This window comes from Streptomyces netropsis, assembly GCF_014203545.1.
Classification (GTDB): Bacteria; Actinomycetota; Actinomycetes; order Streptomycetales; family Streptomycetaceae; genus Streptomyces; species Streptomyces netropsis.
On sequence record NZ_JACHJG010000024.1, the window covers coordinates 1 to 48,005 of the forward strand.

The 48,005-nt window shown below is 71.1% G+C and carries 42 protein-coding genes and 1 pseudogene; 15 read left to right on the forward strand and 28 right to left on the reverse strand.

What is annotated here, in order from left to right:
• Nucleotides 1-181: 181 nt before the first annotated feature.
• The 3 genes and pseudogenes from FHS38_RS36595 to FHS38_RS36485 form a co-directional block, all read right to left on the reverse strand.
• A complete protein-coding gene (locus FHS38_RS36595) occupies nucleotides 182-259 on the reverse strand; it encodes a 50S ribosomal protein bL37 (RefSeq protein WP_466782871.1) in 78 nt (25 codons plus the stop codon).
• Between the two features lie 149 nt (nucleotides 260-408).
• Nucleotides 409-888 carry an SUKH-4 family immunity protein gene (locus tag FHS38_RS33440; RefSeq protein WP_184740199.1) on the reverse strand — a complete coding sequence of 160 codons (480 nt, stop codon included), beginning with the start codon at nucleotides 886-888 and terminating at the stop codon, nucleotides 409-411.
• Nucleotides 879-1,286, reverse strand: a pseudogene (locus FHS38_RS36485) (SUKH-4 family immunity protein); the annotation flags it as partial. The pseudogene FHS38_RS36485 and the gene FHS38_RS33440, both read right to left, overlap by 10 nt.
• Nucleotides 1,287-1,342: 56 nt before the next feature.
• Between FHS38_RS36485 and FHS38_RS33445 the strand changes: the two are divergent.
• Both FHS38_RS33445 and FHS38_RS33450 read left to right on the forward strand, forming a co-directional pair.
• Nucleotides 1,343-1,972 carry a C39 family peptidase gene (locus FHS38_RS33445; RefSeq protein WP_184740130.1) on the forward strand — a complete coding sequence of 210 codons (630 nt, stop codon included), beginning with the start codon at nucleotides 1,343-1,345 and terminating at the stop codon, nucleotides 1,970-1,972.
• Nucleotides 1,973-2,042: 70 nt separating this feature from the next.
• The gene (locus FHS38_RS33450; RefSeq protein ID WP_184740132.1) at nucleotides 2,043-2,774 is read left to right on the forward strand and encodes an SAM-dependent methyltransferase; all 732 of its coding nucleotides are present in this window, start codon (nucleotides 2,043-2,045) and stop codon (nucleotides 2,772-2,774) included.
• Here the strand turns inward: FHS38_RS33450 and FHS38_RS36490 are convergent.
• Nucleotides 2,769-3,365 (reverse strand): imine reductase family protein, encoded by a 597-nt coding sequence (locus tag FHS38_RS36490; protein WP_373301878.1) that lies wholly within the window; start codon nucleotides 3,363-3,365, stop codon nucleotides 2,769-2,771. The two genes, FHS38_RS33450 and FHS38_RS36490, sit on opposite strands and share 6 nt — an antisense overlap.
• On the opposite strand from FHS38_RS36490, the gene FHS38_RS33460 reads away from it, so the two are divergent.
• On the forward strand, nucleotides 3,364-3,870 hold the full coding sequence (locus FHS38_RS33460) for a DUF4396 domain-containing protein (protein ID WP_184740136.1): 507 nt from the start codon (nucleotides 3,364-3,366) through the stop codon (nucleotides 3,868-3,870). The genes FHS38_RS36490 and FHS38_RS33460 overlap by 2 nt on opposite strands.
• Nucleotides 3,871-4,048: 178 nt before the next feature.
• Here FHS38_RS33460 and FHS38_RS33465 read toward each other — a convergent pair whose 3' ends face one another.
• Entirely contained in the window at nucleotides 4,049-4,195 is a 147-nt protein-coding gene (locus FHS38_RS33465) for a hypothetical protein (RefSeq protein ID WP_184740138.1), read from the reverse strand.
• A 390-nt stretch (nucleotides 4,196-4,585) separates the two neighbouring features.
• Here FHS38_RS33465 and FHS38_RS33470 point away from each other — a divergent pair, with 390 nt between their 5' ends.
• From FHS38_RS33470 to FHS38_RS33485, 4 genes are all read left to right on the forward strand, one after another.
• Nucleotides 4,586-6,619: an ABC transporter ATP-binding protein gene (locus FHS38_RS33470; RefSeq protein WP_229822918.1), complete on the forward strand. Its 2,034-nt coding sequence runs from the start codon at nucleotides 4,586-4,588 to the stop codon at nucleotides 6,617-6,619.
• 248 nt (nucleotides 6,620-6,867) lie between these two features.
• On the forward strand, nucleotides 6,868-7,809 hold the full coding sequence (locus tag FHS38_RS33475) for a hypothetical protein (protein WP_184740140.1): 942 nt from the start codon (nucleotides 6,868-6,870) through the stop codon (nucleotides 7,807-7,809).
• A 220-nt stretch (nucleotides 7,810-8,029) separates the two neighbouring features.
• Entirely contained in the window at nucleotides 8,030-8,617 is a 588-nt protein-coding gene (locus FHS38_RS33480) for a dihydrofolate reductase family protein (RefSeq protein WP_184740142.1), read from the forward strand.
• 149 nt (nucleotides 8,618-8,766) lie between these two features.
• Nucleotides 8,767-9,219: a pyridoxamine 5'-phosphate oxidase family protein gene (locus tag FHS38_RS33485; protein ID WP_229822922.1), complete on the forward strand. Its 453-nt coding sequence runs from the start codon at nucleotides 8,767-8,769 to the stop codon at nucleotides 9,217-9,219.
• Nucleotides 9,220-9,446: 227 nt separating this feature from the next.
• Here the strand turns inward: FHS38_RS33485 and FHS38_RS33490 are convergent, their stop codons facing one another.
• The 12 genes from FHS38_RS33490 to FHS38_RS33545 all read right to left on the reverse strand — a co-directional run bounded on the left by FHS38_RS33490 (nucleotide 9,447) and on the right by FHS38_RS33545 (nucleotide 25,308).
• On the reverse strand, nucleotides 9,447-10,223 hold the full coding sequence (locus tag FHS38_RS33490; protein WP_184740145.1) for a class I SAM-dependent methyltransferase: 777 nt from the start codon (nucleotides 10,221-10,223) through the stop codon (nucleotides 9,447-9,449).
• 33 nt (nucleotides 10,224-10,256) lie between these two features.
• On the reverse strand, nucleotides 10,257-11,447 hold the full coding sequence (locus FHS38_RS33495) for an aminotransferase class V-fold PLP-dependent enzyme (protein ID WP_184740147.1): 1,191 nt from the start codon (nucleotides 11,445-11,447) through the stop codon (nucleotides 10,257-10,259).
• A gap of 1 nt (nucleotide 11,448) precedes the next feature.
• The gene (locus FHS38_RS33500) at nucleotides 11,449-12,768 is read right to left on the reverse strand and encodes a pyridoxal-phosphate dependent enzyme (protein WP_184740149.1); all 1,320 of its coding nucleotides are present in this window, start codon (nucleotides 12,766-12,768) and stop codon (nucleotides 11,449-11,451) included.
• On the reverse strand, nucleotides 12,765-14,240 hold the full coding sequence (locus FHS38_RS33505; RefSeq protein ID WP_184740151.1) for a Y4yA family PLP-dependent enzyme: 1,476 nt from the start codon (nucleotides 14,238-14,240) through the stop codon (nucleotides 12,765-12,767). The genes FHS38_RS33500 and FHS38_RS33505 overlap by 4 nt, the downstream gene beginning before the upstream one ends.
• A 125-nt stretch (nucleotides 14,241-14,365) precedes the next feature.
• Entirely contained in the window at nucleotides 14,366-14,896 is a 531-nt protein-coding gene (locus tag FHS38_RS33510; protein ID WP_184740153.1) for a flavin reductase family protein, read from the reverse strand.
• Between the two features lie 22 nt (nucleotides 14,897-14,918).
• A complete protein-coding gene (locus FHS38_RS33515) occupies nucleotides 14,919-15,812 on the reverse strand; it encodes a DODA-type extradiol aromatic ring-opening family dioxygenase (protein ID WP_184740155.1) in 894 nt (297 codons plus the stop codon).
• Nucleotides 15,813-15,840: 28 nt separating this feature from the next.
• On the reverse strand, nucleotides 15,841-16,821 hold the full coding sequence (locus tag FHS38_RS33520; RefSeq protein ID WP_184740157.1) for a quinone oxidoreductase family protein: 981 nt from the start codon (nucleotides 16,819-16,821) through the stop codon (nucleotides 15,841-15,843).
• Entirely contained in the window at nucleotides 16,821-18,689 is a 1,869-nt protein-coding gene (gene asnB, locus FHS38_RS33525) for an asparagine synthase (glutamine-hydrolyzing) (RefSeq protein WP_184740160.1), read from the reverse strand. The genes FHS38_RS33520 and asnB overlap by 1 nt, the downstream gene beginning before the upstream one ends.
• Before the next feature lie 15 nt (nucleotides 18,690-18,704).
• Nucleotides 18,705-20,216 carry a 4-hydroxyphenylacetate 3-hydroxylase family protein gene (locus FHS38_RS33530; protein ID WP_184740162.1) on the reverse strand — a complete coding sequence of 504 codons (1,512 nt, stop codon included), beginning with the start codon at nucleotides 20,214-20,216 and terminating at the stop codon, nucleotides 18,705-18,707.
• A complete protein-coding gene (locus FHS38_RS33535; protein ID WP_184740164.1) occupies nucleotides 20,213-21,073 on the reverse strand; it encodes a TauD/TfdA dioxygenase family protein in 861 nt (286 codons plus the stop codon). Before FHS38_RS33535 ends, FHS38_RS33530 begins: the two co-directional genes overlap by 4 nt.
• Before the next feature lie 150 nt (nucleotides 21,074-21,223).
• Complete coding sequence (locus tag FHS38_RS33540; protein ID WP_221495670.1) at nucleotides 21,224-22,234, reverse strand: L-tyrosine/L-tryptophan isonitrile synthase family protein; 1,011 nt, start codon at nucleotides 22,232-22,234, stop codon at nucleotides 21,224-21,226.
• Between the two features lie 134 nt (nucleotides 22,235-22,368).
• Nucleotides 22,369-25,308: an AfsR/SARP family transcriptional regulator gene (locus FHS38_RS33545; protein WP_184740166.1), complete on the reverse strand. Its 2,940-nt coding sequence runs from the start codon at nucleotides 25,306-25,308 to the stop codon at nucleotides 22,369-22,371.
• Between the two features lie 591 nt (nucleotides 25,309-25,899).
• On the opposite strand from FHS38_RS33545, the gene FHS38_RS33550 reads away from it, so the two are divergent.
• Nucleotides 25,900-26,067, forward strand: coding sequence for a hypothetical protein (locus FHS38_RS33550; RefSeq protein WP_184740168.1), 168 nt, complete (start codon nucleotides 25,900-25,902; stop codon nucleotides 26,065-26,067).
• 27 nt (nucleotides 26,068-26,094) lie between these two features.
• On the opposite strand, the gene FHS38_RS33555 is transcribed toward FHS38_RS33550, so the two are convergent.
• Complete coding sequence (locus FHS38_RS33555) at nucleotides 26,095-26,262, reverse strand: hypothetical protein (RefSeq protein ID WP_184740170.1); 168 nt, start codon at nucleotides 26,260-26,262, stop codon at nucleotides 26,095-26,097.
• 229 nt (nucleotides 26,263-26,491) lie between these two features.
• The gene (locus FHS38_RS33560) at nucleotides 26,492-27,385 is read right to left on the reverse strand and encodes an esterase/lipase family protein (RefSeq protein WP_308433648.1); all 894 of its coding nucleotides are present in this window, start codon (nucleotides 27,383-27,385) and stop codon (nucleotides 26,492-26,494) included.
• A gap of 216 nt (nucleotides 27,386-27,601) precedes the next feature.
• On the opposite strand from FHS38_RS33560, the gene FHS38_RS33565 reads away from it, so the two are divergent.
• Entirely contained in the window at nucleotides 27,602-28,723 is a 1,122-nt protein-coding gene (locus FHS38_RS33565; protein ID WP_221495671.1) for an NADH:flavin oxidoreductase, read from the forward strand.
• Between the two features lie 93 nt (nucleotides 28,724-28,816).
• Here the strand turns inward: FHS38_RS33565 and FHS38_RS33570 are convergent, their stop codons facing one another.
• Entirely contained in the window at nucleotides 28,817-29,434 is a 618-nt protein-coding gene (locus FHS38_RS33570) for a maleylpyruvate isomerase family mycothiol-dependent enzyme (RefSeq protein ID WP_184740172.1), read from the reverse strand.
• 101 nt (nucleotides 29,435-29,535) lie between these two features.
• On the opposite strand from FHS38_RS33570, the gene FHS38_RS33575 reads away from it, so the two are divergent.
• Both FHS38_RS33575 and FHS38_RS33580 read left to right on the forward strand, forming a co-directional pair.
• Nucleotides 29,536-30,441 (forward strand): LysR family transcriptional regulator, encoded by a 906-nt coding sequence (locus tag FHS38_RS33575; RefSeq protein ID WP_184740174.1) that lies wholly within the window; start codon nucleotides 29,536-29,538, stop codon nucleotides 30,439-30,441.
• An 84-nt stretch (nucleotides 30,442-30,525) separates the two neighbouring features.
• Nucleotides 30,526-30,822, forward strand: a complete 297-nt coding sequence (locus tag FHS38_RS33580; protein ID WP_184740176.1) for a YkvA family protein — start codon at nucleotides 30,526-30,528, stop codon at nucleotides 30,820-30,822.
• Nucleotides 30,823-30,842: 20 nt separating this feature from the next.
• Here FHS38_RS33580 and FHS38_RS33585 read toward each other — a convergent pair whose 3' ends face one another.
• From FHS38_RS33585 to FHS38_RS33600, 4 genes are all read right to left on the reverse strand, one after another.
• Entirely contained in the window at nucleotides 30,843-31,433 is a 591-nt protein-coding gene (locus FHS38_RS33585; protein WP_184740178.1) for a GNAT family N-acetyltransferase, read from the reverse strand.
• 103 nt (nucleotides 31,434-31,536) lie between these two features.
• Entirely contained in the window at nucleotides 31,537-32,265 is a 729-nt protein-coding gene (locus FHS38_RS33590) for a hypothetical protein (protein ID WP_184740180.1), read from the reverse strand.
• An 85-nt stretch (nucleotides 32,266-32,350) separates the two neighbouring features.
• Nucleotides 32,351-33,529: an anhydro-N-acetylmuramic acid kinase gene (locus FHS38_RS33595; RefSeq protein ID WP_184740207.1), complete on the reverse strand. Its 1,179-nt coding sequence runs from the start codon at nucleotides 33,527-33,529 to the stop codon at nucleotides 32,351-32,353.
• A gap of 22 nt (nucleotides 33,530-33,551) precedes the next feature.
• On the reverse strand, nucleotides 33,552-34,868 hold the full coding sequence (locus FHS38_RS33600) for an MFS transporter (protein ID WP_229822919.1): 1,317 nt from the start codon (nucleotides 34,866-34,868) through the stop codon (nucleotides 33,552-33,554).
• 255 nt (nucleotides 34,869-35,123) lie between these two features.
• On the opposite strand from FHS38_RS33600, the gene FHS38_RS33605 reads away from it, so the two are divergent.
• Together FHS38_RS33605 and FHS38_RS33610 are read left to right on the forward strand one after the other, a co-directional pair.
• Nucleotides 35,124-36,332 carry a S1 family peptidase gene (locus FHS38_RS33605; RefSeq protein ID WP_184740184.1) on the forward strand — a complete coding sequence of 403 codons (1,209 nt, stop codon included), beginning with the start codon at nucleotides 35,124-35,126 and terminating at the stop codon, nucleotides 36,330-36,332.
• Nucleotides 36,333-36,609: 277 nt separating this feature from the next.
• Nucleotides 36,610-38,667, forward strand: coding sequence for a phosphocholine-specific phospholipase C (locus FHS38_RS33610; RefSeq protein ID WP_184740187.1), 2,058 nt, complete (start codon nucleotides 36,610-36,612; stop codon nucleotides 38,665-38,667).
• A gap of 91 nt (nucleotides 38,668-38,758) precedes the next feature.
• On the opposite strand, the gene FHS38_RS33615 is transcribed toward FHS38_RS33610, so the two are convergent.
• Nucleotides 38,759-39,046 (reverse strand): beta-ketoacyl-[acyl-carrier-protein] synthase family protein, encoded by a 288-nt coding sequence (locus tag FHS38_RS33615; protein WP_184740189.1) that lies wholly within the window; start codon nucleotides 39,044-39,046, stop codon nucleotides 38,759-38,761.
• Nucleotides 39,047-39,404: 358 nt separating this feature from the next.
• Complete coding sequence (locus FHS38_RS33620) at nucleotides 39,405-39,770, reverse strand: transposase (RefSeq protein WP_229822920.1); 366 nt, start codon at nucleotides 39,768-39,770, stop codon at nucleotides 39,405-39,407.
• Nucleotides 39,771-39,952: 182 nt separating this feature from the next.
• On the opposite strand from FHS38_RS33620, the gene FHS38_RS33625 reads away from it, so the two are divergent.
• On the forward strand, nucleotides 39,953-41,020 hold the full coding sequence (locus FHS38_RS33625) for an LLM class flavin-dependent oxidoreductase (protein ID WP_184740191.1): 1,068 nt from the start codon (nucleotides 39,953-39,955) through the stop codon (nucleotides 41,018-41,020).
• A 1,197-nt stretch (nucleotides 41,021-42,217) separates the two neighbouring features.
• On the opposite strand, the gene FHS38_RS33630 is transcribed toward FHS38_RS33625, so the two are convergent.
• Both FHS38_RS33630 and FHS38_RS33635 read right to left on the reverse strand, forming a co-directional pair.
• Nucleotides 42,218-43,141, reverse strand: a complete 924-nt coding sequence (locus tag FHS38_RS33630; protein WP_184740193.1) for a MurR/RpiR family transcriptional regulator — start codon at nucleotides 43,139-43,141, stop codon at nucleotides 42,218-42,220.
• A 227-nt stretch (nucleotides 43,142-43,368) separates the two neighbouring features.
• Complete coding sequence (locus FHS38_RS33635; protein WP_184740195.1) at nucleotides 43,369-44,403, reverse strand: NADP-dependent oxidoreductase; 1,035 nt, start codon at nucleotides 44,401-44,403, stop codon at nucleotides 43,369-43,371.
• Nucleotides 44,404-44,526: 123 nt separating this feature from the next.
• Here FHS38_RS33635 and FHS38_RS33640 point away from each other — a divergent pair, with 123 nt between their 5' ends.
• Nucleotides 44,527-47,688, forward strand: a complete 3,162-nt coding sequence (locus FHS38_RS33640; RefSeq protein ID WP_184740197.1) for an AfsR/SARP family transcriptional regulator — start codon at nucleotides 44,527-44,529, stop codon at nucleotides 47,686-47,688.
• Nucleotides 47,689-48,005 lie beyond the last annotated feature (317 nt).

Sequence of the window (48,005 nt, forward strand, 5' to 3'; positions counted from 1 at the left end):
TTATGTCCGAATCGGGATCCCACTATCCGGGTTCGTACGTGATCTGGATCCCATGAGCGGCCTCACACCACACCCCCCACCCCCACACACCACGTAACCACCCGGACACATGGCGTCCGGCACGCCACAGGGCGGCCCCCAAGGGGGCCGCCCTGTGTGAATCCGGCCGTTCGGGCCTATCTCAGCACTGAGGCCGTCGACCGTGGTTGGCTGCGTGCTTACGACGTGCCTTCTTCTTGCGGCGCCGCTTCGAGGACATGCCGGCTCCTCTCTCCGTGGTGCTTTCGGGGCGATTTCCGCCATTTCCCTTGCTATCACACGCAGCGATCACACGACGGACGGCCGGGGCGGGCAATCGCGTGAAAACTCCCGGCCGGAGCCGGCCGCCGGGCGCGGCGACGGGATGCGTCAGGCGAGCAGGCCGCCGGTGTGGGGATCCTCGGCGAGCATCCTCCAGGAGTGCCGGGGGGTTCCGAACGCCTCGGGGTCGACGGTCTCCACCATCGCGTCGACGTGGCTGAGCAACAGCGTCTGCGGGGCGAACACCTGCCAGGATTCGTCACTGGAGCCGTCTTCCCAGCGCTGCCACTCGTGCCGCAGTCGCTCATAGGTCCAGCAGGCGTAGAGAAGCGCCGACAGGTCGCGATTGAGGTAGGCCCGGGGCTCACCCTCCCCGTACCAGGCCGGGAGTTCCAGGCGGCCGGTGGCGCCGTCGGGAGCGACCGTGAGGTCATGCGGCCACCAGCCGATCGCGATGTGGTCACGCTGGTACGCGCGGCCTCCCGCGGCATCCGGTCCGTTGCGCCCGGCCGCTTCGCCGTACGTGCCGGGATGGGCGACGGCGACTCGGTCTCGCGTATCAGGCCCGCGAGGGCCCGGAGGCCGGATGCGAGGAGGTCACGGCGAAGCTCTCCTCCGGTCCAGGCGGCGAGGTGGACCTCGCCGCTCACACCGTCGAGTACCACTTTGCTGCCACAGTATTCGGTCTCACCGAGGACGAGCAGCCGACCGTCACCGATCACCTCGCCACCTTCCCACTTGGTGAAAGCCTCGAGTCGGCCTGCGCGAAGGGCGGCGAAGTCGAGGTCGGCGGCCTTCCCGGGCAGGCCCTCCTCGGTGAGGAATCGTCGGCTGGGGCCGTGTGCCAGCCCGTCCGGCGCGGGCAGACGGCACCGTCGGCCGACCTCCGCTGCCCCGCACCGTCCCGATGGCCCGTCGATCAGATTCCCATGTCCGCGGCTCCCTGTGGTGGTGATCTCTGTGCCGCCGACCCTGACGGGAGGCACCGACTCCGGCCTGGGCGGCGAGCTCCGCTGTGCTGGCGTGCGCCAGACTGAGGGGCATGAACAACGACGTGGTGCACCCTGTCCCGTACTACGCGCAGTGGGAGTCAACCGACCTGGTGCCCGACATCATCGGGGGGACCGTACGAGCGGCCGACGATCCTCTCTGGCAGAAGTCGGGCGCGGACTCCCCTGAGGAATACGCCTTCTGGTCGTGGCGGGTGTGCGGCATGGCCTGTCTGCGGATGGCGTTGGACTATTGGCGCGACACCGCTCCCCCGACCGTCTCGCTCGCCACCGAGTGCGCCGAGGCCGGCGGCTATGTCAGGCACGCCGATCGGGTGGACGGTCTCATCTACGCGCCCTTCGCCGCGTACGCGCGACAGCGATGGGGGCTGCATGCCACGTCCCGCCCCGAGTTGACGGCCGAGGAGGTCCGCGACGAGATCACCGCGGGTCGGCTGGTGATGCTCTCGGTCCACCCGTCCATCCGTACCCTGGCCCCCGCCCCGCCGCAGCGTGGTGGTCATCTGGTCCTCGGTGTCGGCGTCACCGACGACGCGCTGGTCATTCACAACCCCTCCGGATTCCCCGGGCACTCCCAGCAGTTCGCCCACGTGCCGTGGGGCGACCTGGAACGTTTCTACGCCGGTCGCGGCGTCGTCCTGGGGCACACACCGGCGCCGTAGGAAGAGGGCTCGTCCCGCTCGGAGCCGAAAAGCAGATGCGTGCGGAGCCTTTCACTGTCAGGATGCGCCGGTGAATCGTGAAAAGATCTCCAGGATCGCCCACACCGACCATCCGATCGCGGCCCCGCTCGACGACGACGCGGTACGCGAACTGCTGGACCGCGGCATCCCGCACGGCGACGCGCGGGTACTCGACCTCGGTTGCGGCGGCGGGGAATGGCTCCTACGCGCCATGGCCGCCCACCCGCACCTGCGGGCCGAGGGCGTCGACATATCCGAGGCATCCCTGACACACGCCCACGACGCCGCGGTCGGACTCGGCGTCCAGGACCGGCTCGTGCTCCACCAGCAGGACGCCGCGGACTTCACCTCCCCGCACTTGTTCGACCTGGTGCTCTGCGTCGGGTCCACGCATGCCTTCGGTGGGCTGCTCCCCACCCTCGCGGCGGCGCGCAAGCATCTGGCTCCCGGCGGACGCGTCCTGGTCGGTGACGGATTCTGGGAGCGCGAACCCTCCCCGGAGGCCGTCGAGATGCTCGGGGACTTCGACGACCTGGCGACCACGACGGACCGTGTCATCGCCGAGGGGTGGACGCCCGTACACGGACACGTCAGCACACGCCAGGAGCTGGACGCCTACGAGTGGGCATGGACGGGGTCCCTGGCCGCATGGGCGCTGGACCACCCCGACGATCCGGGGAGTGCCCAGGCGCTCGAGGCAGCCACGACCCACCGCTCCGAGTGGCTGCGCGTCTACCGCGAGACGTGGGGCTTCGTGTCCCTGGTCCTGCGCTCGTCATGACGAGGGCGTCGGCCTCTTGAGCAGCTCGAACACGGCAAGATAGTTCTGCCCGCCGTACCCCTCGGCGATCGCCCGCTCGGCGAGCTCCTTCATCAGCCTCGGCTGGTCGGAGCTGACGTTCCGTTCCTCGCTGGTGCGGGTGATGTGTTCCAGCGCGTTCAGGTTCATCTCCATGGTGCCCTGCTCGCCGGAGTAGTCGCCCTTGTCCAATCGCGGCGCCTGCGCGACGGCGGTCGCGCCGACGACCGCCGGCAGGAACCAGCCGATCGCGAGCTCGGCGAACTTCGCCACGTCGACGTCGGCCGTGCCCACCAGGGCAGCGGCGTGCAGGAAGCCGTTCAGTGAGGGCAGCCCATGCCCGTGGACGACCTGCCGGCCGCGCGCGGGGTGTTGGACACCATCATCACGGCCTCTCTGCCGCCTGATGCCGTCGAGCCGGCGGCCTGTGAGGTGGTCGGCAGCGGACGGCGTCCTGAGGCGTAAGGGTGGCGCGGGGCCTACGGAACGCCGGGACGGGGCAGGCCTGGAGAAGGGCCCCGGACGGGTCCCAGGCAGCACATCCAGGGAGTGACGCGGAGGACGCGACACCATGCACCAGTCGACGCCCCCGGCCGACGGCCCGCACGACCATGACGATCGGCTGCCCGCCCGCCGTGAAGGCACCGGCTGGCGCACCGCCGCACAGGCCACTGCCCACTGTTTGACCGGCTGCGCCATCGGTGAAGTCCTCGGCATGGTCATCGGTACCGCCTTCGCCCTCCACACCGGCGCCACCGTCGCCCTCGCCGTCGTGCTCGCCTTCTTCTTCGGGTACCTGCTGACGATGCGCGGTCTCCTGCGGGCCGGGGTCGCGTTCCGGCAAGCGGTGAGGGTCGCTCTGGCCGCCGACACCGTGTCCATCGCGGTCATGGAGGTCATCGACAACGTCGTCATGGTCGGCGTGCCCGGTGCGATGGACGCCCGCTTGTCCAGCGCCCTGTTCTGGGGTGCCCTGGCCTTCTCTCTGGCCGTCGCCTTCGTCGTCACCCTTCCGGTCAATCGCTGGATGATCGCCCGCGGCAAGGGACACGCGGTCGCCCACCGTCACCACCGCTGACGGCCCCCTGTCCGCCACGCCACCCGGGTGATCCATCCAGGACGTCGTGCGTCCCGGACCGCCCACGGGACCGTGCTCCTGAACCCCTCCGGCCAGCCCTTCTGTATCAGCGCCACCGGCAGCTGACCGGGGCAGTGGCCGGCCCCGGTGCGAGCGGGCCGGCCCTTGAAGCCCGGGCTCAGGAGGTGGCGGTCTGCCGGCTGCGGGCACCGCGCGCGTCGCGCAGGTAGAGCAGCCCCGCGCAGGCGACGATCCAGACGTCAACGATGCCGCGCTGTCCGTGCTTCCCCCGGCGGAACAGGCAACGGCGCACAGCGTCCTGCACCGCCTGGTCGAGCACCTCAACCCGGACGCCCTTCCGCCCTCCGCGTGACGCACCCTCGTCGTTTCCGGCAGCAACGCAAGTCCCGGATCGGGTGACGGACCACGGCGGAGTGAATCGCACAAACTCCGACCGCCGTCCCGCCCCGGGACTTCGGGGCGGTTGACGCCCATTCGAATCCTTGCGCTATGCGACGCCCCCTGGAGGCCGTGACTCCTCCGATCGGGGGTCGTTTTCCCGATCACTCGTCCGATCAGCAAGTCAACGAGGAGGCGTAGTGCATCACCGTCACGACCGTCACACCCACACCACCGGGGCACGGTTGCCGTTCGAACGCGAACGTTCGACGCCGTCCGGCAAGGCTTCCGTCGCGACCCCCGGGAGGTGGTCGGCTTGAGCCGCCCTGCCGAGAACACGAGCACCACGGTGGGGGCGGGCACAGAGGAGGGCTCGCCCTCGGAGCGGTTGTTGTTCGGCGGGCCGCTGCTGCACGACACGGGCTGGAACAAGCACGAGCGCGCCTACCTGGAAATGTCGCTGTGGGCGATGGCGTCGAGCCTGCCCCGCCTGGTCGCCTCCACCGTCCGGCTGGCGTGGCGGGCCGACCGCCGGGCCCTGTGGGCGGTGGGGTGCGCCGAGGTCCTGCACGGCGTCACCCAGGCCATCGGCCTCGTGGCCGTCAACGAGGTCCTCGGTGCCGTGCTGGCCACCGGCCCCATCGCGGACCGGCTCCACGCGGCCGTGCCCGCGCTGATCTGGGTGGCGGTCACCTCTCTCGTCGGGGCCCTGGCCATGTCGGCCTCGACCGCGGGCACCGGACGTCTGGAGCCGAAGGTCGAGCGGGTGGCGACCGAGATGTATCTGGAACGCGTGATCCGCGTGGAGTTGGAGGCGATCGAGGACGAGGACTTCCACCGGCTGCTGGACTCCGCCCAGTACGGGGCGGCGGGAGCCCGTCGCATGATCCGGTACTGCACGGCGGTCGTCGGAGCGCTGGTCTCCTTCGCCGCGGCGGCCGGCGTGCTGACCGTCCTGCACCCGGCGCTGCTGCCCCTGCTGCTCCTGATGACCCTGCCGCGCTCCTGGGCCGCGCTGCGCAACTCCCGGACGCGTTACGAGTCGTTCCAGCGGTGGGCCCAGCACGCCCGGGCCGGCCGTCTGCTGAGCCAGACCCTGATCCGTACCGATCCCGCGCCGGAGATCCGGGTGCACGACGTGGGGCCCTTCCTGCTGGGGCACTTCCGGAGCATGTCGGAGAGCTCGGAGGGTGAGCAGACCCGGCTCGCGCGCAGTGCGGCCAAGACCCGGCTGATCGCCTCGGCCCTGACGGGCATCGCCACTCTCGTGACCTATCTCGCCCTGGGCGGCCTGCTGCTGACCGGGGTGATGGCACTGTCGGTGGCGGGGACCGCCGTGCTGGCCACCCGCAGCGGGGCAGCGAGCCTGACGACCCTCATCCTTCAGGTCAACAGCCTCTACGAGGAGGCGTGTTACGTCATGGACCTGGAGCGGCTGTGTGTCGAGGCACACAAGCGAGCCATCCCTGTCGGTGGACTTCCGGTCCCCGATCAGCCGCGGCTCATCCGCTTCGAGGACGTCACGTTCACCTATCCGGGCGACTCCGGCGACTCCGGCACCAGGCGGCCCGCCCTCAGCGGTGTGACCCTCGACATCCCCATGGGAAAGATCGTGGCCCTGGTCGGGGAGAACGGCTCGGGCAAGACGACCCTGGTCAAGCTCCTCGCCGGTCTCTACCAGCCCGGTGAGGGGGCGATCCGGTGGGACGGGCAGGACGCGGGCGCCCTGGACCGGGCGGATCTGTTCTCCCGGTTCGCCATGGTCAGTCAGGACTTTCACCGCTGGCCGCTGACCGCCCGTATGAACATCGCCATCGGCCGCACCGACGGGCCGCTGGAGGAGGAGCGGGTGGAGGCGGCCGCCCGGTACGCGGGAGCCCGCAAGGTGGTCGAGGAGATGCCGCGCGGGTGGGACACGTTGCTCTCCCGGGGTTACAAGGGCGGCCACCAGATCTCGGGCGGACAGTGGCAGAAGCTGGGCCTGGCCCGCGCCCACTACCGCGACGCCCAGATCCTGATCGTCGACGAACCGACCTCGGCCCTGGACGCCCGCGCCGAACTGGAGGTCTTCGAGCAGATCCGCCAACTCGCCCAAGCGGGCCAGACCGTCCTCCTGATCACGCACCGGCTGGCCTCCGTGCGGGACGCCGACCTCATCCACGTCCTGGAGAAGGGCAGACTCCGCGAGAGCGGCACCTTCGAGGAACTGACGGACAACCCACCGGTCGGGATCTTCCGCGATCTCTACGAGATGCAACGCCGCCAGTTCGTGGACGAACAGGCCGCCGCCCTTCCCGGACAACGGAAACCCGCCGACGCCGATGCCACGGAGACGAGCCGAGAGTTGTGACGGGCGCCCTGGGCCCTGGGACCTCTCCCCCAGGGCCCTGGGACCTCTCCCCCAGGGCCCAGGGCCCTCCCCCCATTGCCACCGCAAGAAACCCGATCCTCATCGGTCACTGTCACGGCCCGGTCACCGATGTCCCGAAAGCGTCGCTCTTCCGTCATCGGCGGGCGGCGTGCTGAGTCGATCGGCGAGTGGCGCCGTACCCCGTGACGACCGTTCCGGGCGACCGGACCACATGATCTGGGGGATCCATGTCTCACAAGCGCGTTGCCGCCTTCGCCGCCCTGGCCACAGCCGCCGCCCTGACGTTGACCGCTTGCGGCTCGGGCGACGACACCGCCGACCGCGGTGCCCCGTCACCGGCCACCACCATGTCCAATGCCGCAGCCGGGGACGCCGGCCGGTCGGGCGTGGGCAACCTGACGTTCCTCAGCGGGTCGGCCAAGCAGCACGGTGCCCGGCCCAGGACGGGTGACTGGGCCACGAGCGCCGGTGCGGCCGCGTCCACTCCCACGGCGCGCTCGTGGGTCCAGCTCTCCGCATCGAAGGCGGGGACCCTGAACCCCGTCGTGGTCAACGGCGCGGGCTTCACGCTCTACCGCTTCGACAAGGACACCGCCTCGCCCTCGAAGTCCCACTGCAACGGCGACTGCGCCACCACCTGGCCTCCCGTGCTCGTCGCACCGGGCGGCAAGATCTTCGCCGACGGGGTGAAGAAGTCCGCCCTCGGTGTGATCAAGCGGGACGACGGTACCCACCAGGTCACCATCGGGGGCTGGCCGGTCTATCGGTTCAGCAAGGACGCCAGGCCCGGTGACACCAAGGGGCAGGGCGTCGGCGGCACCTGGTTCGGCGTCACACCCGACGGCAAGAAGGCGGGAGCGGCCGGCGCCGGGCCGTCGGAGGGGACCCCCGCCGCGGGTGGGGCCGCCACCGGGCAGAAGCCGCCGGCCACCAGCGTGGTCCTCTTCGACGACAAGAACTTCGCCGACAACGGCGCCCAGGGCCTGGCGGGCAAGGGCTGCCAGAACGTCTTCCGCGACAATGTGGCCTCCTCCCTCACCACCGACGGCACCCTCAAGATCTGGTCCGAGGCCGACTGCAAGGGCAAGTCGAAGGTCGTGAGCGGTGACGTGGCGGACCTGGCGGCCATCGGCTTCGACAACACCGTCTCCTCGGTCTTCTTCGGCTGATCCCCGGGCCGTCGGGGGCGGATGCGGTGCGGCCCCACGACGCTCCGGTTCGGCGGGGCCCACCGCATCCTGTTGCCGGGCCCCGCCCTGTCGCCGGGCCCGGGGGCCTGCCGGGGCGTATCGTCTCAGCCAGGGCCGGCGCACCCTCCCGCCGGCCGCTCCGGCGCGGTCCGGTCACGGCACCCCGGCCCCCCTCCGATGCCTTCGGCGAGGACCCACGATGCGAAAAATCATCCTGATGATGTCGGTGTCCCTGGACGGGTACATCGAGGGACCGGACCGCCAGATCGACTGGCATGTGGTCGACGACGAACTGCACTATCACTTCAACGAGCAGGTCGAGGAGCTGGGCGGCCTCCTCAGCGGGCGGGTCACCCATGAGCTCATGGCCGACTTCTGGCCGACCGCCGACGCGGACCCCTCCAGCACCGGCCCCATGGCCGAGTTCGCCCGTATCTGGCGGGACAAGCCCAAGATCGTGTTCTCCCGGACCCTGGAACGGGCCGACTGGAACACCACCGTCATGCGGGACGTCTCCGTGGAGGAGATCACGGCCCTCAAGGCGCAGCCGGGCGGAGACCTCGGGCTGAGCGGCGCCGACCTCGCCGCGGACTTCATGCGGCAGGATCTGGTCGACGAGTACCGCGTCTACGTCCATCCGGTCCTCATCGGACGGGGCAAGCCGCTGTTCGCCGCTTCGGACGGCAGGACCGGTCTCCGGCTCATCGGGACCCACGCCTTCGGCAACGGGGTCGTCCTCCTGCACTACCAGCGCGCCGAGGCACCGCCGGACGGCGCGACGGTCTGACCGTCCCACCCCGCCGCGAACGGCCGCCCGCCCGGATGCCGGAACCCCGCCGGGAGGGCACCATCGGTCCCCAGGAGGACAACACCGTGCCCGACAAGGAACCCCGCGCCGAGCTGGACGCACGCTACAGCGACGAGCGAGCGACGGCGATGCCGTGGACGGACGCCGTCACCCGGCTGGCCCAGGCCGAGGTGTACTGGCTGACGACCGTACGCCCCGACGGGCGGCCGCACGTCACCCCGCTCATCGGTGTCTGGGCGGACGGCGCGCTGCACTTCTGCACCGGTGCGCAGGAGCGGAAGGCGAAGAATCTGCGGGGCAACCCGCATGTCGTCCTCACCACCGGCTCCAACGGGCTTCGCGAGGGCTACGACCTGGTCGTCGAGGGCGAGGCCGTGCGCGTGGGGGACGAGCCCCGGCTGCGGCGGCTCGCCGACGCGTGGGAGGCGAAGTACGGTGCGGAATGGCACTTCGACGTACGGGGCGGGGCGTTCGTCAATCCGGGCGCCGGTGAGGCCGTGGTCTTCGAAGTGACCCCTCGTACGGCCTTCGGCTTCGGCAAGGGCGAGCCGTACAGCCAGACCCGCTGGCGCTTCGCCTGAGCCGCGGGCTCGCTGTCGCTCGTACTCCCGGTCGCGGACCGGCACGGCTGCGTCCGCCACCGGGACGCCACCGGGACTCACCGGACAAGGAGTTGCCCGATGCGCACGGCCACCGCCTGTTCCGCGCGTTCCGGCAACTGGTGGCCGAGGTAGGGCGGTTGCGGATGGCCGTCCGCGCGCGGATCATCGTCGGCGCCGCCAGGAACGGGCAGCCACGCGACGGAGGCTCAACGCACGGCGACCAGGACATGGCTGTTGCCGAATTGCCAGACCGCCCCGGCATGCTCGAATCCCGCCTCGCGCAGGAGCGTGATGTGGCGGGAGAGCGTCAGGTCCTCGCCCTGGCTGCTCGGAAGCGGGCGGGTGCGGCGTTCGGCGAGGAGAGGAGCCAGCTCCGGATCGGCTTCTGTCGCCGTCCACCAGGATTGCCAGTCCTCGTGGGCGAGCACCGCCCTTCGCTCGGCCCAGCGGCGCCCGACGGCGGTGGCGATCCGGGAGATCTTCGCGGTGTCCTGGCAGAGGTGGTCGCCGTTGACGAGGATCCCGCCGGGCCGCAGCAGGGCGGCGAGCTGCCGGTAGACCTGCCGCAGGGTGCGCTCGCCGAGGTAGTGCAGTGCCGTCGTCGAGACGGCCGCGTCCAGGGGGCGGTCCAGGCCGAGGGTTCTGAGCCAGCCCGGTGCCCCGATCACCGCTTCCACGTACCGGACCGCGGGGCCGTAGTGGGTGCGGCCGAGTTCGAGCAGCAGCGGGTCGGCGTCGACGGCCAGGACCTCCGCGTGCGGCAGTCGGCGCGACAGGCGGGCCGCCAGTGCTCCCGGGCCGCAGCCGAGGTCGATGACCAGGGGTCTCGCACGGCCGGCCGTGACATGGTCGACCACGTCGGCGATCACGGTGAATCGTTCCTCGCGGTCGACCGCATACCGCTGCTGCTGGCCTTCCCAACGCTTCACCCAGCGTGCCGCCGTCGCCGCGCTCACGCCCGGCCTGCTGCGCACCTCAGCCATCTCACCCGCCCGTGCATCCGGTGGTATTGACAATCATTGTAGTTTAGCGAGGGCGGAGAGCAACGCGTCGATCTCTTCTGGGATGTTGTGGAGGTGCAGACTCACCCGCACGGAGCCGACTTCCCCTTCTGACCCGGCCTGACAGTGGCCGTCGGACCGCACCATGAAGCCGTGGCTGAAGAGGATGAACCCGAGGTCGTTGGAGTTGACCCCGCGGTGCCGGAAGGTGACGATGCTCCGGCGCCGCTGCACCGGGGACCCCGCGGGCAGGCTCAGCGGGCAGCCCAGGACCTCGTAGGCGGACAGGCGGCGCAGTCCGTCGGTGAGCCGGGACGCCAGGGCGACGGTCCATCGTTCGATGCGGTCCAGGCCCGCCGCGTCCAGCCAGTCGAGGGCCGCCGCCAGGCCGGCGATGCCGGCGGTGTTGGGTGTGCCGCTCCACCCGCCGGGCCGCAGCCGCGGCCCGCGCGTTCCACGGGACCAGATCGCTCCGGAGCCCGGCAGGGCGAGGGCCTTGTGTCCGGAGAAGACCAGGAAGTCCACGTCGAGATCGGCCACGGAGACCGGCAGATGACCGATGCTCTGGGCGGCGTCCAGGCAGATCGGCACCTCGGGACCGACCACCCGGCGGATGCGGTGCACGTTCATGTCGCCGCCGTAGACGTGGTGCACATGGGTTGCGGCGACGAAGCGGGTGCGGGGGCCGACGAGTTCCGCCAGCGCCTGCGGGTCGTAGTCGCCCGAGCTCTCCTGGTACGGCAGCGCGCGGACGGCGACGCGGGTCCCCTGGCGGGCCAGCAGTCGCTGCGCTTCCAGCCAGGGCGAGAGGTTCGCCTGATGGTCGGCGAAGGGCACCACGATCTCGTCGCCGTCGGTCAGGACGACGGGCAGCCAGTCGCGGGCCACGGTGCGCAGCCCTTCGGTGGCACCGCTGGTGAAGTGCACGGCCGAGCGGTCCGGGGCGGGGTCGCCCAAGAACTCCTTGACCCGGTCACGGGTCCGCTCCACCAGCGCCGTCGTGGCATTGGCCCAGGGGTACGTACCGCGGCCGGAGTTGGCGTTGGACGTGGTGAGGTACCTGTGCACGGCGTCCAGGACCGCCCGCGGCTTCTGCGCAGTGGCCGCGCTGTCCAGATAGGCCAGGTCCGGATGGTCCACGATGATCGGGAACTCGGCGCGCAGCGGACGCTGCCAGGCGCGCAGATCGTCCAGCGGTCGGCCCATGTCAGCCTCGCTCCAGTGGGGCGCCCGCGTCGCGCCAGGCGATGATGCCGCCGGCCAGGCTGCGGACGTCGGGATGGCCCATGCGGGTCAGCAGGGCGGCGTAGCGGGCGGACTTCTCACCGACCGGGCACGCCAGCAGCACGGCCTGTCGCTTGCTGAACGGCAGCCCGCCCCGTACGAGTTCGTCGAAGAGCTCGTCGACGATGTTCACCGATCCCTCGATGTGCAGCGCGGCGTAGGCGAAGGAGCCCCGCAGGTCGACGACCAGGGGGCGTTCCTCCGCGATCCACTTCCGCGCGTCGGCGGTGTCGATCACCGTGGCCGCCGCCACCTCGGCTTCGGTGAGCGCGGTCACGGAGTTCTTCACCGGCGGCCTGCCCAGCAGTTCCGGACGGCGCCGGCGCACATAGCCGACGTAGCTCTCGACGCGGTCGCAGACGATGAAGACGGCCGTCCTCCGCTGCGTCGACTCCGCGTCGAACGGGCGCAGATGGCGCAGCGCCCCGAAGTACGCGGCTCCACCGGTGGGGCCGCCCAGGATGCCGCAGCGCCGTACCAGCGTCAGCATCCCGTCGATGGCCTCGTCGGCGCTCACGGCCTCGATCGCGTCGTAGGTGGCGGGGTCGAAGAGGCCGACCTCCTGCACTTCGTCGATGGTGCGGATCCCCGGTATGAAGTCCGACTTCTGCGCGACCAGGCCGACGACCCGCACCCCGGGATCGTGCGCGCGGAGGACCCCGGCCACCCCGGTGGAGGAACCGGCGGTGCCGACGCAGGCGATGAAGAAGTCCGGTGCCCGCCCGTCCAGGTCCGCCACGATCTCCGGGCCGGTGCCCGCGGCATGGGACTCGGTGTTGCGCGCGTTGAAGTACTGGTCGGTGTGGAGGTTGGGACTGCCCGGCTGTGACAGCTCCTGGTGGAAGAGGGTGAGCGGGTCGTCGGTGTTGGTCGGGTCGAGGCACTCGGTCTGTCCGGGCAGTTCCTCGATCTCGGCGCCCAGCAGCAGGAGCAGGTCCTTGATCTCCGCTACCCGCATCCGGTTGGTGATGCTCTTGAACGGCAGCCCGTGCATGCCCGCGATGACCGCCAGCGCCTTGGCCGTGTTGCCGCTGGACAGCTCCACGACCGTCTCGCCGTCCCGGACCGCTCCGGGCAGCCCGGGCCGCACCATGTTCCAGGCCGCCCGGTCCTTGACCGACCCGAAGGGGTTGAGCATCTCCAGCTTCGCGTAGAGGTCGATGGTGCGCAGGCCGTGCACGGCGGGATCGATGCGTACCAACGGGGTGTCGCCGATGGCGTCGGTGATGCTGTCGTACCTCATGCCTCGTGCCCTCCCGGATGTGTGATGGGCCAGTACTGCTCGTCGAGACACCAGCGCCAGGAGCCGCCTTCCCGGTGCACGGCGACCTTCCGCGCGGCGGGTCGGCGCTGCGCGTGGGTGGCGCTGAAGTCCATGCAGTACCCGGCGGTGTTGGCGAAGCATAGGAGGTCGCCCGGCCGCGGCATACGGGGCAGGTACACCGTCCTCCGGGTGATCAGGTCGGCCTCCAGACAGAGACTGCCGGCGAGGTGCACGCCCACCGGGCCGGGCCCCTCGCCGGCCGCGGCGGGGGCACCGTCGCGGGCGAGGAGCACCGGGTCCATGAGGACGCCGTGTTCCTCCAGGCTGACGTCGTCGGCCGTCATCGCGAGGCGGACCAGGGGATCACCACGGTCCGGACGCCGTACCTCCAGCACCTTCGCCAGCGACAGCCCGCACTGGTCCAGCAGCGCCCGGCCGGGCTCGGTGTGGAGGTCGTACAGGTTCTCCAGGAGGAGGGTGCCCAGCGGCCGGTTCAGGGCCGGGGCGGGCCGCGACAACAGCGCGTCGAGATAGTCGGCCCCGGCGACCGGGCGGTGGGCCGGGTACAGGCTCAGGGCGCCGCGGAGGGTGCCGCCTTCGGCTCGGAGGCCGTAGCCGTGCCCGCCCCGGGTCAGGGGCGGGCGCCTGCCCAGGACGGCGTGGGTGAGTTCGGTGGTGTACCGGTCCCATTGGGCTTCGTGGGCAAGGTAGTTGACGCCGAATCCGCCGCCGATGTCGATGGCGCGCGGCGTGAATCCTCGGCGCCGGAGCTCGTCCATGGCCCGGAGGCAGCCTTCGAGGGCCGTCGCCTTCTCGTCCAGGCTGGTGGTGTCGAGGTGGTAGGCGACGCCGCTCGGCCGGAGGAGGTCCCGGTGGCGTTCGACGGCGTCCAGCAACCGGGGCAGTGACCTCATGGAGGAGCCGAAACGGCTCTGCCGGGACAGCACCTTGACCCCGGACGTCTCGAACTCCGACAGCCGCAGCAACACCGGCACCGGTGGCAGCCCGTAGGTGCGCACGAGGGCGGCGAGGCTCTCCAGCTCCCCCGGCCCGTCGATGCTGACGGTGACCCGGCAGCGGGCGGCGAGCCATTGGAATTCCGGGTCCTTGGGCCCGGTCGCGACGATGCGATCCGCACCGAACCCGGCACCGAGGGCATGTTGCAGTTCGCCCAGCGACGCCACGTCGATGGCGGCGTTCGTCATCGCGAGCCGGCGCACCAGGGCGCTGGAACGATTCGCCTTGTGGGCGAAGAACACCTGGCCGGCTAGGCTGTGGCGGCGGTAGACGGAACGGAAGCGCTCGACGTTCACCGCGATCCGCTCGGGTAGTACGACATTGAGCGGCGAACCCAGCGCGTCGACGAGGGCGTGGAGGAACGCCGCCGACTCCAGCAACGACGCCAACGGCTGTTCCAGCCGTGGCTCCAGATATAACGGGGCACCATCCATGTCAGACGTCCCTCCCCTTGTGACCAAGGCGGGCGGGCCGCTGCAAGGCACCGCCCCGGCCGATCCTTATCCATCCATGGGCGGTCTACACCCGGTGGCCTGGGGCGGATCCGGACACGGCGGGCTCACGGCCGGTACCGGAAGGGCCCCTCCCGCCCCGCCGGACCACCGGCGGGGCGGGAGGGAAGAGGCCCGAGGCCACGGAATTCCCCTTGGTGGAACACCAGTGGCCGGCCGTCGGCCCGCCAGTCGAACTCCTCGACGCGGCCGAGGAAGAGCACGTGGTCTCCCCCGTCGTACGCGGCCCAGGGCGAGCAGGCGATCGTGGCGAGCGGGTCGGCGAGCCGGGGTGCCAGACCGCTCGCCGGCCGCACCCAGCGGGGCGGATCCGTGGCCTCGCGGCCCGCGAAGTGCAGGGCGAGATCGCCCTGCTCCTCGCTGAGCACGTTCACCGTGAAGGGTCTGCCCGCGAGATGGCGGCAGGCCTTGCTCCCCCGGTCGAGCGAGACCAGTACCAGCGCCGGGTCCAGGGACACCGCCGTGAAGGCGTTGACGGTGGCGCCGTGCGGAGCCCCCGCCGCGTCGCACGTGACGACCGTGACGCCGGTGGCGAATTGACCGAGGCACGTGCGCAGGAGCCGTTGATCGACAGCCACCGTCCTCGTCCTCCTTTCCGGCTCAGCGGCCGATCGGTTCGTTCTTCCATCCGGTGTCGGGGCGGCTGAACCAGATGTGGGCCTGCCCGGTCCCGATCCCGTTCTCGTAACGGCCGAAGCGGCTGCCCCGCGCCCCGCAGTCCTGGCCGCCGACCGCGCCGGCCAGCATCAGGTAGTGGCCGAAACGCGCCTCGGGGGCGAAGCGGAGGTACTCCGGCATGGACCCGATCACCTGGTCGTGACGGCCGGCCTCGAGCCAGGCGATGCGCTGTTCGTCGGCCGCGCGCGCCTCTGGCGTGACGATGTTGCCCGGGTCCCCCGCCATGCGCTCCCGCAGTTCGGCCAGTGGCCAGAAACGGTGGGAGAGTCCTCCTGAGGCGAGCAGCAGCACCTTGCGGTCGAGACCGGCGAGCGCCTCCGCGAGGACCCGGCCGACATCGAGGAAGTCCTCGGTGGTCGCCGTCTGGCAGACCGAGACGGAGACCCAGGGTGTGCCGGCTCGGCCGAGGTAGGTCCAGAGGTTGAGCGTCGCGTAGTGGATCGGCAGATGCGGGTCGTCGTTCGCCGTGATCCACCGCGAACGGCGCTCCGCCAGCGCGGCGACACCATGGGCCAGTTCCGGGTCCCCGGGGATGTCGTAGGGCAGCCGGCTGATCGCGCCGGGCATCTCGTCCGAGGTGAACAGGCCCGCGCGGCGCGGGTGGGCGGTGATCACCGTTTCGGTCGTCGTCGCCCAGTGGCTGTCGAACACCACGACGGTGTCGTGGTCGGTCGTGTCGATCACCTCGTGCCGGAGCCGGGTCAGGCCGGTCGCGAGGGTGAAGTCACGCCCTCCGTTCTCCCTGATCCTCACCTGCTCGGGGAACATGATGACGGGTGCGTGCGAGAGCAGGCCCGCACCGACGATGTCGCCCATGGGCGACCTCCTTCGCTGTCGAGGGGGGCTAGGGAACGAGCAGGAGCTTGCCGCTGGTGCGCCGGGCCGCGAGGTCTTCGTGCGCGCGGTAGGCCTCGGCGAGGGGGTACGTACCGGCGACGGTGAACTTCCATGTGCCGTCGAGGATGCCGGTGAAGACCTCGCCCGCACGCCACTCGAACTCCTCGGTGGTGGCCCGGAAGTGCTCGAGGTAGGGCCGCGTCAGGGTCAGCGAGCCGCCCCACAGCAGCCGCATCACGTCGACGGGCGGCACGGCGCCGCTGGCGCCGCCGAAGACGACCAGGGTGCCGCGGGTGCGCAGACTGGCGAGGCTCGCGTCGAAGGTGGCGGCGCCGACGCCGTCGTAGACCGCGTGGACGCCCTCCCCGCCGGTGAGCCGGCGCACCTCGGCGGCCAGGGCCCCCTCCTCGGCGAACTCGGTGTAGCGGATGACGTCGTCGACACCGTTCTCCCGGGCAAGTGCCTCCTTCGCCGCGGTGGAGACCGTGCCGATGACGCGCACGCCCCGTCGCTTGAGCAGCTGGGTGAGCAGGAGCCCCACCCCGCCGGCGGCGGCGTGGACCAGCACCGTGTCGCCTTCGCGCGCCGGATAGGAGTCGTTGGCCAGGAAGTGGGCGGTCATGCCGTGGACGAGCACCCCGCCGGCGGTGATGAGGTCGATGCCGTCCGGCACGACGATCGCCTTGTCCTCGGGTACGACCACGCGGTCCGCGTAGCTGCCGAGGACGGTGGTCCAGGCGACCCGGTCGCCGGGCTTGAACCGGCTGACGCCGGGGCCGGTGGACAGGACGGTCCCCGAGCCCTCCTCGCCGGGTACGCACGGCACGGGCAGCGGATAGCGGCCCTCCCTGCGGTAGAGGTCGATGAAGTTCACTCCGGCCGCGGCGAGTTCGACGAGGATCTGTCCCTCGCCCGGCTGGGGGTCCGGCAGCTCGACGTAGCGCTGGACCTCGGGTCCACCGGTCTCACGGATCTCGATCGCGTGCATCAGTTCGTTCCCTTCACTCCGGTCAGTTCGACCTGGTAGGTGCGCAGCCAGTCGTCCAGGCGGACGGTGGACTCCACGAGGATCCGTTCGAACTCCGACAGGCTGCCCACGGAGGTCTTGGCCGTGAGGCGCTGTACCGCCTCACCGGCGAGGAACGGGCTGAGCGGGGCGCTGCCGTCGCCCGCCGCCGCGGTGAGCCCGGTGATCAGGGCGCGGTCGTAGGCGGGATCCTGGATCGAGGGGTAGGCGGCCTTCTTGCGGCGCAGCACCGGTTCCGGGAGCAGGTCGGCGGCCGCCGCGCGCAGCAGCGACTTCTCCTCGCCGCTGAAGGTCTTCATCGCCCAGGGGATGTTGAAGACGTATTCCACCAGGCGGTGGTCGCAGAACGGCACCCGGCCCTCGAGTCCGACGGCCATGCCCATCCGGTCCTTCTTGTCCAGCAGGATCGGCAGCCAGCGGGTCAGTGTCAGATGGCTCAGCTCCCGGGTCCGCCGGTCCTCGGCGTTTTCGCCTTCGAGCCGTGGCACCTCGGCCAGCGCGGTGCGGTACAGATCGGCCTCGTACTCCGCGAGGTCGAGCCCGTCGACGAACCAGGGGTGGAACAGCGAACGGGGGTCGAGGCCTCGGTGGGCGCCGAGCTTGAGCCAGGGGAAGGTCTCGGCGCGCCGCGCGACGGGGTCGGAGAACCACAGGTAGCCGCCGAAGACTTCGTCGGCGCCCTCTCCGGACAGTGCCACGGTCGCGTGTTCGCGGACGGCGGCGAAGAGCAGGTAGAGGGAGACGTCGAGGTCCGCGAAGTTGAACGGCAGGTCCCAGGCGCCGAGGACGCTGGTGCGGACGGCCGGGTCGAGCAGCCGGGCGCGGTCGAGGACGACGGCGTGGTGGTCGCTGCCGACGTGTTCGGCGACCGCGCGGGCGTACGGGCCGTCCGGGGTGGGGCGGATGGCGTCGGCCTGGAAGTTCTCGGTGTGGCCGGTGAAGTCCACGGAGAACGTGGAGATGGTGTCGCCCGTCGCTGCCCGGGCCCGCGCGGCGAGGGCCGTGATCGTGCTGGAGTCCAGGCCTCCGGACAGCAGCGAGACCAGGGGGACGTCCGCGACCATCTGGCGGGGGACGATGTCGTCGAGCAGCTCGCGGACGGTGGCGACGGTGGTCGGCAGGTCGTCGGTGTGCGGGCGGGCTTCCAGGGCCCAGTACCGCTCCTCGGTGATCCCGCCGCGGCCGACGCGCAGCAGGTGGCCCGGCTTCACCTCGCGCATGCCGCGGAAGGGCACCCGCCCGGGGGTGCGCAGGAACAGCAGCGCGTCGCAGAGCTCCTCCGGCCCCGCCTCGGCCCGCGCCAGGGGGTTGGCGAGGATGGCCTTCGGCTCCGAGCCGAAGAGCACACCGTCCGGCGTGGGGTAGTAGAAGAGGGGTTTGACGCCCAGCCGGTCCCGTACGAGCAGCAGCTCGTCACGGGCGGTGTCCCAGAGGGCGATGGAGTACATGCCGTTGAGGCGGTGGACGAAGTCCTCGCCCCACTCCAGGTAGGCGCGCAGCGCCACCTCGGTGTCGCTGCGGGTGGTGAACCGGTGTCCGCGCAGGACGAGTTCGGAGCGGAGCTCGGGGAAGTTGTAGATCTCCCCGCCGTAGGAGATGACCGCTCGCGGCAGTACCCCGGGGCCGCGCTCCGGTGTGCGCATGGGTTGCGTGCCGTGCTCGAGGTCGATGACGGCCAGTCGCCGGTGCCCCAGCGCGACGTGCGTGTCCAGCCATGTGCCGCGGGCGTCCGGCCCTCTGGCGGCCAGGGTGTCGGTCATGGCGTCGACGACGGGGGATTCGGTGGTGAGGTCGCGGGTGTAGTCGACCCATCCGGTGATGCCACACATTGTCTTCTCCGTTCCTCAGTCGGTGTGGGTCAGGTCGCGCCACGGGCCTCTGCGCCAGCCGTCGACGTCGTAGTCGTCGAGGCAGTCCTGCACCAGGGCTTCGTAGCGGGCGAGGTTGCCCCGCCGGGTCGCCCACTTCAGCGCGTCCAGTCGGACCTGTTCGCCGTTGCCCGAGTAGTTCCGCTCGTAGAGCTCGTGGCGGCCGCCGAACTCGGTGCCGATCGCGTCCCAGACCAGCTTCAGGAGCTTGATGCGGTCCAGGGCGCTGGTGTCCGCGCCGCGGTAGAAACGGTCGATCAGCGGCCGCAGTTCGGGGTTGGTCAGGTCACGGGCGCTCGACGGGACCGCCAGGGGCGCTCCGCCGAGCGTGGTCTCGAACAGCTCGTGGACCCGGTCCCACACCTGGGCGTTGTACATGCGCATCGCGGAGGCGTGCTCGAGCCGTGGCACGACCATGCCGCCGCTGCCCGGTTCGGGGTCGTACGCCATCGCCGAGGTCAGGGCCCACACCATGTCCCGCATGGTGATGACCTCGCCGACGGCGGCCTGGACCCCGCGGAACTCGTCGGTGCCGTTGGCCCTGGTGCCGCGGGCGAGCAGCCCCGCCATGAGTTCCAGCTTCACGCTCAGCCGGATTCCGGACTGGAAGTTGTACAGGTTCGCGAAGCCCGATGTGGCGTAGAAGCCCGTCGCCCGTTCGATGTCCCGGTAGACGAGCACGTCCTCCCAGGGGATCAGCGCCTCGTCGAGCAGGAGCACGCTGTCGTTCTCGTCGAAGCGGCTGCTCAGCGGGGCGTCGAAGGGACTGCCGGCGGCTTGCGCGTACGGGGTGCGGCAGACGAGCTTCACCCCGGGGTTGTCCATCCGGACGAAGAAGGCGAGGGCGAACGGCTCCGCCTTGCCGGGGGCGAGGACCGCCGATCCGACGGGGGCGACGAAACCCGCGTTGGTGATGGCGGAGCCCGTGGCCAGCATCTTCGCCCCGCTGACGACGACGCCGGCGTCCGTCTCGCGCACGGCGTGCACGAAGACGTCCTCCATGTCGTGGATCGCCCGCTTGCGGTCGACCGGCGGATTGATGATGACGTGGTTGAGGTACAGCGCCTTGCTCGCGAACTCGCGGTACCAGGCGGTGGCGTTGGCGGCGTACGGGCCGTAGTAGTCGGCGTTGACTCCCAGGCCCGACATGAAGGACGCCTTGTACTCGGGTGTGCGGCCGAGGAAGCCGTAGCTCATCCGCGCCCAGGTGGCGATCGCCTCGCGGGCCTCGACCAGCTCCGCCGCCGACCGGCTCGGCTTGAAGAACTTGTGGGTGCGGATGCCCGTGCCCGCGTCGACCCCGGTGAGCACGTCGGAGGTCGCCGGGTCGTGCAGGGCGTCGTAGAGCCGTGCCACCGACAGGGCGGAGTTGCGGAAGGCGGGGTGCCGGGTGACGTCCTTGACCCGGTCTCCGTCCAGATACACCTGGCGGCCGTCGCGCAGGCTCTCCAGATATTCCTCGCCCGTCATGAGCGTGTTGCCGGTCATCGCACCAGCCCCGGGTTGTCCAGCGGCGGTGTGCCGAGCACCTGTACCCGGCGCAGGTGGCGGGGTGCGCCGCTGGTGAAGGCGTTCCGGCCGTGCAGCAGGGTGTGATTGTCGGTGATCACCAGATCACCCGTCTGCCAGTGGTGGGCGTAGAGGTGCGCGGGGTCGTACAGCGCCGCGCGCAGGCTGCGGTGGACCTCGGTGAGCTCGTCGTCCGGCAGTCCCGAGAACCGCAGGTCGGGGTGGTTCACGAAGTCGGCGTCATCGGCGGCGGTGGGTTCGTTGTAGCGGATGACCGGGGCGCCGTGGACGGGGTGGGTGGTCACGATCGGTGAGACGGTGACGCTGTTGTAGTACTCCATCGCCCGGTGGTAGGTGCCGGTCACCTTCGACCATCGGGCGACGGTCTCCGGGTCGGTGCGTTCGAGCACGGCGGTGGTGTGGGAGAAGGTCGTCTCGCCACCGTTGCCCGCGCCGGGAGCGTGCACGCACTGGAACACCTGGAATTCCGGTATCTGTTCGCGGTACATGCCGTCCCAGTGCATCGGCATGTAGCTGCTGTCGAAGATGTGGTCCTCGGGCTGTTCCTGTTCGACCAGTTCGAGGACGGTGCCGAAGGGCCATTCGCTCAGCCGGCCCCAGAGCTCGCAGTACGCGGACAGCTCGTCGGGGGCGTCGAAGGTGTCGAAGCCGCGCAGCAGCAGGATGTGGTGCTCGCCGACGAGCGTCCGCAGCGGTGCCACGGGGATGTCCCGGACGTGCAGCCCCTTCCCGAGCGCTTGTATCGCCACGCCGAAGGGCTTGATCGGCGTGATGTCGTAGCGGGTGCCGGCGAGTGGATCGCGGTCATCGGTCATGTCGTTCTCCTGTGGTCGTGGTGGCGGGGCGAGCAGGTCGTGCTCCCCCGCGGGGGCGGACTCGTGGTGACGGATCGTGGGTGTCCGCTCCGCGGGTGAGGGACGACCGGCGACACGGCGCGTGGGCCCCGGGGAGCCGGTGGGTGACCGTCACCGCCACGGCTCGTGGTGCGCGGGAGCGGAGTCGGACGCGTCGGCGGCGACGGATGTGCCGGGCTGCTCCATCGCGTAGTGGCTGGGGCGGCCCGCCGTGAAGGTGAGCTTGGCTCCGGCCTCCTCGGCCTCGGCGCGCTTCATGAGCGTGAAGCGTCCGCCGGACTCGACCGCGACGCTGTGCCAGGGGGTGAGCCAGGCGTCCGGGGTGTCCGCGAGCAGGATGCCCATCTTGTCCGTGGCGCAGGGCTGGGGGTGGATCGACAGCCGGACGGCGGCCGGGAAGAGCCCGTCGAGCAGTTCCCCCCAGGCCCTGCTGCGCTGGATGACGCGGTAGGCGAGCGCGCGGCACTTGCGTTGCAGCGCGGAGCGGGTGCCGGTGTAGTGCGGGCCGGACAGGTCCTCCAGCATGAATCTCGTGATGCCCCGGTACATGGCGAGCGGGGCACCGCCGGCACGCACCTCCTCGCGCAGTTCCTCGATCGTCGGGGCGTAGCCGGCGGAGAGCATGGCGCGCATGTCCTCGTGGCCGGCGCCGTTGTAGACGTCGTCGAGGGTGAACTGTTCGAGGTGGGTGGCCCCGATTTCGGTGATCATGGCTTCCAGCGCCTGTGCGTAGCCGCTGACGTTCTCGTCGCTCACCCCGAGCAGGTCGTTGAAGACCCGTCCGTCGGAGCAGATCAGGATGGCCGCTCCCGGTGGGTAGATCTCGGTGATGCGCTCGCACAGCGAGTTCAGGAAGCGCAGTGCGAGTTCCTCGGCCAGATCGGGCAGCGGGCCGATCACCTTGGCCGGGTTCGGGGACTTCGTCGGGAACGCCGGCAGGACGAAGTCGATGCGCCGACCGCTTTCCATGGCGCTGCGCACGGCGCTCAGATGGTGCCCGACGCACTGCGGGCAGACCTCTCCGGTGCAGCCGCCCCCGCGCATTCTGCGCTGGTGGGACAGGACCTCCCGGAGTACTTCGACGGCGACCAGTTCGATGTTGGGTGCGGCGAGATCGGACACCGCGCCTCCCTTCGTGGACTGGTTCCCACCGTGCTCTGCGAGCGCATGAGAAACGCACAAGAGCTCGCAGAGCCGTCCGGTCACGCCGGGGGCGGGGCCCTACCGAAGGGGTCCAGGAGGGGAGAGGAGAGGGGTCAGGAGAGGGGCGTGGCCGGTGCGACTCGGCTGATCCGAAGCCGTGCCTGTTCGGCCCAGTACGGCATGCGCAGGTTGCGGAATCCGGTCAGTGCCGTGGAGAGGTGACCCTCCGCCCGGTCCGGGTCGCCCGATGCGGCGTGGGTGCGGCCCAGCCAGTAGGAGGCGAGTGCCTCGCCCCGGCGTTCGCCGAGCTCGGTGAAGATCGACGCCGCCTCGCCGAGCGGGCCGAGTGCGTGCGGGGCCTGGTCGGGGCCGAGAGCGATGTGCATCCGGCCCAGCGTCAGCAGCGCGTACGCCTCGCCGGGCCGGTGGCGCACCGTCCGGAATGCGGCCAGCGCCCGGTGCAGGTGGCCGACGCACCGGTCGAACCGGCCGTGGCAGATCTCGGCCCACGCCAGCAGTTGCAGGACATCGGCGAGGGCGAGGGGCCGGCCGAGCCGCTCCGCCGTCCGAAGTGCCGACTCCAGGACGTCGACGGCTTCGGCCTCGCGCTGCCGGCAGACGAGCGCGAAGCCCAGGCTGCGCAGGGCCACGACCTGGCCGTGTTCGTCGCCGAGCCGGCTCATCACGGCGGCCGCCGCCCGGGCGTCGTCGTGGGCGAGCTCGGCCATGCCCCGGTCGGCGATCGCGAAGCTCCGGTGCGTACGCAGACGGGCGGCGTGATGTGCCTCGCCGAGTGCGTCCAACTGCTCGATGGCCGCGGCCCACCGGATCACCGCGTCGTCCACCCGGCCGCGGACGGCGAAGGCCCGGGCCAGGGAACCCTGGGCGACCGCGGTGGCGACGGGGTCGCCGTCGGCTCTCGCCCGGTCGAGCGCGGCCCGCGCCACCCGTTCCCACTCGTCCCACCAGTTCCGCAGGTGGCAGACGTCCTCCATGGCGGAGGCGAGCTCGGCGGCCTGGGTGCCGTAGCCGGCGCCGGCGGCGAACTCGACCGCGGTGACCAGGCTGGTCCGCTCCCGTTCCAGCCAGCCGACGAGATCCTCCGCCTCTCCTCGTACGGGCTCCTCCGCCCCTCGGCGGATGAGCCGGTCGGCGGCCGTCCGCACCCGGGAGAGCCAGCCGTCCAGGAGACGGGCCACCGCCGCCCGCCGCCACCCGAGGGGTTCCTCGGCGAGAGCGCGCTCCCCCGCGTAGACGTGCAGCAGGTCGTGCGTCCGGTAGCGCAGCAGGCCCTGCCGGTCGACCGACGCGACCTGCACCAGGTTCGCGTCGATGAGCACGTCGGTCGCCTGATCGGTGTCGCGGGAGTCGAGCAGGGCGGCGAGCGCCCATCCCGGGAACTCCGGCGAGGGAAGCATGCCGATGGCCCGGAAGGCCCGGGCGGCCTCCGACGTCAGGCCGTGGTAGCTGGCGGCGACGCTGGTGCGGACGGCGAGGTCTCCCACCGTGAGTTCCGCCAGCCTGCCCCGCTCGTCGGCGAGGCGGTCGGCGAGCCGCCGGATCTGCCAGTGCGGGCGGCTCGCGAGCCGCGCCGCGGTCACGCGCAGGGCCAGGGGCAGGCCGGCGCAGCTGGCCAGGACCCGCTCGGTGGCCTCCGGTTCGGCCGCGAGCCGTGGGGAGCCGACGATGCGGCGCAGCAGGTCCTGTGACTCCTCGTCGTTGAACGGGGCGACGTCGATCAGCTGCGCTCCCGTCAGGCCGGCCATCCGCGTCCTGCTGGTGACCAGGGCCGCGCTTCCCGGGGTGCCGGGCAGCAGCGGCCGGATCTGCGCCTCGTCCCGTGCGTCGTCCAGCAGCACCAGCACCCTGCGGCCGGACAGCAGGGAGCGGAACATCGCGGCGCGGTCCACCGTGGCCTCGGGGATGGACGATCCGGCGACGCCCAGGCTGACCAACAGGTCCGCGAGGACCGCGCCGGGCGCGCGCTGGGGCCCGCGGGCACCGTCGAGGTGCACGAACAACCGGCCGTCGGGGAAGGCGTCCCGCAGGTCGTGGGCGAGTCGGGTGGCCAGGGCGGTCTTGCCGACGCCGGGGAGCCCGGTGAGGATCACGACGGGCACGGCGCAGGACGGCGCTTCCCCGGAAGCCGAGGTGGCCGGGTCGAGCACTGCCGCGGCCCGCGAGAGTACGAGACGTCTTCCGACGAAGTCGGTGGTGTCGGAGGGGAGTTGACTCGTGGGTTGCCAACAGTCCGCGGGGCGTTCGGCGCACACGGGTGCGGGCTCCGGCTCCGGCAGCGGTTCTCCGGTGAGGACCGCGTGGTGCAGTCGGCGGAGCTCCGCGCCCGGTTCGAGGCCGAGTTCGTCCCGCAGCGCGGCGCGGGCGAGGGCGTAGGACCGCAGCGCGTCGCCCGGCCGACGGCAGTGGTACTGCGCGGTCATCAGCTTGGCCCACAACGACTCCCGCAGCGGGTACCGGGCCACCTCCGCCTGCAGCAGGCCTATCACGTCACGGGATTCCCCGAGCGCCAGGCATGCCTCTGCGTGATCCTCCAAGGCGGCCAACCGCGACTCCTCCAGGCGGGCCACCTCGATGTGCAGGGCGTCATGGTGCGCCACCCCGTCGAAAGCGCCGCCGCGCCACAGGTCCAGCGCCTCCCGCAGATGGCCGGCCGCTGCCCGGTGCCGTCCCCCGGCCAGCGCGGCACGGCCACGCGCGGCCAGATCCTCGTAGAGATGGAGGTCCACTTCGCCCGGCAGCACCCGCAATTGATAGCCGCCGTGCCCTTGGCTCAACCGGTCCTCGCCCGCGGCGGGGTTGATCACCTTGCGCAACGCGGCGACGTAGCTGCGGACATTGGCCTGGGCGGACACCGGAGGGGCGGCTCCCCAGATCGCGTCACACAGCCGGTCCCCGGACACTGCGGTGTTGGTATGGACCAGTAGGGTGGCGAGCAGGGTCCGTTGCTTCGGTCCGCCGAGCGGAAGGACGCGGTCGCCGGCGGCGACCTCGAGGGGCCCCAGCACCTTGAACTCGACGCGCGGAGCCTCCACCGCGTGACCGCCCTTCTGTTGGCTGCGCGAAGCAGAGCACGCGCGCTCTGTTGTGCGTGATTCAAACAATTGGCTAGTGCGACAACCATAGGCGCTGTGGGGTGCGGGATCCTCCACGCACGAACTCACCCCTCGCCGCGGTTCACGGCATGACCGACGCCCCTCGGGGTCGGGGCCCACACGCCTCCACGGGCGCCTTCCAGCCGATCGCTCGTCCCAACTCGCCGGAATACAGGGACAGTTGCTCTCGATGCCCTCGTCGACATCCGGCACTCAGGTGACCATCACGTCTCCCGCGCGTCATCCCGCCCGATGGCACAGCCGGCACCGGGGGGGCACGCCCGACTCCGCCACCGGGCCGACTCCTGCCCACGGCAACACGGCCTTCGCCGACCGGTCGTGGACCAACCCCGGACAGCACGACAACCGGATCTGCATACAACTGCGTCCGGGAAGCCGGACGGCGATCCGGCCGGGCATCCGTAGCCCTCTTATCGGTTCCGGGGCACACGGCTTCTGAGCCATTACGGGGCGGCCGCGTGACCTCCGCCGCCGGGAGGGCGTTGACGTCGTATGACGACGATGCGGCCCATGCCGGTCATCGCCCCCGGCAACGACACGCCCCCGCGAGGCCCGGCCGACACCCCCATCTTCGAGGCGCTGGCCGCTCGCTGGGCCGCCGCCGGGCGAAGCGTCCCATGCCGCGACGACGAAGAGTGGGCACTCCTCGCGGAGCGGATCCCGTGGCCCGACCGGTGAACCGACCGCCCGGGCGCACGGCCTCGCCTACGCCGCGGTGCAGCGACGTGCCCGGCGCACCGCAGCCAGCCACTCCGCGCGCAGCCGTTCGTACCGCCGGCGCTCTGCCACCGTCAGAGCCCGGCCTCGCCGCGCGCGCAAGAACGCGCGTATCTCGGCGTTCAGTGCTTGGGCGTCCAGGGAAGTCGGGGACATGAGAACCACGGTAGAGGCGTGCTCTGACATATGCCTCAGGGTTTTGCGCCAGTCGCCGACGCGACGAATCGGTCACCGCGTGGGGGCGATGAGCCGCGAGTGACCGGGTTTCCGGCCGCCGCCGTCGCCGGCGGACGACCGTCCGGCCTTCGCCCCGGCAAGGGTGAGACCGTTGTCCATGCGTAGGGGTGTCTGGACGACGACGGCTTCGTTCTTGGTCCGCCGTCCTTCATTCCTTGGCCGGTGGTCGCCCCACTGGCCGGTTCCCGTGGTCGCCGCGGGCTGTCGGTGCCTCGTGCCGTGAGAAGTGGTGGGGCGTCAGGTGAGCCCTTTCCCGGTGAGCCAGGTGAGGGCGGTGTCGGCCACGTGGGGCCAGCCGCTGTCGACGATCAGGGAGTGCCCGCGGTCGTCGAACCTCTTGTACTCCGTGGTGGCGCCGGAGTGGCGGTACTGCTTGAACGTGGAGCGTGTCAGGACGTCGGGGACGGTGTGATCGAGCTTGCCCGACAGCAGCAGGAGCGGCCCTCGGTTGTTGTTGTGGGTGTCGACCTTCGCGGGCGAATGCCGGGCGAAGTTGGCGAGGGCCAGTTGGAAGAGCGGCCGTGCCGGGCTGGGGACGGTCCACTCCTCGAAGAGCCGGTCGGACTCCTCGCGGGAGACGGCGTTGGCGAACGCGTAGCGGAACTGGTCCGCGTCCAGCGAGACGGCACCGGGTGTTGGCCGGGTTCTTCAAGAACGCGAAGGTCGACTTCGCCTGGGCGGGTCCGACCGCTTTGACGCCTCTGATCTGACCGGGACAGATCGCGACGGCCGCCGTCCCCAGCCCCTGGCCGAGCAGGTGCTGGGCGATGAAGCCTCCGACGGAGTGCCCGACCAGGACCGGCTTGCTCCCGAGATCGCGGATGATCCGGGCATGATGCCGGGAGATCTCCGCAAGCCCGTTGCCTGCCTGCCGCTCGGGATGCCGCCGTGCCTCGGCAACCGAGGCGGGGGCACCCGGCCATTCGGGTGTCATCGGCTCGTATCCGGCCTCCCGGAACCGGTCCGCCCAGCCTTGCCAGCTCGTCGAATGCAGCCACAGGCCGTGGATGAACATGACCGGTGTGCGGAGTGGTGAGGTCATGGCATGGCTCCCGTCGGCATCGTCAGCACAGGCCCCCGCCTGCCGTGCGGCACGCACTCATTACACACAGCGCCGATCGGGTCCGCCCGCCGGGCAGTGCCGTCGGCGCTCGGAGGTTCTTCCGGCGACCGGGAATCGGAACGGTGGGCGACGAGGTTGGCGGGAAGGGCCCGTGCCGATCGTGGCAGGGTCACCCGTCGACCGAAGGTGGATGTCTTGATATCCAGCAGCTCAGCCGCACGTGCGACGGACGCACTCGTCCGTCCCGTCTCCCTGGGAAGCCTCACCGTCCGGAACCGGATCGCCATGGCGCCGATGACCCGTGAGTTCTCACCCGGTGGTGTGCCGGGGGCCGATGTGGCGGAGTACTACGCGCGGCGGGCGGCGGGCGGTGTGGGCCTGATCATCTCCGAGGGGACGTATGTCGGCCACGCCTCGGCGGGGACCAGTGACCGCGTCCCCCGGTTCCACGGCGAGGACGCGCTCGCGGGCTGGGCCGGGGTGGCGGACGCGGTCCACCGCGCGGGCGGGGCGATCGTGCCGCAGTTGTGGCACGTGGGGATGGCGCGCGCCGTCGGTGCCCCGCCGGTACCGGATGCCCCGCGCGTCGGCCCCTCGGGGGTCCCCCTGGACGACTCGGAGCCGGGCCGGACGATGACACAGGCCGACCTCGACGAGGTGGTCGCCGCCTTCGCCGCCGGTGCCGCCGCGGCCGAGGCGAACGGCTTCGACGGCATCGAACTGCACGGGGCCCACGGCTACCTCATCGACCAGTTCCTCTGGGCTCACACCAACCGGCGCACGGACGCCTACGGCGGCGATCTCGTCGCCCGGACCCGCTTCGCCTCGGAGATCGTGGCGGCCTGCCGCCGAGCGGTGTCGCCGGACTTCCCGATCATCTTCCGGATGTCCCAGTGGAAGATTGGTGACTACCGGGCCCGGATCGCCGAATCGCCCCAGGAGCTCGAAGCCGTCCTCGCCCCGCTCGCCGAGGCGGGGGTCGACGCCTTCCACTGCTCCACCCGCCGCTACTGGCTGCCGGAGTTCGACGGCTCGGACCTCAACCTCGCGGGCTGGGCGAAGAAGCTCACGGGCAAGGCGACGATCAGCGTCGGCTCGGTCGGTCTCGACAGCGAGTTCCTGAAGGCGTTCCAGGGTCAGGGAAGCGGTGTCGCCGACATCGACGGGCTGCTGGACAGGCTGGAGCGGGACGAGTTCGACCTCGTGGCGGTCGGCCGGGCTCTGCTGGGCGACCCCGAGTGGGCCATGAAGATCCTCAACGGGCGCACCGACGAGCTCACGCCCTTCGGCACGGAGGCGCTCGCCAGGCTCCACTGAGCCGTGACGGTCCCACGGACCGCGGCGCCGCACGGCGCAGTCACACTGCGGCCCTGGGACGCGGTGGGCGGCGAGGCACCGGGCTGCCGCCCTCTACGCGGCGACGAAGCGGTCGCTCTGCTCCCCCCGTAGATGCCCCGGGGGCAGCTTGCGACCGTATGCGAGCAGCAGCAGATCCTGTGCGGCGCCGGTCAGCGGCGTGCCTGTGCCGAAGGACCAATCGAGGTCGTCGGCGCGGAGTTCGACGCCGTCGAGATCGGCCCCGAAGAACGTGAGGGTCTTGGCGTCGACGTCCTCCAGCAGGATGCGCAAGCGGTCCTCGGGTACCCGACGGCCGAGGCCCAGCGCGACCGAGATGTCCAGGCCGTGGATCACATCGTGACCCAGCGCGGCCTCGATCCCGAGGGTCGGCGGCTTCCAGGGGTGGTGCGCGTTGTCCGCGAGCGCCGCGGACAGCTCGTCCGTCGAGTGGACGGCCGCGTCTCTGCGGGCGCATCGATCGGTCATGCGGTGGATGCTGCCCCGCGCCTTGACGAGTTCCCACGCCACTTCGGGGAACGAGTAGCGGAATCCCAGGGACATGTGGGCCGCGACCTCCCGTACGCGCCAGCCCGAACACAGCGTCGGCGCATCCCATGCGCCGACAGGCAACCCGTCCAACATGGCCGCCAGCTCCCGGCGTTCGGCCGCGATCGCGGTTCTGATGTCCATCGCCGTCCTTTGGTGCATCGCTTTCCCCATGTCTTCAAGGGTGTCCGCGGCGCCGCCATACGTCCAAGAACGCCTTTGTCTCGCAGCTAGAATCAGCGGTTATGGAGCTTCGACAGCTGCGGTACTTCGTCGCTGTGGTGGAGGAGGCCAACTTCACCCGCGCCGCCGCCCGTCTGCATCTGGCACAGCCAGGGGTGAGCTCCCAGATCCGACTGCTCGAACGGGAACTCGGGCAGCCCCTGCTGGACCGCTCCGGCCACTCGGTGACCCTGACGGAGGTGGGCGAGGCCGTCCTGCCGTACGCGCGGGCCGCGTTGGCCGCCGTCGAAGGGGCGCGGCAGACCGTGGAGGAGTTCACCGGACTGCTGCGCGGTCACGTCACGATCGGTTTCGTCTCGGGTGCCGTCACCCCCGAGTTCGACGTGGTCTCCGCCCTGGCCGACTTCCATGACGACCACCCTCAGGTGGAGATCGCGCTCACCGAGGACACGTCGGAGCGGATGCTCGACGCGCTGCGCCGTGGTGAACTCGACATCGCAGCGGTCGGACTCACCGGCGAGGAGAGTCCGCCGGGCATTTCGCTCCAAGTGGTGATCGACGAACCCCTGGTCGCGGCCATGGCTCCGGGCGACCCCCTCATCGCCGATGCGAGTCGCACGGAGATTCCGTTGGCCGCGCTCCGCGATCGCCCCCTGATCAGCCTGCCGCGTGGCACGGGGCTGCGCGGGGTTCTCGACCGGGCCTGCGCGGAGGCGGGGTTCCGGCCCCGCATCGCCTTCGAGGCCGCCGCCCCGCCCGTCCTGGCGCAGCTCGCCGCCCGCGGCCTCGGCGTGGCCATCGTCCCGGCACTTCCCGCCGAGGCGGGGTCGGCCTTCGGGCTGCGGACCCTGCGGATCACCGAGCCGCGGCTGCGCGGCCGGGTCGCCCTGGCCTGGCGGACGGCCGGCCTCTCCAGCCCTGCGGCCAAAGCCCTCCTGGGCCGGCTCCGGACGGCTCTCCCCCGTTGACACCTGCCGGCTGCAGGCAATCCCCTCCGGCATCCGCAGCGCGTCCGCACGTACGGACCGGTGGCGACGGGGTAGAGGTGAGGTATGAGCAGCGAACTCTGGGTCCTCGTCAGCTTGCTCGCCGTCCTGGTCACCGCGATGGCCGTCGCCGCCGCGGTCGTGGCGGTACGGCTCTTCCGGGCCCGGCGTCTGCTGCGTGACGCAGGCGTCCCCGAGAACAAGAAGATCATCTTCTGGGGAGCCCTGCTCTACCTGGTCTCCCCCGTCGATCTGGTGCCCGACCCCGTCTATCTGGACGACATCGGCATCCTGCTGCTCGCCCTGCGCTCGCTGCACAAGGCCGCCGCCGATGCCGGGGTGCCACGCGCCCCGGACCGATGAGTGCCGCCCGTCGAGGGCCTTCAGAGCAGAGCGCTGAGGCGCGCCTTGACGGCGGGCCACTCCTCGGCGAGGACGGAGAAGTAGACGGTGTCCCGCCAGGTGCCGTCCGGGCGCCGGCGGTGGTGACGCAGTACGCCTTCACGCTGGGCACCGAGGCGGGCGATGGCTGCTTGCGAACGATGGTTCATGTGGTCCGTCTTCAGCTGCACGCGCCTCATGCCCAGCTCTTCGAAGGCATGGGTCAACAACAGCAGCTTCGCCTCGGAGTTGACCGCCGTGCGCCAGAACGCGCGGCCGTACCAGGTCCAGCCGATCTCCAGACGCTCGTCGTCCGTGTCGACGTCCATGAACGTGGTCCATCCGACCGCCTGACCGGTCGCACGGTGCATGACGGCGAACGGGACGTACTCGCCCCGGTCCGCGGCTTCGAGGAGGCCGCCGAGCTTGGCCGCGAATTCCTCCCGCGTGTGCGGCGTCGGCCCCTGCCAGCGCCACACCTCCTCGTCCCCGCCTCCTGCCGCGAAGAGTTCACCGAGGTGCTCCATCGTCAGCGGCACGAGGCGCACGTGGCGGCCGGTCAGCGTTACGGGCAAGGGTGTCTTGGCAGGCATACGCGAGACCATAACCGCATTTTGAACTAGCTTCAATACAATTTCGCACTAGTGCAAATGACATGCCGCAGGTGAGGGCGGTGAGGCTCCCCTGCGGACACCGTCAGCGGCCGGTGACCGTCCCCGCGGTCGCCGACGCGGTGACGTCGGCGACCAGCTCCACCATGTCCGGGCCGTACGCGTCGGAGTTGACGACCTTCAGCAAATGGCAGAACGTGCCGTCGAGCCCGTGGCGGCGTGCGAGGCGGGCATGGTGCCGGGCCAGGTAGCGCACGGCCGCCTGGTTGGTGATCCCCCGCTGGCCGGAGGCGAGGAAGACCGGCCGACCGCCCTCGGGGCCGGTCAGCCGGGCGAGGAGCACGTACTCCGCCGTGCCCTTCTCCAGCCGGTAGGACTCGCCGCCGATGGTGAACGCGCCACCGTCTGCGGCGTTCTCGAAGTCGGTGTTCACGTCGACGCCCGGCAGCATCGAGCGCAGATGCGCCTCGGTACGCCGGTTCGAGACCGGGCCTCCGACACAGAATTCGGTCCGTATCCCCAAGCCCTGACGTGCGGCGTCGTGCACCACGATGTCCGCGTGCGCCCCGCACTCCTTGATCAGGGCGGACAGTTCGAGCAGCGCGAAGGCGTCGTGACGGGAGACGCTGCGGCCGCTCGCGCTCGGGTCCTGGTTGACCACCAGGAGACACTCCGAACCGCCCGGCAGCCCGAAGAACTGCTGCTTGCGGCGGAGCTGGCGGCGCCACAGGTAGGTGCGGAAGAACCAGCCCGCGGCGGCACTGACCCCGCTGGCCACCAACCCCAGGGCGATGTTGCGTACGTCGTCGTTCATGGGCGCGGAGCCTACGCGTCGTCACCGACGGCCCGACAGACAGCAGTCGCCCGGGCCGGATCCACCAAGGGCTCGCCAGGGCTGATCACGGCCGGCCCGCCACCCTCAGCCGGACGGGAGCGCCGCCGTCCACCGGCGGTGGCAGCCGCAGTGGCCCGGCACCGGGCGTGATCGAGCCGAGGACACTCGCGTGCCGGGCGCCGGTGCACGCCGGCAGCGTTCCGGCCAGCCCGTGCGCGGTCAGGAACCCCAGCACCGCGAAGGCGTACGCCTCCTTGGCCTCCGCCGGCACGCCCAACTCGTCGGAGGTGCGCACCGGGACGCCGGTGAGCTCGGCCCGGAGCATTCTCATCAGTGTCGGATTGCACGTGCCGCCCCCGGAGGCGACGACCTCGGTACCCCCGCAGTCCCGGACGGCGGCGGCGACGGTGTGTGCGGTGAGCGCGGTGACCGTGGCCAGGATGTCGTCGGCCTCGAGTGGCTCCAGCCCCGCCGAGGCGGCCAGCAGGTACGGCAGGTGGAAGAGCTCCTTGCCGGTGGTCTTCGGGGCGGGGCGCGCGTAGTACGGCTCGTCGAGCAGCCGGTCCAGCAGCGGTCGGCTCACTCTGCCCCGGGCGGCCATGGCGCCGTGTTCGTCGATGGCACACCGTCCGTGGGTGAGATACCGGGCGGCCGCGTCGATCAGGGCGTTCCCGGGCCCGGTGTCGTATGCGTACGGCGCCCGGGCGCCGCCGCTCACGGTGATGTTGGCGATGCCGCCGAGGTTGAGCGCGACCGGGCATCCGGGCCTGTCGCGCAACCACATGACGTCCACCATGCCGACCAGCGGGGCGCCCTGACCACCGGCGGCCACGTCGGCGGAGCGGAAGTCCGAGACGACCGGCAGGCCGGTGCGCTCGGCGATCCAGGCGGCCCCGCCGATCTGGAGGGTGCCGTGGACGCGGCCGTTCTCCGTCCAGTGGAAGACGGTCTGTCCGTGCGAGGCGACGAGGTCGGCCCGGCCTCCGCACAACTCCCGGTCGGCCCGGTCGGCGGCCTCGGCGAAGGCCTGTCCGATGCGGCTGTCCAGTCGGCACACGGTCTCGAGGGTGGTGTGCGCCGGAGGCAGGGCGGCGGCGATCTCGGCACGGAGCCGCTCCCCGTACACCTGGCTGATCATGCCGAGAGGCGTCAGGTGGAGGGTGTCCCCCTCGACCCGCAGGTCGGCCGCCGCCGCGTCGACGGCGTCGTACGAGGTCCCCGACATCAAACCGATCACCCGCATGGCCATCCGTCCGTTCTCTTCCTCAGTCGCGCAACGCGCGCCGATGGTCGTCCCCGCGCAGCGTCAGCAGCGCGACCGCACTGATCGCGCAGGTCACCGCGGTGTAGTAGGCCGGGATGTCGGCACTGCCTGTGTGTTTGACCAGCTCGGTGATGATGAGGCCGGCGCAGCCCGCGAAGACCGCGTTGGCCAGCGAGTAGGCCAGCCCCGATCCCGTGCAGCGCACCCTGGTGGGAAACATCTCCGCCAGCATGGCGGGCCCCGGCCCCGCCATCAGCCCGACCACCGCTCCGGCCAGGAGGACCACGAGGCCCTTGGCCACCGTCGGCGTGCTCCCGCTCCGGACGGTCCACAGCAACGGGAAGGCGAGCAGAACGACCAGTCCCGCTCCTGTCAGCATGACGGGCCGGCGGCCGACACGGTCACTCAGCACTCCGGCCGGCAGGATGGTCAGGGCGAACCCGACGTTGGCCAGGACGGCTGCCGTCAGTGCCTCCTGGAACGTGGCACCGAGCGTGTTCTGGAGGTACGCCGGAAGGACGACCAGGAAGGTGTATCCGGCCGCCGACCAGCCCATGATCCGCCCGATGCCCGTCACGACGGACCGGAACGCCTCACCCGGGGCGGCCGGGGACCCCCGTGGCCCGGTGCCGGTGCGGCTCGTCCGCCGGAACGCGGGCGTCTCGTCAAGCCTCAAACGGAGCCACAGCGCCACCAGGCCGAGGGGCAGCGCCAGGAGGAACGGCACCCGCCATCCCCAGTCGTACAGTGCGCGCTCCCCGAGTACGGCCGCCGCCCCCGCGGCCAGCCCCGCACCGGCGAGCAGCCCCAGGGCGACCGTGAACGACTGCCAGGCCCCGTACAGGCCACGCCTCCCCTGCGGGGCGGACTCCGTCATCAGCGAGACCGCACCACCGAACTCCCCTCCCGCGGAGAGGCCTTGCAGGACGCGCACCGAGGTGAGCATCCAGGGCGCGGCGGCACCGAGCGTGGCGTAGGTGGGCAGCAGTCCGATCGCCGTGGTGGAGCCGGTCATGAGGAGAAGGGCCAGGACGAGAGCGGGACGCCGGCCGAACCGGTCCCCGATCCGGCCGAACAGCGCCGCACCCATGGGCCGGAAGAAGAAGGCGAGCGCGAACGACGCATAGGTCTTGATGAGACTCTCGGTGCCGTCCCCCGTGCCTCCGCCGAAGAAGTTGGCGGCGAAGACGGTGGCGAAGTAGCCGTACGCCCCGAACTCGTACCACTCGATGAAGTTGCCCACCGAGCCCGCGACCAGGGCGCGTCGTGCCGGTGTCCGGTGCGGGTCACCGGGGCCTTCGGCAGTGGGTACGGACACCGGGGTCTCCTCCCTGAGCGACTCGCCGGGCGACTCCCCGAGCGACTCCCTGGGCGCGGGTGTCACGGCCGGGTGCGAACGAAGAAGCATACGGCCGCGTGGTCGCGCATGCCGGGAATTCATCACACCTTGAGCAGCCGTGAGACCCGTGGGCGCCGGGCCCGTAGTACTGGACGGCAAGCGCGTACGGACATCGGCACACATGATTCCCGACCATCCGTACGCATCACACCCCCCGAGCCGGAGGTCGATCCGTTGAACCACCGTCGTGTCAATCGTCGCCGCGGAGCCGTCGCCGTCGCCGCTGCCGCCGCCGTAGTGGCGGCGGCGACGCTGCTCCCCCACGCCGACGCGAGTACGGACAAGCCGAGCAGGGACGAACCCGGCACTCCTCGGACCTTCACCTCGCAGTCGGCCGCGCACCTCGCGGCATCCCTCGAACCGGGTGTCCGGGAGAAGACGGCGGGCTGGTACCTGGACGGCTCCACGGGCCGGATGGTCGTGAACGTCACGGCCGAGGAAGCCGCGCGGCGCGTCGAGGCCACCGGTGCCGTACCGCGGATCGTGCGGAACAGCACCGCCGCGCTGCGGGGCGCGACCCGGACGCTGAGCGACCGGGCCTCGGTGCCCGGCACCGCCTGGTCGATCGACCCGAAGACCAACAAGGTCGTGGTCACCGCCGACAGGACGGTGACCGGGGCCAAGCTCGACGCCCTCATGAAGGTCGCCGGCGGTATGGGCGAGCTGGTGCGCGTCAAGCGTTCATCGGGCGAGTTCAAGCGGTACGAGGGCAGCCCGCCGCCGGTCGGCACCGGACGGCCCGGCTCACGGACGCGGGCACGAGGTGACGCCCCGGGAGCCGGTGCGCTCATCGGCGGCCGGGCCATCTTCGGCGGGGGTTCCCGGTGCTCCCTCGGCTTCAACGTCACGTTCCAGGGGGCACCGGCGTTCCTCACGGCGGGTCACTGCGGCAACGCCTCGCGGACGTGGACGGCGGACCAGGCGGGCGGCACGCCTCTGGGCACGGTCGTCGACTCGCAGTTCCCCGGCGCTGACTTCGCCCTGGTGACGTACGACGACCCCAACGCTCAGGCGGCGAGCGCGGTCGACCTGCTGAACGGCACGGTCCAGCAGATCAGCGGGGCCGCCGAGGCGAATGTGGGCATGCGGGTGCAGCGGGTCGGCAGCACGACCGGGCTGAAGGACGGCACCGTGACCGGGCTGGGCGCCACGGTGAACTACGGCAACGGAGACATCGTGAACGGCCTCATCCAAACGGACGTGTGCGCCGAACCGGGCGACAGCGGAGGCTCGCTGTTCGCCGACGACTCGGCGGTGGGACTCACCTCCGGCGGCAGTGGCGACTGCACCCAAGGCGGCGAGACCTTCTTCCAGCCGGTGACCGCCGCACTGCGGGCCACCGGTGCCGCCCTGGGGGCCGACGGCGGAGCGGCACGGCGGTGACGACGCCGAAGAGGCGGTGGCGGCACCGTTCGCGCTCAACGGGCTTGGCCGTACGCGCTGTTCACTCTGCTGAACTCCCGCTATATCCTCGCGGCCGGATCACCGGCAGCCGGTTCGCCCCGTCCTGCGCGAGGAGGGAGCAGCATGCCCATACGACTACGTTCGCCACACGTACCGCGCCGCTTCACCCTGACGACACGCCCCCTTCCCCGGCGCTCGCTGCCCTTGGAGCACCCTGTTCGATACAGCCCTCACACCCCAAGAGGTCCCCAGACTCATGGCTGAACTCAATCGGCGGCGCTTCCTGCAGATCGCCGGCGCGACAGCTGGCTTCGCCGCCCTGTCGAACAGCATCGACCGTGCCGCCGCCATCCCCGCCAAGCGACGCTCCGGCACCATCAAGGACGTCGAGCACATCGTCGTGCTGATGCAGGAGAACCGTTCCTTCGATCACTACTTCGGCTCGCTGAAGGGCGTCCGCGGTTTCGGTGACCCGCGCCCGGTGACTTTGGGCAGCGGGAAGTCGGTCTGGCACCAGTCGGACGGCAGCAAGGACGTGCTGCCCTTCCGGCCGGACGCGAAGGACCTCGGCATGCAGTTCATCGCGGGCCTCAACCACGACTGGGCCGGCGGCCACAAGGCCTGGAACCAGGGCAAGTACGACCAGTGGATTCCCGCCAAGTCCGCGGGCACCATGGCGTACCTGACGCGCGAGGACATCCCGTTCCACTACGCGCTGGCCGACGCGTTCACCGTCTGCGACGCCTACCACTGCTCCTTCATCGGTGCCACCGACCCCAATCGCTACTACATGTGGACGGGTCACACCGGGAACGACGGCAAGGGCGGCGGCCCCGTCCTCGGCAACGAGGAAGCCGGCTACGACTGGACCACCTACCCGGAGCGGCTGGAGCGGGCGGGGGTCTCGTGGAAGGTGTACCAGGACACGGGTGACGGCCTGGACGCGGCCGGCTCCTGGGGCTGGATCAAGGACGCGTATCGCGGCAACTACGGCGACAATTCGCTGCTGTACTTCAACAAGTACCGCAACGCCAAGCCCGGCGACCCCCTCTACGACAAGGCACGTACCGGCACGAGCGTCAAGAACGGCGACGGCTACTTCGACGGCCTCAAGGCCGATGTGAAGGCGGGTAAGCTGCCGCAGATCTCTTGGATCGCCGCCCCCGAGGCATTCTCCGAGCACCCCAACTGGCCGGTGAACTACGGCGCCTGGTACATCTCCCAGGTGCTGGACGCCCTCACCTCCGACCCCGAGGTGTGGAGCAGGACCGCGCTCTTCATCACGTACGACGAGAACGACGGCTACTTCGACCACGTCACCCCGCCGTTCCCGCCGGCCTCGGCCGCACAGGGCGCCTCCACCGTGGACGCCGGGCTCGACGTCTTCGCCGGAAACGGCCGCTACGCAGCCGGTCCCTACGGGCTCGGCCAGCGCGTCCCCATGATCGTGGTCTCGCCCTGGAGCACGGGTGGCTACGTCTGCTCGGAGGTCTTCGACCACACGTCCATCATCCGGTTCATGGAGCGCCGCTTCGGCGTGGGCGAGCCCAATGTCTCGCCTTGGCGGCGTGCCGTCTGCGGCGACCTCACCTCGGCGTTCGACTTCCGGCTCGCACACACCGGGCCCGCCTCGCTCCCGGGCACGGCCGGCTACAGACCGACCGACAACCAACGCCATCCCGATTACGTACCGAAGCCCCCCGCGAACCCCTCTCTGCCCAAGCAGGAGAAGGGTTCGAAGCGCACCCGTCCGCTGCCCTACGCGCCGTTGGTGGACGGGTCCGCGACACCCTCGACCGGACGCTTCACGCTCACCTTCAGCGGGGGCGAAGCGGCGGGGGTGTGCTTCACCGTCACGTCCGGGAACCGCACGGACGGGCCGTGGACGTACACCACCGAGGCCGGCAAGAAGCTCTCCGACACCTGGAACTCCGCCTACTCGAAGGGCAGCCACGACCTGTCGGTGTTCGGCCCGAACGGCTTCCTGCGCACCTTCAAGGGCCGCGGCGACGCCACGGGCCCCGAGGTGACCGCCCGCCATGACGCAGGCAACGGGCGCATCGTGCTGACCCTGACCAACGCCGGCAGCGCCGCGTGCCGTCTCACGGTCGCCAACGGCTACGGCGGGAAGCGCGAGACGTTCACGGTGCGCGCGGGCGGGCGCGTGGTGCACACCGTGGATCTGCGCAAGAGCCGGCGGTGGTACGACCTGTCCGTGACGTCGGACAAGGACGGTACGTTCCTGCGCAGGTTCGCGGGGCACGTCGAGAACGGCGAGCCGGGCGTGAGCGACCCGGCGATCATCACGGGCTGACCGTCACCCCGGACAACCGGCCCGCCCTCTGCCCCCGCGCCCGCGGGGGCAGAGGGCGGCTCGCTCTACGGCTCGGCGATCCAGGTGCCGGTCACGGCCACCGTGGTGACCCCGGGGCCGAAGGCGATGACCAGCCCCAGGGCGCCGGGCCGGGCGGCTCGGTGAAGGTCTGCTCCAGGACGTCGAAGACCACGACGCCGGCGGTGTTGCCGCGCCGGGCGAGAGACTTCTCGCTGAGTTCGAACCTGGCCGGTGGTATGCCCAGCCCCTTGCTGACCTCGTACATGATGCGCGGCCCGCCCGTGTGACTGACGAGGAAGTCGGGCTCCGGTGAGAAGAGGGGCGTCTCGTCCTGGAGCCACGGCTTCAGGCCGGGCATGGAGTCCGCCACCACGCGGACGGACCGCACGAGCCCGGGGCCGGACGGGCCGCCGTACGTCGCAGCGCCGCCCTGACGTCCTCCGGGCCTCGCGGCCGTCCGGGTCTCACCGGCGTACGACGCCGCTACGGACTGCCCTCCGTCAGGCCGCTGGCGATGTTCTCGATGTAGAGCACCCCGCAACTGGCACTGTTCCTGAACGGGCTGGAAGCCTGGCTCGCCGGCAACCGGGAGTGGCACCGCACCAGCGCCCGCTACCACGGAACCAAGAGTCCATGAAGCGGACTACGGAACGGGCGCGCCGCGTCCAGCGCCCAACTTGCCCGCCAACCTTCGGCAGAGCCGTCGTCGGCGAACCTCAGCAGCAGCAGAGAGGCCCGGGGCTTCGCCGCCTGCGGAGGGCGGCGGCGATGTTCTGGTGCCCGGCCCGTCGGAGGGTGCTGACGGCGAGGTTGCGCAAGGTGGCCATGTTCTCCGGTCCGCGGCCGGTACGGATGCGGCTGGCGTCCTCGGCGAAGGTCGTGTCGCGCACGAAGTGCAGCCGGTTTTCGATACACCGGTGCGAGCGTGCCAGTTCACCAAGCTGCTGCGGCGACGCCTGCGTCGAGGGCAAGTCGGTGATCGCGTAGATCGTCTTGCGGGTGAGTCGGCCGGTTCTGGCGTTCGCGCGGAAGCGCATGATCCGAGCGGCCTGGACCGCGCCGGCATGGCAGACCGACGGCACACCGAAGCTCCGTTGCAGGCAGACGGCTTGGGAAGGTCATCTGCATCAACGGGGTTTCGTTGCGTCAGGCACGGCCACCCCGCCATGCGACGCTAAAAGATCACGCGACTCCGCAACGTCCCTGCGCCGGGACCTGCCATGCTGGGCAGGTTCGATTCGATCCTCACACCTTGGAGGTTCTGATGCGTGCAGGCGTCGTTGTCGCCGCGCAGCCCGGTGTGGAGGACCTCGCCGTGCGGGCCGAGGAATTGGGCTTGCACAGCTTCTGGGTCAACGACACCCCAATGGTCCACGGCGACCCCTTCGTCGCCTTGAGCCTGTGCGCGAAGGCCACCAGCCGCATCAGGCTCGGCATCGGCGTGACCTCACCGGCGCTGCGCTCGGCCCCGGCCGCCGCGAGCGGGCTCGCCAGCCTCAACGCCCTGGCACCGGGCCGGATCATCTGCGCAGTCGGCACCGGAAACACCGCCCGGCGCACCCTGGGCATGCGGCCGACCACGGCGGCCAGGCTGGAGAACTTCACCGTCGCACTGCAGGACCTGTGCGCCGGACGTTCGACCGAGTACCGCGAAGGTGACCGGGTCCGCGACATCCGGTTCCTGCACGCCGGGGCACACGTGAACACCGCCGACCCGATCGAGTTCGTCGTGGCCGCGCTCCTCGGACCGAAGGCCGCCGCCGCCGCCGGCCGCCGCGGCACCGGCCTCATCTCCTTCGGCCTGCTGGACCCCACCGCCTGGCACGCGATGCACGACACCCGCCGCCACGCCGCCCAGGGCACACCCCGACACCCCGACTCCCGGGCGGACTCCTACGTGGTCACCTCGCTCCACCTGCTCGACGAGGACGAGGACCCCCACGGCGACGCGGCCCGGGACGCGACGGGCCACCTCGTCCTGTCGCTGCTGGCCTTCGCCGCCGACACAGCCGCCGACACACCCGCCTTCGCCGAGCAACTCGGCCCCGAGGAAAGGGAGGCGGTGCGGCGGCTCCTCGACCGGCGCGGCACTACCGCCACCGCGCCGGACCGGCACACCAAGCTCTACCCCAACTACCTCGGACGCATCGCACCGCAGGACCGGGACCTGGTGCTGCCCTCGCTGATGAACAACCTGGCCCTGGTCGGCACCCGCGACGACCTCCTCGCCCGCATCACCACCCTGGAACAGGCCGGCGTCGACGAACTCCTCATCCAGCCGGTGATCGACCCGCCCACCGAGATGGCCCTGCTCGCACAACTCCTCACCTGAGCCGACCCGTCTGCCGCACGTCCTTGACCCTCACACCTACAAGATCACCAAGACTTTGCCATCGCCCTGGGCTCTGTCCGGACCGGTGTGCGGGGAGCAATCGGGCAGTACAGAGGCGGCAGACTGCAGCCAAGGTGTCGTGTCGGCGTTGAAGGTGTGGCTTATTTTCCGTAGCGGCGCTGGCGCCGGCTGTAGGAATCCCGTGCCTCACCCCAACGATGACCAGGGCCGGGCCAGCCGGGTGCCCTGCCCACAGGCCGGGGCCGCCGGTGTACCGAGAACCCGCGCCGGCGTTACATCGCAGCCGAACCATCCTGTACCTGCCAGTCCGGCCGCTTCGCTCCGGCCGGTCCTCAGCGTCGTGTACCCCGTCAGGTCATTTCACCTGATGCGCTTGTCGCAGGGCGATCGGGCAGGCGCTGGGCACCACCGTGTCGAGCGCCGCCGCCCAGCAGTTTCGCCCACCGGGCGAGAAGCATCCTCAGAGCGGGCGGCACCGTTCTGGAGGTTTGACGTGTCTGTTTCGGCTGAGTCTGGCCGGCTTGCTCTGTCCGCGGTGTCGGCCTGGCCCGACGGCCTGCCCCGCGAACTCCTGGCCGGTGGAGAGCTCAAGTAGCTGATCAGCGCGTTGTGGGGGCCATCATGAAGCCCACGGTCTTCGCCTCTGCGCTGTCCAAGGGAGACCGCGAGACCTGTTACCGAAGAGGTGGGCCCGCCGTTTACGCTCGGGAGGAGCCCGGCCGGGCAAGGGTGGCGGTGGTGGGACAGCCACCACGATCGCCGTGCCGGGCAGCGCGTCCGGTGACAGCGGCCGCCTTCGCCCCCGGCCGTCGCGGGGGTGCGCCGCCTCGGCGGCCGGTGACCGCACGACGACATGCCGGTGGCCCCGGTCCAGGGGGTGACCGGGGCCTCCGGGGGGCCATCCGAGGGGAGCGGACTAACCCGGAACGGAACACCTTCGGGCCGACGAGGAGGTTGTCGTCCCGAAATGTTCGTCCATTTGCCCCGGGGGCTCGCCGTCGCGAGCGCTGTAGCCGGCTGCAGCCCGTTTCGGGCCCCGGTGCCACATGTAGTAAATATATTTACTGCCGAGTAATCAAGCGTATGAAAATTTTCATTCGCTCAGACTGCAAAAAATCCGGCCCTCACCGGCATGGTGTACGCCGGGGAGAGCCGGGAGGCAAGGCTCCTCCGCTGTCAGTGTTCGAGGAAGAAGTCGTGCTGCTCAGCGGCCTGCTCGTACTTCTCCAGCCGGAGCTGCGTGCGCTCGGGGTCGGCGTCGGCCATGGCCTGGAGGATGGCCGCGGACAGGACCCCGGGAGCCGCGTACGAGTCGAAGACGAGGCGGGATCCGGTGCCGGCGGTGAGCGCCACATCGGCTTCCTCCACCAGCGGCCCGAGCGTCTGGTCCGTGATCAGCGCGATGCGCAGCCCCGTGCTGCGCGCGGCCCGCATCGCCGCCAGCATCTCCTTGGCGTGTCTCGGCATCGCGAACGCCAGCACCCACGTCCCACCCGCCTCCCGCGACTGGAGCAGGGCGTCGTAGGCCACGCTGCCCCCGCGGGAGACCAGCCGCACGTCCGGATGGATCCGCTTCGCCGCGTACGCGAAGTACTCCGCCAGCGAGACGGAGATCCGCAGGCCCAGGACCGTCAGGGGAACCGACCGGGCGAGTTCACGGCCGAGGTCGAGCACCTGGTCGGGGTCGGCGAACACCCGGCGCAGGCTCTCCAGGCTCGCGATCTCGGCGTCGACAGCTGCCTGCAGCTCGTTGCGGCGGTCCTCCTCCCGCGTTCCCGTGGACCTCGCGACCGCGCTCAGCGCGATGGGCTGCAGGGCCTCCCGGAGTCCGGGGTACCCGCTGAATCCCAGGGAGGAGGCGAAGCGGGTCACCGACGGCTGACTCACCCCCACGCGCTCCGCGAGGTCCGTGATCGACAGGAACGCGGCCTCGGTGAGGTGGTCGGTGATGTATCGCGCGATGCGCCGTTGCGCGGGAGACAACCGGTGGTCGCCGAACAAGGCGCGAACCTTGTCCGCGGGAAGCGGCTCCGCCCCCGGAGACCGCTTTCCCGGCGTGATCGCGGACGCCTGCGCGCGTGCCTGCTGCCCTGATGGCACTGGTGTGTCTCCCTCTCGTCCTTCTCACGCTCAACATAGCTCACCCAGCGTGGCCGCCAAGGGGGAACATTCGTGCGGGGACCAGGGGCGGCGGGCGTCTCGTCGAGCCCTGCCCGACCGCCGTCCGGACTCCCCCCGGTGGCCGGTGAGCCGCGTGCGGAGGGAGTCCGGACGGGGGCGGGTGAAGCCCGCCGGGGCTTTCCGTCAGGCCCTGTCGGTGTGCGCGGTCATCGCTGGCCGGTCCCCAGGCGGACCAGTGCCTTGCCGGTGTTCGTGCCGCGCATCATGCCCAGGAAGGCGCCGGGTGCCTCTTCGATGCCTTCGGTGACGGTCTCCTCGGTGTGCAGTGTGCCGTCGGCGAGCCAGCCCGCGGCCTTCCCGATCCACTCGGGGAAGAGCGTGAAGTAGCTGCTGACGAGCATGCCGCGCAGCGTCACTTCCTTGGCGGCGGCCTGGAAGAGGTTGTCGGGACCGGAGGCCGCTTCCGTGGCGTTGTAGCCACTGATCGCGCCGACGAGGGCGATCCGGCCACCGGGCCGTATCGCGGTGATCGCCGTCTGGAGGTGGTCGCCGCCCACGCTGTCCAGGTAGACGTCGATGCCTTCCGGGGCCGCCTGGGCGAGCTGTTCGCCGAGCCGGCCCTGGCGGTAGTCGACGGCGGCGTCGTATCCGAAGTCGTCGAGCAGCTTCTTCGTCTTCGCCGGGCCGCCCGCCGATCCGATCACCCGGGAGGCACCGAGCTTCCTGGCCAGCTGTCCGGCGACGCTGCCGACCGCGCCCGCCGCCGCGGAGACGAACACCACGTCTCCTTCGCGGACCGGGGCGACCCGGGTGAGGGCCGCGTACGCGGTCAGGCCCGTGGTGCCCAGCGCCCCCAGGTAGTCCTGCGGCCGGGCCAGCGAGGTGTCCACCACGGTCGCGGCCGCGGCGTCGAGGACCGCGTACTCGCGCCATCCCAGGAAGTGCGAGACGGTCGCGCCGACCGGCACCGACGCGTCACGGGAAGCCACCACCTCGCCGATCGCGCTCCCCTCCATGGCGACGCCCAGCGAGAAGGGCGGGATGTACGAGGGGGCGTCGTCCATCCGGCCGCGCATGTACGGGTCCACGGACATCCAGGTGTTGCGGACGAGGACCTGGCCTTCCGCGAGTTCCGGCACCGCGGTGGTGACCAGGGCGAAGTCCTCGGGAACCGGGGCTCCGACGGGGCGCGAGACGAGGTGGATCTCCTGGGAGACGGTGTGCGTCGCGATGTCGTTCATGATGGTCGTTCCTCTTCCGTTGCTGCTTCGGACCGGCTGATGTGACCACCATGGACAGGGCCGCGCACGAACCGCTGACGGTGCGCGCACGGGCCGCTGAGGACCGCGCGTTAGCGTGGCGCCATGCGATTCGACGTGCTGGGCCCGCTGAACGTGACGACGGAGGACGGCTCTCCCGTCACCGTGCCCGAGCCGAAGGTCCGGGCGCTGCTCGCCGATCTGCTGGTGCATCACGGGCGGCCCGTCCCCGTGGACCGGTTGGTCGACGACCTGTGGGGCGACGCGCTGCCGGGAAAACCCGGCAACTCCCTCCAGACGAAGGTCTCCCAGCTGCGCAGGACCCTGGAGAAGGCCGAACCGGGCGCCCGGGGCCTGGTGGAATACGGGCCGGCCGGCTACGCCCTACGCGTCACGGACGACGCCGTGGACGCCGGACGGTTCGCCGCGCTCGTCACCCGTGCGCACACGGCCGGTGAACCACGGGCGAAGGCAACGCTGCTCGCGGACGCCCTCGGCCTCTGGCGCGGAGAGGCGTACGCCGATTTCCGTGACGCCGAATTCACCCGGGCGGAAGCGGCCCGCCTGGAGGAACAGCGGCTGACGCTGACGGAAGAGCTCGCCGAGCTCCGTCTGGAACTCGGCGAACACAGCGTCCTGGCAGATGAGTTGGCGGGGGCGGTCGCCCTCCACCCGCTGCGGGAAAGGCTGCGCGGCGCCCATATGCTGGCCCTGTACCGAGCCGGGCGCCCGACGGAAGCGCTGGACGCGTACCGGGATCTCAAACAGCGGCTCGCCGACGAGCTCGGCCTCGATCCCGGTGCCGCGCTGACCGCCCTCCACCAAGCCGTCCTGGAGCAGGACTTCGAGCTGACGCCGGGGCCCGCACCGGCCCCCTCGGCGACCACGGCGCGCAGCAACCTACCCGCCCCGCTCACCGCGTTGGTCGGGCGCGGCGACGCCGTCGCCCGGATATGCGCGGCGACGGCGTCGAGTCGGCTCGTGACGCTCACCGGCCCGGGCGGGGTCGGCAAGACACGGCTGGCCCTGGAGGCGGCGGCACGGCTGACGGACTCCTTCGCCGACGGCGTGTGGCTCGTCGAACTCGCCGGCACCCGGGGAGAAGTGGCCGAGACGGTCGCGGCAGCCCTGGGCGTGCGCGACGACACCCCTCGCGAGGCAGGGCCGGGCGGGACGGTGGACCGGCTCACCCGGACCATCGGCTCCCGGCACATGCTGCTCGTCCTCGACAACTGCGAGCACGTCATCGAGCCCGTCGCCGCACTCGCCGAGCAGATGCTGCGCCGGTCGGCACGGCTGCGCATCATCGCCACCAGCCAGGAACCCCTGGCCATTTCGGGTGAGACCCTGGACGCCGTCGCCCCCCTGGCCGAGGCGGATGCCGTACGGCTCTTCGCGGACCGCGCGGCGGCATCCGCCCCCGGTTTCGTCCTGGACGCGGACAACACCGAAGCCGTGGCCCTCATCTGTTGTCGCCTCGACGGCATCCCGCTGGCCCTGGAACTGGCCGCCACCCGAGTGCGGACCCTGGGGGTGCACGCGCTCGCCGACCGTCTGCACGACCGGTTCCGGCTGCTGAACCAGGTACGGCGGGACGCCCCCGCACGCCAGCGCACGCTGCGCGCGATGATCGACTGGAGCTGGGAGCTGCTGACGGCACCCGAGCGGACCGTGTTGAGCCGGCTGGCCGTGTTCTCCGGAGGATTCGACCTGGACGCCGCGGAGGCGGTGTGCGCGGCCCAGGACGTACGGACCGACGACGTGCTCGACGTCCTCACCCGGCTCGTCGACCGCTCGCTGGTCGTGACAGCCGACGGCACGGAATCCGCCCGCTACCGCACGCTCGAATCCGTCACGGCGTACTGCGGGGAGCGGCTCCGTGAAGCGGGCGGGCACGAGGCCGCGCGGCTGCGGCACGCGGCTCACTACGCCGACGCCACGGAAGCGGCGGAACCCCATCTGTACGGCCGCGACCAGCGACGGTGGCTGCGCAGGCTCGACGGCGAGGTAGCCAACGTGCGCACGGCCCTCGAGACCGCCGTGGAGCACGGGGACGCCGCGCTCGCCCTGCGCCTGGTCAACGCGATGTCCTGGTACTGGTTCCTGCGCGGGCGCCTCGGCGAGGCCCGCCGCTCGTTGGACCTCGCGCTGGGATGTGCCGGGGGCCCGCCGACGGCTCGGGAGAGCGCACGGGCGACGCGCGCGGCCTTCTCCTTGCTCACCGGCGACGCTTCACCCCGCGGCGATGCCTTCGAGGCCGCGACGCCCCGGGCCCGCTGGCTGCTCGACTACGCGCGATGCGGCTTCGACGGCCCCACGGGGGGCGACCCGCTCGACGGCCTGCTGGAGGAGTTCCGCACACTCGGCGACTCCTGGGGAACTGCGGCGGTACTGATCACGCGCGCGACCCGGTCGGGCTACCGGGGAGACCTCCCCGCACTGCGCCGCAGCGCCGAGCGGAGCGCGGCCCTCTTCGCGGAGCTGGGCGACCGATGGGGCCAGCTGCGGGCCTCGGAGCATCTGGGGACGCTCGCCGAGATCACCGGAGCCTATGAGGAGGCGGCCCGCCTGCACCACGAGGGCGTCCGCGGGGCGGAGGAGCTGGAACTGTGGACGGAGGTCTCCTTCCGGCTGGCCAGGCTCGGCCGTGTCGCCCTGCTGACCGGTGACGACACGCGCGCCACCGAGTTCCACGAACGCGCCAGAGGGCTCGCCGCGCAGCAGTCCCACCGCCCCGCGGAACAGTTCGCCGAAACAGGCCTGGCCCTCGGCGCACGCCGCCGCGGCGATCTCGACACCGCCGAGCGGCACCTCGTCCCGTGGCTGGAGTGGAACCGCCGGCTGGGCGTGGACTCCGGCGCCGCCCTGATCCTCGCGCAGCTCGGTTACGTCGCCGAACAGCGCGGCGAAGCGGGGCGCGCGCTGGAGCTCCACCTCGACGGTCTGGCGGCGGCCCGCAGAACCGGCGACCCGCGCGCCGTCGCGCTGGCCCTGGAAGGCCTGGCCGGCGCCCGGGCCGCGGACGGCCACCCCCGTCACGCCGCCGAGCTCCTGGGCACGGCCACCACCGTCCGCGAGTCCGTCGACGCACGGCTCCCGGCTCCCGAACGCACCGACGTCGACAGGACCGCCATGCAAGCGCGCGCGGCGCTGGGAGAGGACGGGTTCGCGGCGGCCTTCGCACACGGGCACACGCTCACCGTCACCGACCACGCGCGGGTACTGGGCGCCGGGGAGGTGCCCTCAGAGCAGGAGATACGGCACTGAGCCGCAGGCATCAGCCGGTGTGCACGCCATGCGCCTGTGCGGTTACGTGGTGTGTGGGGGTGGGGGGTGTGGTGTGAGGCCGCTCATGGGATCCAGATCACGTACGAACCCGGATAGTGGGATCCCAATTCGGACATAAGGGTGTGAAATGGGGTGTCGGGTGGGGTGTGCGGGGGTGTGTTGTTCGGGGGCGGGATAGTAGGTCACACCTTTGCCAGCAGCTTTTCGGGCCGCTAACAATTGCCGAGTCGCATGGCGCCGTCGATCGAGACGCGGCGCTTTTTTCGCGCCGATCCGGCCAGTGCGACTCACGCGAT

Bases quoted from the DNA above. Each gene is read 5' to 3' on its own strand.
- FHS38_RS36595 (WP_466782871.1), bottom strand. From the start codon at position 259: ATGTCCTCGAAGCGGCGCCGCAAGAAGAAGGCACGTCGTAAGCACGCA.
- FHS38_RS33445 (WP_184740130.1), top strand. From the start codon at position 1,343: ATGAACAACGACGTGGTGCACCCTGTCCCGTACTACGCGCAGTGGGAG.
- FHS38_RS33460 (WP_184740136.1), top strand. From the start codon at position 3,364: ATGCACCAGTCGACGCCCCCGGCCGACGGCCCGCACGACCATGACGAT.
- FHS38_RS36490 (WP_373301878.1), bottom strand. From the start codon at position 3,365: ATGGTGTCGCGTCCTCCGCGTCACTCCCTGGATGTGCTGCCTGGGACC.
- FHS38_RS33475 (WP_184740140.1), top strand. From the start codon at position 6,868: ATGTCTCACAAGCGCGTTGCCGCCTTCGCCGCCCTGGCCACAGCCGCC.
- FHS38_RS33480 (WP_184740142.1), top strand. From the start codon at position 8,030: ATGCGAAAAATCATCCTGATGATGTCGGTGTCCCTGGACGGGTACATC.
- FHS38_RS33485 (WP_229822922.1), top strand. From the start codon at position 8,767: ATGCCGTGGACGGACGCCGTCACCCGGCTGGCCCAGGCCGAGGTGTAC.
- FHS38_RS33490 (WP_184740145.1), bottom strand. From the start codon at position 10,223: ATGGCTGAGGTGCGCAGCAGGCCGGGCGTGAGCGCGGCGACGGCGGCA.
- FHS38_RS33495 (WP_184740147.1), bottom strand. From the start codon at position 11,447: ATGGGCCGACCGCTGGACGATCTGCGCGCCTGGCAGCGTCCGCTGCGC.
- FHS38_RS33500 (WP_184740149.1), bottom strand. From the start codon at position 12,768: ATGAGGTACGACAGCATCACCGACGCCATCGGCGACACCCCGTTGGTA.
- FHS38_RS33505 (WP_184740151.1), bottom strand. From the start codon at position 14,240: ATGGATGGTGCCCCGTTATATCTGGAGCCACGGCTGGAACAGCCGTTG.
- FHS38_RS33515 (WP_184740155.1), bottom strand. From the start codon at position 15,812: ATGGGCGACATCGTCGGTGCGGGCCTGCTCTCGCACGCACCCGTCATC.
- FHS38_RS33520 (WP_184740157.1), bottom strand. From the start codon at position 16,821: ATGCACGCGATCGAGATCCGTGAGACCGGTGGACCCGAGGTCCAGCGC.
- asnB (WP_184740160.1), bottom strand. From the start codon at position 18,689: ATGTGTGGCATCACCGGATGGGTCGACTACACCCGCGACCTCACCACC.
- FHS38_RS33530 (WP_184740162.1), bottom strand. From the start codon at position 20,216: ATGACCGGCAACACGCTCATGACGGGCGAGGAATATCTGGAGAGCCTG.
- FHS38_RS33535 (WP_184740164.1), bottom strand. From the start codon at position 21,073: ATGACCGATGACCGCGATCCACTCGCCGGCACCCGCTACGACATCACG.
- FHS38_RS33550 (WP_184740168.1), top strand. From the start codon at position 25,900: ATGCCGGTCATCGCCCCCGGCAACGACACGCCCCCGCGAGGCCCGGCC.
- FHS38_RS33555 (WP_184740170.1), bottom strand. From the start codon at position 26,262: ATGTCCCCGACTTCCCTGGACGCCCAAGCACTGAACGCCGAGATACGC.
- FHS38_RS33560 (WP_308433648.1), bottom strand. From the start codon at position 27,385: ATGACCTCACCACTCCGCACACCGGTCATGTTCATCCACGGCCTGTGG.
- FHS38_RS33570 (WP_184740172.1), bottom strand. From the start codon at position 29,434: ATGGACATCAGAACCGCGATCGCGGCCGAACGCCGGGAGCTGGCGGCC.
- FHS38_RS33575 (WP_184740174.1), top strand. From the start codon at position 29,536: ATGGAGCTTCGACAGCTGCGGTACTTCGTCGCTGTGGTGGAGGAGGCC.
- FHS38_RS33580 (WP_184740176.1), top strand. From the start codon at position 30,526: ATGAGCAGCGAACTCTGGGTCCTCGTCAGCTTGCTCGCCGTCCTGGTC.
- FHS38_RS33585 (WP_184740178.1), bottom strand. From the start codon at position 31,433: ATGCCTGCCAAGACACCCTTGCCCGTAACGCTGACCGGCCGCCACGTG.
- FHS38_RS33590 (WP_184740180.1), bottom strand. From the start codon at position 32,265: ATGAACGACGACGTACGCAACATCGCCCTGGGGTTGGTGGCCAGCGGG.
- FHS38_RS33595 (WP_184740207.1), bottom strand. From the start codon at position 33,529: ATGCGGGTGATCGGTTTGATGTCGGGGACCTCGTACGACGCCGTCGAC.
- FHS38_RS33610 (WP_184740187.1), top strand. From the start codon at position 36,610: ATGGCTGAACTCAATCGGCGGCGCTTCCTGCAGATCGCCGGCGCGACA.
- FHS38_RS33615 (WP_184740189.1), bottom strand. From the start codon at position 39,046: ATGCCCGGCCTGAAGCCGTGGCTCCAGGACGAGACGCCCCTCTTCTCA.
- FHS38_RS33625 (WP_184740191.1), top strand. From the start codon at position 39,953: ATGCGTGCAGGCGTCGTTGTCGCCGCGCAGCCCGGTGTGGAGGACCTC.
- FHS38_RS33635 (WP_184740195.1), bottom strand. From the start codon at position 44,403: ATGAACGACATCGCGACGCACACCGTCTCCCAGGAGATCCACCTCGTC.
- FHS38_RS33640 (WP_184740197.1), top strand. From the start codon at position 44,527: ATGCGATTCGACGTGCTGGGCCCGCTGAACGTGACGACGGAGGACGGC.